Origin of the sequence: Amycolatopsis marina (genome assembly GCF_900111885.1) — a bacterium.
Classification (GTDB): domain Bacteria; phylum Actinomycetota; class Actinomycetes; order Mycobacteriales; family Pseudonocardiaceae; genus Amycolatopsis; species Amycolatopsis marina.
This window is the reverse complement of the sequence record NZ_FOKG01000013.1, coordinates 113,847-170,629: the sequence shown is the minus strand read 5'-3', so window position 1 is coordinate 170,629 and position 56,783 is coordinate 113,847. Positions and strand designations below refer to the sequence as shown.

At 67.5% G+C, this 56,783-nt stretch carries 54 protein-coding genes, 1 tRNA gene and 1 pseudogene (2 of these 56 cut by a window edge); 32 read left to right on the top strand and 24 right to left on the bottom strand.

The genetic code is table 11. The features are described 5' to 3' along the window. The 4 genes from BM199_RS21455 to BM199_RS21440 form a co-directional block, all read right to left on the bottom strand. Nucleotides 1-532: the 5' portion of a LysR family transcriptional regulator gene (locus tag BM199_RS21455; RefSeq protein ID WP_091675071.1), read on the bottom strand. It extends 443 nt beyond the left edge of the window; the window shows 532 of its 975 coding nt (coding positions 1-532); the start codon lies at nt 530-532; its stop codon lies off the left edge, out of view. Between the two features lie 90 nt (nt 533-622). Then, a complete protein-coding gene (locus BM199_RS21450; RefSeq protein WP_091675070.1) occupies nt 623-1,522 on the bottom strand; it encodes a glycoside hydrolase family 19 protein in 900 nt (299 codons plus the stop codon). A 108-nt stretch (nt 1,523-1,630) separates the two neighbouring features. After that, on the bottom strand, nt 1,631-2,614 hold the full coding sequence (locus BM199_RS21445; RefSeq protein ID WP_218160395.1) for a sigma-70 family RNA polymerase sigma factor: 984 nt from the start codon (nt 2,612-2,614) through the stop codon (nt 1,631-1,633). A 24-nt stretch (nt 2,615-2,638) separates the two neighbouring features. Next, the gene (locus tag BM199_RS21440) at nt 2,639-3,157 is read right to left on the bottom strand and encodes a MarR family winged helix-turn-helix transcriptional regulator (protein WP_091675068.1); all 519 of its coding nucleotides are present in this window, start codon (nt 3,155-3,157) and stop codon (nt 2,639-2,641) included. A gap of 26 nt (nt 3,158-3,183) precedes the next feature. Between BM199_RS21440 and BM199_RS21435 the strand changes: the two genes are divergently transcribed. Then, entirely contained in the window at nt 3,184-3,774 is a 591-nt protein-coding gene (locus BM199_RS21435) for a carboxymuconolactone decarboxylase family protein (protein WP_091675067.1), read from the top strand. A gap of 16 nt (nt 3,775-3,790) precedes the next feature. On the opposite strand, the gene BM199_RS21430 is transcribed toward BM199_RS21435, so the two are convergent. The 6 genes from BM199_RS21430 to BM199_RS21405 form a co-directional block, all read right to left on the bottom strand. After that, on the bottom strand, nt 3,791-4,174 hold the full coding sequence (locus BM199_RS21430; protein ID WP_091675141.1) for a hypothetical protein: 384 nt from the start codon (nt 4,172-4,174) through the stop codon (nt 3,791-3,793). Between the two features lie 84 nt (nt 4,175-4,258). Beyond that, complete coding sequence (locus BM199_RS21425) at nt 4,259-4,918, bottom strand: response regulator transcription factor (protein ID WP_091675066.1); 660 nt, start codon at nt 4,916-4,918, stop codon at nt 4,259-4,261. Then, complete coding sequence (locus BM199_RS21420; RefSeq protein ID WP_245788505.1) at nt 4,915-6,105, bottom strand: sensor histidine kinase; 1,191 nt, start codon at nt 6,103-6,105, stop codon at nt 4,915-4,917. The genes BM199_RS21425 and BM199_RS21420 overlap by 4 nt, the downstream gene beginning before the upstream one ends. 16 nt (nt 6,106-6,121) lie before the next feature. After that, nucleotides 6,122-6,595: a hypothetical protein gene (locus BM199_RS21415; RefSeq protein ID WP_218160389.1), complete on the bottom strand. Its 474-nt coding sequence runs from the start codon at nt 6,593-6,595 to the stop codon at nt 6,122-6,124. Further along, a complete protein-coding gene (locus BM199_RS21410) occupies nt 6,592-7,116 on the bottom strand; it encodes an anthrone oxygenase family protein (protein WP_091675065.1) in 525 nt (174 codons plus the stop codon). Before BM199_RS21410 ends, BM199_RS21415 begins: the two co-directional genes overlap by 4 nt. A 228-nt stretch (nt 7,117-7,344) precedes the next feature. After that, a complete protein-coding gene (locus BM199_RS21405; protein WP_245788504.1) occupies nt 7,345-7,959 on the bottom strand; it encodes a TetR/AcrR family transcriptional regulator in 615 nt (204 codons plus the stop codon). 134 nt (nt 7,960-8,093) lie between these two features. Between BM199_RS21405 and BM199_RS21400 the strand changes: the two genes are divergently transcribed. Beyond that, nucleotides 8,094-10,343 (top strand): MMPL family transporter, encoded by a 2,250-nt coding sequence (locus BM199_RS21400; RefSeq protein ID WP_245788502.1) that lies wholly within the window; start codon nt 8,094-8,096, stop codon nt 10,341-10,343. Between the two features lie 76 nt (nt 10,344-10,419). Here BM199_RS21400 and BM199_RS21395 read toward each other — a convergent pair whose 3' ends face one another. Further along, entirely contained in the window at nt 10,420-11,061 is a 642-nt protein-coding gene (locus BM199_RS21395; RefSeq protein WP_091675063.1) for a TetR/AcrR family transcriptional regulator, read from the bottom strand. A gap of 50 nt (nt 11,062-11,111) precedes the next feature. Between BM199_RS21395 and BM199_RS21390 the strand changes: the two genes are divergently transcribed. Continuing rightward, entirely contained in the window at nt 11,112-11,780 is a 669-nt protein-coding gene (locus BM199_RS21390; RefSeq protein WP_091675062.1) for a molybdopterin-dependent oxidoreductase, read from the top strand. Between the two features lie 21 nt (nt 11,781-11,801). Here BM199_RS21390 and BM199_RS21385 read toward each other — a convergent pair whose 3' ends face one another. After that, on the bottom strand, nt 11,802-13,442 hold the full coding sequence (locus BM199_RS21385) for a pectate lyase family protein (RefSeq protein ID WP_091675061.1): 1,641 nt from the start codon (nt 13,440-13,442) through the stop codon (nt 11,802-11,804). A gap of 570 nt (nt 13,443-14,012) precedes the next feature. Here BM199_RS21385 and BM199_RS21375 point away from each other — a divergent pair. Both BM199_RS21375 and BM199_RS35225 read left to right on the top strand, forming a co-directional pair. Beyond that, nucleotides 14,013-14,714 carry an NUDIX hydrolase gene (locus tag BM199_RS21375; protein ID WP_091675059.1) on the top strand — a complete coding sequence of 234 codons (702 nt, stop codon included), beginning with the start codon at nt 14,013-14,015 and terminating at the stop codon, nt 14,712-14,714. Between the two features lie 204 nt (nt 14,715-14,918). Then, a pseudogene (locus BM199_RS35225) lies at nt 14,919-15,293 on the top strand (NUDIX domain-containing protein); the annotation flags it as partial. A gap of 61 nt (nt 15,294-15,354) precedes the next feature. Here BM199_RS35225 and BM199_RS21365 read toward each other — a convergent pair. Beyond that, a complete protein-coding gene (locus tag BM199_RS21365; RefSeq protein WP_091675057.1) occupies nt 15,355-16,086 on the bottom strand; it encodes an NUDIX hydrolase in 732 nt (243 codons plus the stop codon). 303 nt (nt 16,087-16,389) lie between these two features. Here BM199_RS21365 and BM199_RS21360 point away from each other — a divergent pair, with 303 nt between their 5' ends. From BM199_RS21360 to ilvA, 3 genes are all read left to right on the top strand, one after another. Continuing rightward, nucleotides 16,390-17,295 carry a 5'-methylthioadenosine/S-adenosylhomocysteine nucleosidase family protein gene (locus BM199_RS21360; protein WP_091675056.1) on the top strand — a complete coding sequence of 302 codons (906 nt, stop codon included), beginning with the start codon at nt 16,390-16,392 and terminating at the stop codon, nt 17,293-17,295. Further along, nucleotides 17,292-19,364: a hypothetical protein gene (locus tag BM199_RS21355; RefSeq protein WP_091675055.1), complete on the top strand. Its 2,073-nt coding sequence runs from the start codon at nt 17,292-17,294 to the stop codon at nt 19,362-19,364. The genes BM199_RS21360 and BM199_RS21355 overlap by 4 nt, the downstream gene beginning before the upstream one ends. A gap of 187 nt (nt 19,365-19,551) precedes the next feature. Then, nucleotides 19,552-20,790: a threonine ammonia-lyase IlvA gene (gene ilvA, locus BM199_RS21350; protein WP_091675137.1), complete on the top strand. Its 1,239-nt coding sequence runs from the start codon at nt 19,552-19,554 to the stop codon at nt 20,788-20,790. On the opposite strand, the gene BM199_RS21345 is transcribed toward ilvA, so the two are convergent. Continuing rightward, on the bottom strand, nt 20,774-21,517 hold the full coding sequence (locus tag BM199_RS21345; RefSeq protein WP_245788500.1) for an NAD(P)-dependent oxidoreductase: 744 nt from the start codon (nt 21,515-21,517) through the stop codon (nt 20,774-20,776). The genes ilvA and BM199_RS21345 overlap by 17 nt on opposite strands. Before the next feature lie 89 nt (nt 21,518-21,606). Here BM199_RS21345 and BM199_RS21340 point away from each other — a divergent pair, with 89 nt between their 5' ends. Then, the gene (locus tag BM199_RS21340) at nt 21,607-22,302 is read left to right on the top strand and encodes a TetR/AcrR family transcriptional regulator (RefSeq protein WP_245788499.1); all 696 of its coding nucleotides are present in this window, start codon (nt 21,607-21,609) and stop codon (nt 22,300-22,302) included. Here the strand turns inward: BM199_RS21340 and BM199_RS21335 are convergent. After that, nucleotides 22,256-23,380: a winged helix DNA-binding domain-containing protein gene (locus BM199_RS21335; RefSeq protein WP_091675054.1), complete on the bottom strand. Its 1,125-nt coding sequence runs from the start codon at nt 23,378-23,380 to the stop codon at nt 22,256-22,258. The genes BM199_RS21340 and BM199_RS21335 overlap by 47 nt on opposite strands. Before the next feature lie 38 nt (nt 23,381-23,418). Next, on the bottom strand, nt 23,419-23,871 hold the full coding sequence (locus BM199_RS21330) for a MarR family winged helix-turn-helix transcriptional regulator (RefSeq protein WP_091675053.1): 453 nt from the start codon (nt 23,869-23,871) through the stop codon (nt 23,419-23,421). Between the two features lie 85 nt (nt 23,872-23,956). On the opposite strand from BM199_RS21330, the gene BM199_RS21325 reads away from it, so the two are divergent. The 11 genes from BM199_RS21325 (at nt 23,957) to BM199_RS21275 (ending at nt 37,802) form a co-directional block, all read left to right on the top strand. After that, on the top strand, nt 23,957-25,033 hold the full coding sequence (locus tag BM199_RS21325) for an SDR family oxidoreductase (RefSeq protein ID WP_177242722.1): 1,077 nt from the start codon (nt 23,957-23,959) through the stop codon (nt 25,031-25,033). A 49-nt stretch (nt 25,034-25,082) separates the two neighbouring features. Continuing rightward, entirely contained in the window at nt 25,083-25,553 is a 471-nt protein-coding gene (locus BM199_RS21320) for a DoxX family protein (RefSeq protein WP_091675051.1), read from the top strand. Continuing rightward, nucleotides 25,550-26,206, top strand: a complete 657-nt coding sequence (locus BM199_RS21315; RefSeq protein WP_091675050.1) for an intradiol ring-cleavage dioxygenase — start codon at nt 25,550-25,552, stop codon at nt 26,204-26,206. Before BM199_RS21320 ends, BM199_RS21315 begins: the two co-directional genes overlap by 4 nt. A gap of 222 nt (nt 26,207-26,428) precedes the next feature. After that, nucleotides 26,429-27,445, top strand: coding sequence for a hypothetical protein (locus BM199_RS21310; protein ID WP_245788498.1), 1,017 nt, complete (start codon nt 26,429-26,431; stop codon nt 27,443-27,445). Nucleotides 27,446-27,486: 41 nt separating this feature from the next. Next, nucleotides 27,487-29,601 carry an AbfB domain-containing protein gene (locus tag BM199_RS21305; protein WP_091675049.1) on the top strand — a complete coding sequence of 705 codons (2,115 nt, stop codon included), beginning with the start codon at nt 27,487-27,489 and terminating at the stop codon, nt 29,599-29,601. 86 nt (nt 29,602-29,687) lie between these two features. Further along, nucleotides 29,688-33,797, top strand: a complete 4,110-nt coding sequence (locus BM199_RS21300) for a polymorphic toxin-type HINT domain-containing protein (protein WP_091675048.1) — start codon at nt 29,688-29,690, stop codon at nt 33,795-33,797. A 10-nt stretch (nt 33,798-33,807) separates the two neighbouring features. After that, a complete protein-coding gene (locus tag BM199_RS21295) occupies nt 33,808-34,299 on the top strand; it encodes a hypothetical protein (RefSeq protein ID WP_091675047.1) in 492 nt (163 codons plus the stop codon). Nucleotides 34,300-34,452: 153 nt separating this feature from the next. Continuing rightward, entirely contained in the window at nt 34,453-34,788 is a 336-nt protein-coding gene (locus BM199_RS21290) for a YciI family protein (protein ID WP_091675046.1), read from the top strand. Further along, nucleotides 34,779-36,002: an RNA polymerase sigma factor gene (locus BM199_RS21285; protein ID WP_218160388.1), complete on the top strand. Its 1,224-nt coding sequence runs from the start codon at nt 34,779-34,781 to the stop codon at nt 36,000-36,002. Before BM199_RS21290 ends, BM199_RS21285 begins: the two co-directional genes overlap by 10 nt. A 116-nt stretch (nt 36,003-36,118) precedes the next feature. Beyond that, nucleotides 36,119-36,613, top strand: a complete 495-nt coding sequence (locus BM199_RS21280) for an SRPBCC family protein (RefSeq protein ID WP_091675045.1) — start codon at nt 36,119-36,121, stop codon at nt 36,611-36,613. A gap of 202 nt (nt 36,614-36,815) precedes the next feature. Further along, a complete protein-coding gene (locus BM199_RS21275; protein WP_218160387.1) occupies nt 36,816-37,802 on the top strand; it encodes an MFS transporter in 987 nt (328 codons plus the stop codon). 244 nt (nt 37,803-38,046) lie between these two features. Here BM199_RS21275 and BM199_RS21270 read toward each other — a convergent pair whose 3' ends face one another. The 3 genes from BM199_RS21270 to BM199_RS33385 form a co-directional block, all read right to left on the bottom strand. Continuing rightward, nucleotides 38,047-38,283 carry a hypothetical protein gene (locus BM199_RS21270; RefSeq protein WP_245788497.1) on the bottom strand — a complete coding sequence of 79 codons (237 nt, stop codon included), beginning with the start codon at nt 38,281-38,283 and terminating at the stop codon, nt 38,047-38,049. 25 nt (nt 38,284-38,308) lie between these two features. Then, nucleotides 38,309-38,635: a DUF6247 family protein gene (locus BM199_RS21265; protein WP_091675043.1), complete on the bottom strand. Its 327-nt coding sequence runs from the start codon at nt 38,633-38,635 to the stop codon at nt 38,309-38,311. Nucleotides 38,636-39,275: 640 nt separating this feature from the next. Beyond that, on the bottom strand, nt 39,276-40,064 hold the full coding sequence (locus BM199_RS33385; RefSeq protein WP_143101881.1) for a DUF6338 family protein: 789 nt from the start codon (nt 40,062-40,064) through the stop codon (nt 39,276-39,278). 1,140 nt (nt 40,065-41,204) lie between these two features. On the opposite strand from BM199_RS33385, the gene BM199_RS33380 reads away from it, so the two are divergent. Beyond that, nucleotides 41,205-41,708 (top strand): hypothetical protein, encoded by a 504-nt coding sequence (locus tag BM199_RS33380; RefSeq protein WP_143101880.1) that lies wholly within the window; start codon nt 41,205-41,207, stop codon nt 41,706-41,708. Nucleotides 41,709-42,362: 654 nt separating this feature from the next. Here BM199_RS33380 and BM199_RS21260 read toward each other — a convergent pair. Beyond that, a tRNA-Arg gene (locus tag BM199_RS21260) sits at nt 42,363-42,435 on the bottom strand. 163 nt (nt 42,436-42,598) lie between these two features. Between BM199_RS21260 and BM199_RS21255 the strand changes: the two genes are divergently transcribed. The 7 genes from BM199_RS21255 (at nt 42,599) to BM199_RS21225 (ending at nt 49,558) form a co-directional block, all read left to right on the top strand. After that, nucleotides 42,599-43,249: a response regulator gene (locus tag BM199_RS21255; RefSeq protein ID WP_091675042.1), complete on the top strand. Its 651-nt coding sequence runs from the start codon at nt 42,599-42,601 to the stop codon at nt 43,247-43,249. 27 nt (nt 43,250-43,276) lie between these two features. After that, the gene (locus BM199_RS21250) at nt 43,277-43,870 is read left to right on the top strand and encodes a trimeric intracellular cation channel family protein (protein WP_091675132.1); all 594 of its coding nucleotides are present in this window, start codon (nt 43,277-43,279) and stop codon (nt 43,868-43,870) included. A 63-nt stretch (nt 43,871-43,933) separates the two neighbouring features. After that, nucleotides 43,934-44,626, top strand: a complete 693-nt coding sequence (locus tag BM199_RS21245) for a response regulator transcription factor (protein WP_091675131.1) — start codon at nt 43,934-43,936, stop codon at nt 44,624-44,626. Beyond that, the gene (locus tag BM199_RS21240) at nt 44,623-46,026 is read left to right on the top strand and encodes a sensor histidine kinase (RefSeq protein ID WP_091675041.1); all 1,404 of its coding nucleotides are present in this window, start codon (nt 44,623-44,625) and stop codon (nt 46,024-46,026) included. The genes BM199_RS21245 and BM199_RS21240 overlap by 4 nt, the downstream gene beginning before the upstream one ends. Before the next feature lie 85 nt (nt 46,027-46,111). Continuing rightward, the gene (locus tag BM199_RS21235) at nt 46,112-46,921 is read left to right on the top strand and encodes a DeoR/GlpR family DNA-binding transcription regulator (RefSeq protein ID WP_091675040.1); all 810 of its coding nucleotides are present in this window, start codon (nt 46,112-46,114) and stop codon (nt 46,919-46,921) included. After that, nucleotides 46,915-48,000: a galactose-1-phosphate uridylyltransferase gene (gene galT / locus BM199_RS21230; protein WP_091675039.1), complete on the top strand. Its 1,086-nt coding sequence runs from the start codon at nt 46,915-46,917 to the stop codon at nt 47,998-48,000. Before BM199_RS21235 ends, galT begins: the two co-directional genes overlap by 7 nt. A 91-nt stretch (nt 48,001-48,091) precedes the next feature. Further along, nucleotides 48,092-49,558: a trypsin-like peptidase domain-containing protein gene (locus BM199_RS21225; protein WP_091675038.1), complete on the top strand. Its 1,467-nt coding sequence runs from the start codon at nt 48,092-48,094 to the stop codon at nt 49,556-49,558. 132 nt (nt 49,559-49,690) lie between these two features. Here BM199_RS21225 and BM199_RS21220 read toward each other — a convergent pair whose 3' ends face one another. From BM199_RS21220 to BM199_RS21210, 3 genes are read right to left on the bottom strand one after another with little or no spacing between them, the layout of a single operon-like run. After that, the gene (locus BM199_RS21220; protein ID WP_245788496.1) at nt 49,691-50,338 is read right to left on the bottom strand and encodes a methyltransferase domain-containing protein; all 648 of its coding nucleotides are present in this window, start codon (nt 50,336-50,338) and stop codon (nt 49,691-49,693) included. Beyond that, on the bottom strand, nt 50,335-51,021 hold the full coding sequence (locus BM199_RS21215; protein ID WP_091675036.1) for a TIGR04282 family arsenosugar biosynthesis glycosyltransferase: 687 nt from the start codon (nt 51,019-51,021) through the stop codon (nt 50,335-50,337). The genes BM199_RS21220 and BM199_RS21215 overlap by 4 nt, the downstream gene beginning before the upstream one ends. Then, the gene (locus BM199_RS21210; protein WP_091675130.1) at nt 51,018-51,665 is read right to left on the bottom strand and encodes a glycosyltransferase family 2 protein; all 648 of its coding nucleotides are present in this window, start codon (nt 51,663-51,665) and stop codon (nt 51,018-51,020) included. The genes BM199_RS21215 and BM199_RS21210 overlap by 4 nt, the downstream gene beginning before the upstream one ends. 168 nt (nt 51,666-51,833) lie before the next feature. Between BM199_RS21210 and BM199_RS21205 the strand changes: the two genes are divergently transcribed. The 3 genes from BM199_RS21205 (at nt 51,834) to BM199_RS21195 (ending at nt 55,166) form a co-directional block, all read left to right on the top strand. Continuing rightward, entirely contained in the window at nt 51,834-53,219 is a 1,386-nt protein-coding gene (locus tag BM199_RS21205; protein ID WP_245788495.1) for a hypothetical protein, read from the top strand. Between the two features lie 169 nt (nt 53,220-53,388). Further along, a complete protein-coding gene (locus BM199_RS21200) occupies nt 53,389-54,120 on the top strand; it encodes a response regulator transcription factor (protein WP_091675129.1) in 732 nt (243 codons plus the stop codon). Beyond that, complete coding sequence (locus tag BM199_RS21195; RefSeq protein ID WP_091675128.1) at nt 54,117-55,166, top strand: sensor histidine kinase; 1,050 nt, start codon at nt 54,117-54,119, stop codon at nt 55,164-55,166. Before BM199_RS21200 ends, BM199_RS21195 begins: the two co-directional genes overlap by 4 nt. Before the next feature lie 18 nt (nt 55,167-55,184). Here the strand turns inward: BM199_RS21195 and BM199_RS21190 are convergent, their stop codons facing one another. Beyond that, nucleotides 55,185-56,246 carry an NAD-dependent epimerase/dehydratase family protein gene (locus BM199_RS21190; RefSeq protein WP_091675034.1) on the bottom strand — a complete coding sequence of 354 codons (1,062 nt, stop codon included), beginning with the start codon at nt 56,244-56,246 and terminating at the stop codon, nt 55,185-55,187. A gap of 150 nt (nt 56,247-56,396) precedes the next feature. Between BM199_RS21190 and BM199_RS21185 the strand changes: the two genes are divergently transcribed. Beyond that, nucleotides 56,397-56,783, top strand: partial view of a MogA/MoaB family molybdenum cofactor biosynthesis protein gene (locus tag BM199_RS21185; RefSeq protein ID WP_091675127.1) — the 5' portion only. Its footprint extends 120 nt past the window's final position; only the first 387 of its 507 coding nucleotides appear in the window; the start codon lies at nt 56,397-56,399; the stop codon falls past the right edge of the window.

Sequence of the window (56,783 nt, the reverse complement as noted above, 5' to 3'; positions counted from 1 at the left end):
CCGCGAGCGGGTGCTCCGGGGCCAGCAGGGCGACCAGCGGTTCGAGCCGGACGAGACGATGGTCGAGCTCGGCAGGCAGGTCCCGGCCGAGATCGTGCACCCGGCCGAACGCCACGTCGATCTCGCCGAGCGCCAGTGGGTCCAGTGCGTTGGCGAGACCATGCCGGGCGCCGCGTTCGACGCGCAGCTCCGGATCGCGTTCGGCGAGTCCGCGCAGCATGCGCATCGGGGCGAGGCGGTTGTCGATCAGGTCGATCCGCAATGGCCGCTCCGCCGCCGACATCGCGGCGAGCGCTGCGTCGGCCGCTCGGATCAGTTCGCGGGCGTGCGGCAGGAACCGTTCGCCGTCCTCGGTCAGCTCCACCGATCTGTTCGTACGCAGGAAGAGCGGTTTCGCCAGCGTCTCCTCGAGCCTGCGGATGCGCTTCGACAACGCCTGTTGGCTGAGGAACAGTGTTTCGGCCGCCCGGCTGAAGTGGCGCCGCTCCGCGGTGACCACAAAGGCCCGGACCTGGGCGAGATCGAGCTCCACGTTCCACCGGCTCCCTGAGGACTTTGCCCAACAGTAGCGGGGAAGGACATGCCCTGTTCGCATGTCCTTCCCCGGCAGCCGGACGGGCGGTCAGCAGTACAGGTTGTCACCGGGAGTGGTGCCGACGATCCGGGTGAACCGCTGGTAGGCGTCGACCCGGCTCTGCACCTGTCCGGGATTGCGGCCGTCGCACTCCATCGCACCGTTGATACTGCGGATCGTCTGGCCGAATCCGTGGCCGTTGACCATCGCGTGGTGTCCGGTCATCGTGCCGGGGCCGCTCTGGGTGTTCCAGTACCAGAGCGCGGTGCGCCAGGCCACGGCCGCGTCGTTCTGCACCAGGTAGGGGTTGTGCAGGAGGTCGATGCCCAGTGCGTCGCCTGCGGCCTTGTAGTTGTAGTTCCAGCTCAGCTGGATCGGCCCTCGGCCGTAGTAGGCGGCCTGCCCCGCGGGGCAGCCGTAGGACCGGCTCGTGTCGCAGTAGTGCGGGTAGTTGTCGGTGTTCTGCTCCACGATGTGGACGAGGCCGCCGGTCTCGTGGTTGACGTTGGCCAGGAACGCGGCCGCCTCCCGCCTCTTCACGGTGTCGCTGCCGGTGTTGGCGAAGGCGGGGTAGGAACTCAGCGCGGCGGTCAGGCCGCTGTAGGTGTAGAAGGAGTTCCGGTTCGGAAACATCTGCTGGAACATCGCCTCGCTCACCACGAAACCGGCGGGATTCGGGTCTGTCGGAGTGCCGCCGCCGCAGGATCCCTGATCTGCCCACACTCCGGAACCGCCGGTGCTCGGGATCTCGTTCTGGGTCCACCATTTCGCGGACCAGTTGTGCCCGCCGTAGGAGACGGTCGTGCCGCCCCAGTAGGCCGTCGAGGAGTTCCAGGCCTGCGCGCAGTCCGCGGCAGCCGCTGGTGACGTGGGCAGGACGACGGCCATCGCGGCTGCGACAGCCATGGCGGCGAGGCCGGCTTTGATCCGAGCTGACGTGAGCTTCATGGTGGGAACACCTTTCGTGCGGCGAGATCCGAACACGATCGGCGACCACTTAACGCGAATGGTCTAAACCACACAACCGACGAAGGGACCCCTTCGCACCCGCCGAGGTCAGCCGGGCAGCCGCATCGGCAGGTCGAAGTTCTCGAACAGGGCCGGATCGAGGAAGTTGGCGACGTGCGTGATCCGGTTCCCGGAGAAGGAAAGCACCTGCAGGTTGAACGCGAGGAAGTCACCGCCCGGCAAGGCAGGGTCGCGGAGGTACTGCGCGAAGGCGGGCTGGCCGTTCGCGCTGGTCTCCACCATGCGAATGTCCTCCGCTCCGCCGGGGCAGCGGAGGGCGAGATGCCTGCCCACGTGCTCGGGGCCGCGATACCACTCGGCGAGGGGTGGCATTTCCCAGACGATGTCGGTGCTGAACAGTTCGACGATGGCGGGTATGTCCTTCTTCTCGAAGGCCTGAACGTAGCGATCGAGGAGTTCGCGCTGGTGCTGCGTCGTGGGCTCGGTGATCTGGTCCTCGTCCGGAGCGGCCTGGCCGAGCTGAGTCCGTGCGCGCTGCAGGATGCTGTTGACCGCGGCGGTAGACGTACCGAGCAGGTCGGCGACCTCGGCCGCCCGCCACGCCAGGACGTCCCGCAGCAGCAGCACGGCCCGCTGCCGGGATGGCAGGTGCTGCAGTGCGGCGATCAGCGCGAGCCGGGTGCTCGCGCGCGTGGCGACGATGGTCGCGGGGTCGGAGCGCGTCGCGCCGATCATGGTGTCGGGAACCGGCTCCAGCCAGGGCACCTCGGGATGCTCGGTGACGTCGTCATCAGGATGGGCGCTCGCCCCGAGCCCGGTGGGCATCGGCCGCCTCTGCCGGTTCTCCAGTGCCGTGAGGCAGGTGGTCGTGGCGATCCGGTAGAGCCAGGTGCGCAACGAGGAGCGGCCCTCGAACCTGTCGTAGGCACGCCAGGCACGCAGGTAGGTCTCCTGGACGAGGTCCTCGGCGTCGTGCACCGAACCGACCATCCGATAGCAGTGGGCGAACAGCTCCCGGCGCAGCGGGTCGGCCTTGGTCAGGAAATCGTCGTCGACGGTACTGGTCACGATCCTCGTTCCCTCGATCCCGGACTGTCAGTTGCCGAACCAGCCCGCCACGTCCATCCGGAAACCGTCGGCCGGAGCCATGGTGCGCAGTCCGGCGGTCAGCTCACCCAGCCGTCGGTCGCCGAGGGTCGTGGCCCATTCGGCGCGCAGTTGCTCGAAGATCGCGGCGGAGCGGGTGAGCGCGTCGATTCCCCTCGGGGTGAGTGTAACCAGTCTGCGCCTGCTGTCGGCGTCATCGGCGAGGCGTCGCGCGTAGCCAAGACGTTCCAGTCGATCGACGGTCTTGCCCGCGGCCTGCTTGGAAACGCCGAGTCGTTTGCCCAGTTCACTCGCGGTGATTCCGGCCCGGCCGATGGCCTGCATCGCGAAGCCGTGGGCGGGGCGCACCTCCGGGTGCCCCTGCGCCGCCAGTTCGCTGTGCAGCCGGTCGATCAGCGAGCGGAATCCGGCGAACAGCAGGAGAGGCAGTTCCCAGCCGGGGCCGGGCTCGGCGGAGTTGGCAAATTCGACAACCTGGTTTACTGTTTCGGGTGGATGGTCAACCATGTTGTCTAGATTAGTCGAGGGAGCACATGTCCGAGAACACGTTCGCCGCCCACACCGTCGAATCCGCGCCGCTCGCCGCGCAGCGGGCGATGGAGGCTACGCGCAAGCGCTTCGGCTATCTGCCCGCTCCGGTAGCGCGGCTGGCCACTTCGCCGCACTTGCTGGACGGATTTCTGAAACTCAGCGGGTTGTTCGAGACGACCACGCTCGATCCGCTGGCGCGCGAGGTGGTGATCATGACGGTCGCGACCCGCAACGGGTGCCATGTCTGTGTCGCCATGCACACGGCGAAACTGCTCGCGATGGGCGAGGAAGACGACTACTCGGAACTCGCCGTCGCGTTGCGTGAGCAACGGGCCCCGGCAGACGACCGGCTGGCCGCGGTCCGTGAGTTCACCATCGCGGTCCTCACCAGCGCCGGCGCGGTTGGGGACGCAGCGCTACGAGCTTTTCTGGCCGCGGGCTTCAGCAGGCAAAACGCGCTCGAGGTGGTGCTGGGTATCGGGGCGTACACGATGTCGACGCTGGCGAACCGGCTGACCGCGGCGCCACTCGACGAGCAACTCGGGTCCCACGCCTGGAGTGTGGAACAGCCGGGCCGGCAGGCCCGGCCGTAGTGTGCATTACGGAGGGTCAGGGGCTGGCGAGCTGCCTGCTGGCGGTCTCGGCCATTTCCAGTTCCTGCCCCAGTTGAGCGCTGACCAGATGGGCCCGCGCGAGTGCCGTGGTCGCGTCGAACACCGAGCTCGCGAGCCGTTCGAAGCTCACCTCGCTGTCCTCGTCGCCCAGTTCGCCCGACCACATCTTCTGCTCGAGCCACCTGCTCATCTCGGGCAGGCTGCGGGAGAGGCTGTTGACCAGTAACTTCAGTGACCCGAGTACGTGGTAGACCTCTGCCGGACCGTCGACGCACTCCTCGCCGCAGGTTCGGTGATACAGGCCGTGAGTCGCCCGTTCGGCCTGCGCGGCGAGATCGGCGGCCGCAGCATCCAGGTCGCTGTTCTGCGGTACGTCCATCATACGAATCCTTCGTCGGTGGGTACCTGTCGAACTACCCGCCGCACGAGCGCGCAAACCGGCAGCGGAAGCGGAATTCCGAGCTCACCGTTCGCCGGGAACGATCAGTCCGGTCTCGTAGGCGAGTACGACGAGCTGGGCACGGTCACGGGCGGCCAGTTTCGCGAGCAGGCGGCTGACGTGGGTGCGAGCGGTGGCGGGACTCATGTGCAGGCAGCCCGCGATCTCTCCGTTCGAGCAGCCGGCCCCGACCTTGGCCAGGACCTCCTTCTCCCGCTCGGTCAGGGTGGCGAGGCGGTCCGCCGAGGGCGGCGACGGGCTGGCCGCGGCCGCCCGCATCACCCGCCGCGTGACAGCGGGGGACAGCAGGGCCTCTCCGCGCGCGACGACTCGGACCGCCTCGCGCATGTCCTCGGGGGAGGCGTCCTTCAACAGGAATCCCGCGGCTCCCGCGCGTACGGCGTCGAGGATGTGTTCGTCGGTGTCGAACGTCGTGAGCACGACGATCTGCACGTGCCGCAGGGCAGGATCAGCCACGATCCGCCTGGTGGCGGCGATTCCGTCGGTGCCGGGCATCCTGATGTCCATCAGGACGACGTCCGGTCGCTGTCTCGTGACGACCTCGAACGCGGCGTCACCGTCGTCGGCGTCCTCGACCACAGTGATGTCGTCGGCGCGCTCCAGCAGGGCTCGCAGCCCCTCCCGCACCAGCTGCTGGTCGTCGACCAGGACCACGCGGATCACGCGTCGACCCGTAGCGGCATGTGGGCCTCGACCACGAATCCTCCACCCTGTTGTTTCGTCGCCCGAAGACTGCCATGCAGAAGCGCGAGCCGCTCGCGCATGCCGATGATGCCCCACCCTTCCGTCCCGGTTCCGCCGTCCGGGGCGACGCCCTTGCCGTCGTCGGCGACCCGCAGCAGCAGGAAGTCGCCGCGGTAGTCGAGGTCGATCTCGACGCGGTGCGCGTCCGCGTGGCGCAGGATGTTGCTCAGCGATTCCTGCACCACGCGGTAGGCCGTCACGTCCGAGATCACCGGCAGGGGGACGGCCTCGCCCTGCACGTCGAGCCGGACGTCGAGCCCGGCAGCCGTCGCGGCCTCGACGAGTGAGTTCAGCCGGGCGAGGCCGGGCGCCGGTGGTTGTTCCTCACCGTCCGGCGCCCGCAGCGCATTCAGGGTCGCCCGCAGCTCGCGGACCACGTCACTGCAGGCCGTGCGGGCAGCCGTCAGCGACCGCTCGGCCGTGGCGGGGTCGTCGCGCAACGCCTCCCTGGCCACGTCGGTGTGCAGGGAAATCACCGACACGGTGTGCGCGAGCAGGTCGTGCAGATCGCGCGCGATGCGGAGGCGCTCCTGCTCGACCCTGCTCGCGGCCTCCCGCTCCCGGTCCAGCGCCGCGGCCTCGGCCTGTGTGGCCAACGCGGTCTGCCAGCCCCGCCGTGACCGGACGCTGTCGCCGAGCGCGATGACAGCGGCCATGAAACCCGCGGAAGTGGCGAACTCCAGCCCGAGCAAGTACGCGAGGTCGTCGCCCTCGAAGATCCGCACCGTCGTGGAGAGCAGGAGTAGTGCGCAGGCCGTGCCGATCGACCAGCGCACCCTGCCCTGTTCGGCGGCGGAGTAGAGGGCTGCCGCCAACGGAGGGGCGAGGCCGATGGGCGGGTACGCGAGCATGTAGTACCCGAGCAGGGCGACCGCGGTGATGAGCAGCGTCGCGACCGGCCAGCGGCGGCGTACGAGCATGAGCCCGCCGAACAGTGCGCCGAAGGCATAGGCGGGCAACCCCGGCTCGGCGGACTCGTCACCGTAGTTGGCCGAGATGGCGGTGCCGACGACGACCAGCACCAGCATGGCGACTGCGGTGTCGACCGCAAGACCGCGCCGGTCGGCGGGGACCATGTCGCGGAGGAGGTTTCTGATCGTCGCCACCTTTCTCGGTCGGGCACTAGTGTCGTGGACGGAAGCCCGGCACGAGCTTGGCGAGCAGCCAGCCGACCGCGCCCGTCACGGCCCCGACAGCGGTTCCGGTAAGGACACTGCTGAAGAACGCGAAGACCCGCAACACCACTGCCTCTGCCCCGGGAGCCAGCACCCCGGCGAGGTTGCCGCCCAGCGCGGGCGGCTCCCCCTGGAACGACTCATTCCAGAGCACCTGGTGGGTCACCGCGACCAGGACGCCGTAGGCGATTCCCACGGCGAGCAGGGCGACGAAGGGCCGTTGCGCCCGATTCCACAGCACGACCGCGAGCCAGATCGCGATCGGCACGAAGACGAGCACCGAGTTGACCACGGGGCCGACGAGATCGAGGTCGTGTGCGACCACTCGTGGCACGGCCAGTGCGGCCAGGCCGATGAGGGTGAGCAGGGACAGTCCGGTTACTCGCCGTACTCGGCTCTGTGCCATCTCGTTGCCCGTCATCGGATCGTGGCCGGTTCGACGTCGACTGCCATGGTGTCCCGGTGGTAGCGCAGCAGACCGGTGAAGGCCAGGGAGGCCGTCAGCGCGCTCATCGCGAGCCGGACCCAGTGCCCGGTCTGGAACTCGAATGCGGCCTGCCGCAGGACTTCCACCGAGTGCACCGCGATGCCCTCCTCGAACATGATGTCGTTACGCGGCCAGAAAAACAGCATGGAGAAGAGAAACTCGCCGACCACAAGGGACAACAGACTGGCGCCGACCCAGAGTCGCGCACGCCGGGCCGGCCAGAGGAGGATGACGGTCGTGATCGCGGCCAGCACGGTCACCGCGCCCATCGGCGGGAAGAAGTCCGCGGGACCGGTCACGACGAAGAAGTCCATCGACTCGGCCAGTGAGCGCGGCACGTCGTGGAACACATTGGGGTAGATGATGATGGTCTCGACGAGAATCCCCCCGAACGCCACCATGGCGATCCACACATAGGCCACCGAGGCGGCCATCGATAGTTTGTTTCTGCGCATCGGTTTCCCCCGACAAGACGGAACGTTGACCGTCCTGACGCTACGGTCGCGGCGGGGGAACGACATCGGTCCGCTGTCCCTGACCGGGTACGTATCTCGACGTACGTCGCTCGAAACGGTGTACACCGAGATGCGAATGGGATCAGGATGTCTGGGCGCCCCCGGTCGTCGGGAGCGGTCAAGCAGGTCGGCCCCCGGCGGCTCTGCGCCGCCTGCCGGCGTGAGTGCTCACGTCTCCAGGTTCGCCTTGAGGTAGGCCACTAGGGCTCGTTTCAGCTCCGTGATCCACTTCTCGCGTTCCTGCTCGGGTGCGGACACCACGGTGCCCAGCAGCGCTCCGAAGATCTGTGTGGACACGACGGCGATCGTCGTCCGGTGCTCCGGTGTCAGCTCCGGTGCCCGTGCGGCGAGTACCTCGGCGATCTTTCCGACGACCGCCTGATGTAGCCGGCGTGTCGGGGCGGACAGGTGTTCCGGCATGTCCGACGCGGTGAACAGCGCCTTGAACCCGGGGTTCGCGAGGTTGACCTCGATCATCGGTCGGACCATCCGTTCCACGAAGTCCGGTAGCGGCAGCGTCGCGAAGTCGGGGTCGAATGCCTTGTCGTGGGCGGCCCGCAATGCGGCGCGGTAGCGCTGAGCCAGCGCCTCGGCCAGCGCCTCCTTGTTCGCATAGAACTGGTAGAGCGTCCCGGGGGAGACTCCCGCACGCGCGGCGATCGCGTTGGTCGTCGCCTTCGCGTAGCCCGCCTCGCCGAACACCTCCGCCGCCGCATCCGCGAGCTGCTCCATCCTGCGTTGACCGCGAGCCTGCCGCTTGCGTTCGGTCGGCTGTCCCGGCATCGGCCCTCCCTCGGTTGACAAATACGAGCAAACGCTCGTAATTTGAATGCGAGCGATCACTCATCTTTTTCAGCTTAGCGCGTCCCCACCGCCGGGAGACCGCGTTCCCAGTCGTGCCTCCTGAGGAGATCATCGTGTCCGAGTCCCCGCCCCGCCGTCCTCCCGTGCTCGAACGGCTCGGCAGGTTCACCGTGCGCCGCCGACGCTGGGTGCTCGCGGTGGCCGCCCTGGTCACCGTGCTCACCGGCATTCTCGGCGCGGGCGCACTCAACGCCCTTTCGCTGTCCCGCATCGACGCGCCTGGTTCGGAATCCGACCGCGCACGCGGTGTGCTGGCCGAGCAGTTCCAGACCGGACCGCCGAATCTCGTGCTGCTGGTCACCGCCCAGCAGGGAACCGTCGACGATCCGCGGATCCGCGCCGCGGGCGAGGAACTGACCCGCGCCCTCGCCGCCGAGCCGGGGGTCGGCGAAGCGGGGTCCTACTGGACTCGGGCGGAGAGTCCGGCTCTGCGCAGTACCGATTCCCGTCAGGCGCTCGTCCTCGCCCGGGTGCCTGGGGAGGTCAACGAGGCGCGCGAGCGCGTCGGTGAACTCGCCACCGAGTACGCGGGCGAGTCCGGTCCGCTCCGCGTGCGGGCAGGCGGGCAGGACGAGGTCTTCCGGGAGATCGGCGCACAGTCGCGGCAGGACTTCCTCCGTGCCGAGATCATCATCCTCCCCGCGGTGCTGCTCCTGCTGATGCTGTTCTACCGGCGGTTCGCGCTCGCGCTGGTCACGCTCGGAATCGGGATCTTCTCCATCGTCGGCACGCTCGCCGCGTTGCGGGGAGTCGCGGCGTTCACCAGCGTTTCGACGTTCGCCGCCAACATCGCACTCGTCATGGGCCTGGCGCTGGGCGTCGACTACTGCCTGTTCCTCATCGCCCGGTTCCGCGAGGAACTGGCCCGCGGCAGCAGTGTCGAGGATGCGGTGGTCGTGGCCGTGACCACGGCAGGCCGAACCGTGTTGTTCAGTGGGCTCACCGTGGCGACCTCCCTGCTCGCACTCCTGCTGTTCCCGCTGTCCTTCCTGCGGTCCTTCGGTTACGGCGGGGCTTTCGTCGTGGTCACAGCGGTACTCGGAGCACTGGTGGTCCTGCCCGCCGCGCTGGCGAGCCTCGGTCATCGCGCGGCTCGCAGGCCGGGTTCTGTGCGACACGGTTCCGGGGGTGGCTGGTTCCGGCTCGCCACCGCGGTGATGCGCAGGCCCGTGGTCAGCGGCGGGCTGATGCTGCTCGTCGTGCTGGTGCTCTCGGCCCCCGTCGTGGGCCTGAGCTTCGGCATGCCCGACGCGCGCATCCTGCCAGCCGACTCCGCAAGCCGTGGTACAGCGGAGCAGATCAGGAGCAACTTCGCCCAGGAGGAGTCCGACGCGCTGTACCTGGTCGCGTCGAATTCGGGAGCCGACACGGCAGCGGTCGCAGGCTACGCCGAAGCGCTGTCCAGAGTGGACGGCATCGGGCAGGTCGACTCCGCGGCGGGAACGTTCGTCGAAGGCGAGCTCGCCGGATCGCGGCAGGACCGGACTCGTTTCGACGCGGGCGGTGGCACCTACCTCACCGCGATCCCGTCCCAGCAAGCACTTGCGGGCGATCCCGAGGAGTTGATCGAACGGGTGCGCGCCGTAGCGCCACCGTTCGAGGTACTGATCGGCGGTAACCCGGCGGAGACGAGTGACTGGCGCGGCGAACTGACCTCCCGGCTTCCGCTCGTCCTCGGTCTCGTGCTGGTGCTGACCTTCGTCATCCTGTTCCTGATGACCGGCAGCGTCCTGTTGCCGCTGAAGGCGACCGTGCTGAACCTGCTGAGCATGTCGGTGATGTTCGGCGTCCTGGTGTGGATCTTCCAGGACGGCAACCTTTCGGGCCTGCTCGGTTTCAGCGCGACGGGAACCCTAGAGGCGAGTATGCCGATTCTGATGTTCTGCATCGTCTACGGACTGTCGATGGACTACGAGGTGTTCATAGTTTCGCGGATCCGCGAGGAGTACCTGCGCACCGGTGACAACCGGAAGGCGGTGCCGCTCGGTCTGCAACGAAGCGCGCCGCTGGTCACGACGGCGGCGGTGATACTGGCACTGTCGTTCGCCGTGTACGCGACGGGCGGAGTGGTGTATCTGAAGATGATCGGTGTCGGAATGGCCGTCGCCGTACTGGTCGATGCCCTGCTCATCCGCGGCGTTCTGCTCCCGGCCTTCATGCGTGTCGCGGGGGACGCGAACTGGTGGGCGCCGCCGGCGCTGCGCCGCGTGCACGAACGCTTCGGCATCGCCGACGGCGAGCAGCCGGGGACGGAGGAGGAGGTGCGGACCCGGCGGGAACCGAGTCGCGCGCCTGCCAACTGAGCAGACCGGCAGTGGGTGGGCGTCAACCCTGCTGGGTGGCGCCCGCCCACTCATCGGCAGCACCGGTTGGGCGACCTCAATGCCCGCCCGACGTGTTCCCGGTCGCGTTCCCGCCACTTGCCGCGCTTGCCGGTTGGAGAATCGCGTAAGCCGCGTCGGACACCAACGTGCGGTGGCTGGGCTGGAGGGTGGACGCGCCGAGATGGCGGCGAACGACACCGTAAGGCAGGTCGATGACGGCGACCGTGACCAACTCGCAGCGTTCCGGAGTCGGCCTACCGAAGATCTCAGTGGCCAGTCGGCGGACGAGTGCGGCGACCGGCTCGTTGATCCGGTCGAGCCGTTGGCGAAGTTCTTCAGGGAGGGTGTGTTCGTCGAGCAGCTCTGAGCGCCGGGTCAGTAGCAGCAGCCGGGCGTCCGCATGCTGCAGGAGGGAGAACTCGACCGGCCATCGTGCGGCCGCGCAAGCGCGTTCCATGCCCGGAGCCGAGTTCTCCGCGGCATCGAGTAGACCCTGTTGGAAACGGTGCACGGTGCGAGTCCAGAGGTGAGCCAGCAGCACCGCGCGCGAACCGAATCGGTGGTAGAGCGAGCCCACGGGGGCACCGCTGGCCTTGCTGATTCCGCTGGCGGTCGTGGCCGCATCGCCGCCGGAGATCCACTGGTCGCGAGCGGCGTCGAGGATGCGGTCATCACTGTGCATGCGCGGTCGAGGCATGAACAGATATTAGTCTAGCTATTCTAGAATGAGTACTCTAGTATGACGCCATGGCCGCGATCGAGTCGGCGGATCTGCCGCGTGGGCAGGAAGCCGCCCCATTACGCAGGTTTGGGCTGCCGCGGTTCGCGATGATCCGGCCTGCTGTGCCGGACCGCCCGGTTGTCCTGGTGACCGGGACGGTGCGCAAGCCTGCCCAGGTCGACCTCGCTGACGTGCTGCTCTCGCTCGGCAGGTGCGAGCGCCGCGGTGCCGTGCACTGCGTCACCACGTGGAGCACAACCGATCTGCTCTGGGGTGGTGTTCCCTTCCGGGCCGTACACGAGCTGTTCAGTGCGCTGGTCCGGCCGCATCCGGACTGCGCGTGGGTGGTCTTCGTCGGATTGGACGGCTACCGGAGTTGCCTGTCCCTCGCCGATGCGCTTGCCGAGGATGTGCTTTTCGCCGACACCCTCGACGGCGCGCCGTTGACCGCCGACCAGGGGGCTCCGGTCCGGCTGATCGCGCCGGTGCACTACGGCTACAAGAGTGTCCGCCATGTGTGCGCCGTCGAGTACCGGCTGACCTACGACTCCGGATCGGCGAGCTGGTTGGCCCATCGGCGCGGACGGGTCGCCCACGAGGAACGCGGACCGATCCTGCCGGGCTGGATGTGGCGTCCTGTGTGGAGGCAGCTCGTTCCCCGGATTCGTCGACTCTACGCGAGGAACTCCGGATAGCGGCGCGGCGCGGTCACCGGATCATGTGAGCCGCTCGGACAACTGCGCCTTGTACAAGGAGGACGGTTCCAGCCCGCCGCGGTTCGTGCCCTCGATGTGGCCGGCGGGTTGCTTGGTCCAGCCGTTCGCGTTGGCCTTCCCGGTTGTGCCGATCGCGTAGTTCTGCGCGGTCGGCGGCCGTTGCACGGCAACGTGTTTGCCGTTGTCGACCGTGCAGTTCCAGGCAACGCTGTGCACCGAGGACCAGCCGTGTCCGGTGCCCTGGCCGCCACGGCAGTGCAGGGCGATGACGTGTCCACGCCCGCTGTTGCTGTTGAGTTCCTTGATGTTGTCGAGGAGCAGGCCCTGACTCCACCTGTGGTGGCCGCCGCTCTCGCTGTAGCCGCTGTCGTTGTAACCGTCCTGCCAGACACAACCGGAAGTGCGGCTGGTGCCGTTGGCGACGAAGGCGTGCCGTGCGTGGCTTGCCCACAAGCCCTGGAACAGCACCTGCTGGGCGAGGGCCCCGGCGTTGAAGTTGTACCGTCTGCCTCCCGCGATGCGGGACCGGGGATGGCTGGCGCGGACGTCCCGCACGGTGATCCGCGTGGCGGCGCGGGTGTCGATCCCGGCGAAGCTGAAGTGCAGCACGGTCACGTCCCGGACCCACGCGTCCTCGACCCGCCGCAGCCGAATGCCGCTCTGGGCGTGGTTCTCGTCCTCGGCGCCGGATGCCTGGATGTCCACCCGCAGCGACTCGATCCCGACATCGTGCACCAGCCCGGTGTTGTCCCAGACGTACACGGAGGACTGTGCCAGTGAGCGATCGAGGTGGTTGAACACCGGGGCGCAGACGGTGACCTCCTTGCCCTGGATATCCCTGATGTAGCGGTTGTAGATGATGGGCCGTTCGCCGACGCCCCACGAGGGTTTGTCTCCCGTTCCGCCGCCGTCGATCGCGTTCAGCCATTTCTGCGTGCAGGGATGGTTGATGATGAGGTTGTCGCCGACCGAGAGCTGAGAGGTATCGGCGACGGTGAAGGTCCGGGAGCCGACCTGGACGAAGTCGGAGGTGACGTCGGTCCTGGTGCCCGGCACCTCGGTGGTCCACTCGTCGGTCTGTCCACCGACCTCGATGACGTACGTCTGCTTGGAGCTCCCGGTTGCCCTGATGATGGTGCCGATGGCGGGGTCGACGCTCTCGCCCGAGCCGCGCAGCACGACACCGGTCCGGTTCACCCGGATCGTGCCGGAGACCCGGTAGGTGCCGGGACGCAGCAGTACCGCGCCGCGGAAACCGTTCTCGTCCGGTTCCAGTTGGCCGACCTCGTTGAGGGCGGCCTGAATGTGCGCGGTGTTGTCGCCCGACACCGGACCGATCGTCCGCACCGCCGGGATCTCGGGCAGGGGTGCCTCGCCGTTGCGGTACCCGGCGAAGCTGAAGTCGGGTATCCGGTTGCCGTTCCGATCGGCGACGTAGACCAGTTTGCCGCCTGAGCCGTAGTGCACGACGTCCGACTGCCAGCCTGCCGCGGGTCCGGCGGGTCCGGCAGCGACCGGCCGCGTCCGCGCGACCGCCGTGGCGGGTAACAGCGGGGCCGCCGCGGCTGCGGCAAGCAGGGCCCCACCGGTACGGAACAGGTCACGTCGAGTGTGCTGGTTTCCGGCTGGCTCGTGACGCACGGTTGTCTCCTTCACCGGTATGGAACTTGACGAGAGCGTAGGCCGTCGGGCCCGGAATTTTCAGCCGCGAAGTGCCGGAGTTGGCCGGTCAGCTTGTGGTTGGGATTCGGTGATGAATAGATGAGCGCTGCGGTCGGCGACGAGGTCGATCACGGGCCGGACGAGTTGGCCGCGCTGGCGCGTCTGGTCGTGTCGGGTGTGATCAGCGAGCCGGAACGGCGGTGAATGCCCGCTATCTCCTGCCGGGCGGACTCCGGACGCCGTTCCGGGCCGGTGGGCCGAACGGCGGACGCGCACCAGTTGAGGTATCTGTCCGTCGATTCCGTCCTCCTTTAGGGATGCCAAAGCTGACCGGGGGAACCCAGCGCACCGGTGACAGGCCGGGACTGCCGGCTGCGGATCGCCTATCACGGTGTCCCCGGCGAGCGGGTTCGATCCGCGCCGCGGACACGCACTGGGCTCTGACCAACCGCAACAGGAACCAGACCTACGTGGCCGAGAATCCCGAGGGGGCGGGCGAGCACATCACGTTCATGACGGCCTGTGACGCCACGAAGTAGTCTCACGGCCATGAGTCGAGCACGGCAGAGGGTCACGCTGACCGCGGATCTCGTGATCCTGACCATTCGGGACGAGCGGCTCTGTGTGCTGTTGGTGCGACGCGGGAACGAGCCGTTCGCGGGCAAGCTCGCGTTGCCCGGTGGTTTCCTCCGGGGCGAAGAGAGTCTCGACGAGACTGCGGCCAGGGAGTTGTCCGAGGAGACCGGCGTCGACGCCGGCGCACTGCACCTGCGTCAGGTCGCGGTCTACTCCGCGCCGGGCCGCGATCCCCGGAGCCCCCGAGTTGTCACCTGCGCCTATCTCGCCATCGCACCGGACCTGCCGCTCCCGAGGGCAGGCTCCGATGCGCAGTCGGCGGAATGGGTGCCCGTCGCCGAGGCGCAGCGTGCGGGTCTGGCGTTCGACCATGATCAGATTCTGCGAGATGCGCTGGAACTGGCTCGGGACGAACTCCAGTTCCGCACCGTCGCTACCGCCTTCTGTGACGAGGAGTTCACGATCGGCGAGCTGCGCGGAGTGTACGAGGTCGTCTGGGGGGTTGAGCTGGACAGGCCCAACTTCCATCGAAAAGTCAAAGACGCGAACGGGTTCATCGTGCCTACGGGGGGAAAGCGCTCCACTGCCAACGGGCGTCCCGCGGCCCTCTACCGGGCGGGACCTGCGACCACTTTGACGCCGCCAATGATGCGACCGCCGTCCGACGCTTCCTGACCGTTCGCGTAGTCGGCCGTGACGACGCCGAAAACCGCTCCAAGGCAGAACAGCAAGGCGGCCGCGCGGATCGCGAGTCGGAGTGAGCAACGGATCTCCATGGCTGCACCAACCGTTCTTGTCAGAAGGACAAATGGCTTCAGTAGGCCAAAATAGTCATCTTTCGGGGTTGATGTCAAGATGACAATAACCTAGCATGGGGTTATGTCGACCGAGGGAGCGTGGCTCATGCGAGGTAAACGCACGGCGGACGTGGTGCTATTCAGCAGGCAGGACGGGCTGCTGTCGGTTCTGGCGGTGGAGCGAGGGAAGGCGCCGTTCCGTGCGGCAATTGCGTTGCCTGGCGGTTTCGCGAATCCGGGGGAGCGTTCACGGGACGTCGCGCTACGGGAACTCGCCGAAGAGACAGGCCTGGTGTTCCCCCGAAATCGGCTGCGGCGCCTGGGTTGCTACAACGAACCCGGTCGTGACCCGCGAGGCAGGGTGGTCAGCGTGGCCTACCACGGGTATCTGCCCGGAGCGCCGGCAGTCGTCGGGCGAAGCGATGCCCGAGTGGCGCAATGGGTCGCTGTGTCCGACTTCCTGTCACCTGACGTCGTCATCGGATTCGATCACCGCAGAATTGTGTGTGACGCGATGTTCAGCAGGTTCGGTCGGCGGGTTTCGGTTTCGGCGGACGTAACATCGCCGGGTGCAGAAGGTGTGCCGGGCCCCGTCGGTAGAGCGCAGCGGGTCGCCCTCCCTGGCGTGTGGTCTGGGCTCCGGTCGGGACGAGGAAGTCTTCGATGCCCGTGACCTTGCGGTGGAAGTTGCGCGGATCCAGGTCTTCGCCCCAAACCGTTTCGTATACCTCGCGTAGTTCGGTCACCGTGAATTCAGGTCCGCAGAATGCGGCGGCCAGTGTCGTGTACTCGAGCTTGCTTCTGGCACGTTCCACTGCGTCCTCGACGATTGTTTTGTGGTCGAAAGCCAGTCGAGTCCGTGGCTCCAACACATTGTTCACGGCTGCCCAGTCCGCGGTCCGAGCGTCTCCACCCGCCGTGGGCGCCGACAGTCCGGGCACGAACGCCAGGTAACACACCGTGACCACGCGTTGACGGGGATCTCGATTGGGTTCCCCGTAAGTTCGAAGCTGCTCCAGGTGCAACTGGTCCGTGTCCAAGCCGGTCTCCTCGGCCAGTTCGCGAATGGCCGCGGCGTCGACGGCTTCCCGCGAGTTGTTCAGGAAGCCGCCTGGTAGAGCGCGCATGCCGAGATAGGGCTCGATGCCCCGCTCGACGAGCATGATCTGAAATGTGCCGTTGCGCACGGTGAATATCGCGAGATCCACCGCTACTGCGATCTCGGGGATCTTCCATGTGTCGTCAGGCATTTTCTTCGCTTTCGGTGACCGCTTGACTACCGCTGGCGGTCGTCTGTCCACTTTTCACACCATACCTTCCGGTACGGAGACGAGCTTGATCATCATTAATGTCAGGTTGACGAGAAGTCACCCGTTCGGTTACGGTCCTTTCCACTGCGGCGTCACCGCCCGTGCTTCCCTCTGAGTTCCACGCGGTAAGTGCTGTTCCTGCCGCAGCAGTTCGGCCTGGCTGTACCGCGGATTCGCCATCCGCTCATCTCCTCATGCAAATACGAGTGGGAACACTCACGACAGACGCGTTGGAGTTAGTCGATGATCGTGATACTGACCGCATTGCAGGTTGAACATCAGGCCGTGCTGGAACACATGACCGGCACCGAAGTGCACAGGCACGCTGCTGGAACGTTGTTCGACGTGGGATCTCTTGGCTGTCGGCCACATCGCAGGGTTGCGTTGGGTGTGACCGGTCCAGGGGCGCTCACCGCCGCTGCCCTGACCGAGCGAGCGTTCACGGAGTTCTCGCCGTCCGCGATGTTGTTCGTGGGCGTGGCGGGCGGTCTTCGTGACTGGCTGGAGATCGGGGACGTCGTCGTCGCGACCAAGGTTTACGCGTATCACGGCGGGCGCAGCGAAGATGACGAGTTCCTGGCCAGGCCACGTGCCTGGGAGGCGTCTCACGCGCTGGAGCAGGTGGCCAGAAGGCTGCCTCGCGACGATGCCTGGCGCTTCGTCGGTGGGGAGAGCATGGTGCCGCACGACGAGACGAGTGACAACGTGCCGAGCGTCCACTTCGAACCCGTCGCAGCGGGTGATGTCCTGCTGAACTCGAAGGTTTCGCCATTGGCGCAACAGATCCGGGGTGGTTACAACGACGCGATAGCCATTGAGATGGAAAGTTCGGGCTTCGCGCTGGCGGGCCATCTCAGCGGCAAGGTGCCGATGCTGACCGTCCGCGGCGTCAGCGACATGGCTGACGGCACCAAGGCGGCCACCGACCGGGAAGGTGGTCAGCGGGTCGCGGCACGCAACGCCGCAGCGTTCGCCGTCGCACTCGCTGCGGCACTGGAGGAAGAAACCGGCCGACAGGAGGAGAGATCGTCGTCGGTGCCTTCGAGTATACGAACCATCAACAAAGCAAGCGGAAACGCTCGCGTAGGCCAACAGGTCGGGATCAATCTCGGCGGGATCAGCACGAGCCAACTGGGAGAACACCGATGACTTTCACACCGGAGTCCGATGCGTTCCGCGGCTTCCCTCCGATGGACAACCAGAACGTGGCGTCCGAAGGCGCGTACGTCGAACAACAGGTGGGGGTGCAGTACGGCGACAGCACGTTCCATCACCACGAATCCGTCTACAATTTTCATCAGGGTGATTCACCTGAGCGCAAGCACGACGTCGGGTTGAACCACCTCGCGGGTGGGACCCCGCGCTTTGCCGAGAAGATCTTCGGCTCACTGCTGTGGGACGGGCACGCCACAACGGAGCGGGCCTACTACTATCTCCTGTCAGTGCTCAGTGACCGGTCGCTGCACGAGATCCACGGTGACCTGCTGACAGGCATTGTCGACGCTCGCAAGATTTGCTGCTCACTGCAACAGGATGGCTGGCGAAACGCGTTCGACATGGTGTGGCGGCTTCTGCGCTATATGCGGCATGAAGTCGACGACCGGCTGGACGGTGGCGGTCTGCAGGACGCTCTCGACGCGTTCGGCTCGTTGCCGGACGAACGGCAGTATGAGATCACTCGCCACCTGGACATGGTTCTCGGCGGTGTGATCCAGGAACGGCTCGAGGCCGCGCAGGCACATCACGTGGTGACCAAACGTATGCAGGTGAATCGCCGATCGCGGGCCTGGAAGTTCTTCGAACAGGATCCGGCCAGGCCGAGGCGGTTTGCTGCCCCCGCCAAGAAGGCGGAGCAGGGGGACTGGGGTAGGGCACTGGTTGGCGGCTTCTTTGTCTTGCTGGGCGTGGCCGCCCTGTTCGCCGGGCGGTTCTCCCCCGGTGTGGTGCTCGGTGTTCTGCTGCTCGCGGCAGGCGGGTACCTGGTGGTCGTTCACGGCAGTGCGCGGGAATCATTGACACTTCGCTATGCCGCAAAGCTGCGCGAGGTCAGTCCGCCCGCGCACCCGCTGGAAGCTCGCTCGCCCGGACACTGGGTGTCGACCGACTTCGTTCGGGAGGTTCACCGGCTGGTCGATGTGCGTTTCAGCGAGGCGCGGCCACACATCGCAGGCAACTGGCCTGCTTACACCGAGGGTGTTCGTGCGCATCTGAAGCGCCGATTCGTCGATCTGTACGGGAATGCCCAGGTCGTTCCAGGTGCGATCAGCTGGCTGATCCGCTGGCACGCGAGGCGGGTGGCCGCGGGGTGGACTTCGGAGGCCCTCTTCCAGTTTCGCTCGACACTTGCCTTGCCCGCTCGAACGAAGATCTTGTTCCGCGTTGGCGTCGGAATCGCGGTTGTAGGCCTGCTGGCCCTGTTGGGCGGAGACCAGGGTTCGGCGGCTGTGCTCATTGGAGCTGGCGGGTTCTTCGCGGCCAAGGGGACTGTTCGGGTACTCGGCCTTCGCAAGGCTGACGAAATCGGCCGGGCGGAGGCCGAACAACTCTTCAAGGAGGAGATGCGGGGATACGAGGAATGGTTGAAAGTTCTTGCGGATCGGCCTACTGACGCGGAAATGGCTCGGTGGCTGGCACTGGACAAGATCTATTTGAAGACAGACGTCGTCAAGCGCGCCGGACTGACGAGCCATGACCTCGTTGAGCATGTTGTGATGACCGAGGGGGCGAAGGATGCCATGCGCGCACGGGTGCCGCACGGTCCACCTCGGTATTCGTCCTACATGGTTCAAATCTTCCTGCTCACGAGCAGCGGTGTACGTGAGGCACGTGTCGAGCTGGACTTCCTGACGGGTGAAGCAAAAAACGAGCGGCGCAACCTGTTCCAGTACAACGCCTTGGCCTCCGCCACCGTGACGGAGAGCGGTATGCGTACTACCAAGGGGGAGGGGCCGCAGACAGAGGAGGTGGAACGGTTGCGAAGCCGGACCTTCCGTCTTTCGCTGGTCAACGGCCAGCACCTCACGGTGGTGGCGGAAAACTTCAGGAGCAAGTTCGACGATACGCTCGAGAACGAGTCGGAGTTGTTCCTGGTCGCGCTCCAGTCGTCGGGTATTGAAAGTGCGTTGCCGATTCTCGAATCGGTGGCAGCCGAGGGAGCGGAATGGATCACTCGCGAACAGGAACGTCGCAGACGCTGGTCGCGCGACTGGTCAGAGTGACGTCGAGGCCGTTCGGGTGGGCGTTGGCGTACTTTATGACCTCGCCCACCGGAAGCGATGCACAGTGGACGCTGCTCGCCCGGTAGACTACTGGGTCTTGCCCGAAATCAGGCGACTTTGTACCCGCGGTGTACACAAACGACAGGAGGACCCGACGGTGTCCGACAACACCACGCAGGCAACCGTGGTGAGCGCGGCGGACGTCGCTGCGGCCGCCGAGCGGTTCGCCGGGGTGATCCCGCCGAGTGAGTTGCAGCGCAACGAGCGGCTGTCACAGCGGTACGGGCTCGACGTCCGGCTCAAGCGCGAGGACCTCAATGCGGTCCGATCGTACAAGGGGCGTGGAGCCTACAACCTGATCAGCGGTCTCCCCGCCGAGCAGCGGAAACGCGGTGTGGTGTGCGCGAGCGCGGGCAACCATGGGCAGGGTGTCGCGTTCGCGTGCGCATCGCTGGGCGTCACGGCCCGGGTGTATCTGCCGAGAACGACACCGAGGCAGAAGCGCGACAGGGTCGCCCGCCTCGGTGGCAGGGATGTCCAGATCGTCGTGGAGGGTGAGACGTACGACGAGGCCGCCGCGGCCGCACGTGCTTACGCGGAGGTTTCCGGCACCACGTTGATCCCGGCCTTCGACGACCCGCGCACCATCGCCGGGCAGGGGACCGTGGTCAAGGAGGTCATCGAGCAGCTCGGGCACCCTCCGGACGCGATCGTCGTCCCGGTGGGTGGCGGCGGCCTGCTCGCCGGAACGCTGACCTGGCTGCGTGAAAGCAACCCCGGTGTGACGGTGATCGGGGCGGAACCCCATGGGGCCGCGAGCATGGCGCTCGCACTCGCGGAGGGACGGCCGACCCCGCTGGCGGAAGTGGATCCGTTCGTGGACGGTGCCGCTGTTCGCAAGGTCGGGCAGCACACCTACGCCGTCGCGGCGGACCGGAGGCCACGTCTGGTCGCCGTGCCGGAGGGGCAGATCTGCGTGGAGATGCTGGACCTCTACCAGTCGGACGGGATCATCAGCGAGCCCGCGGGAGCGCTGGCGTCGGCCGCCCTCGGGCTCGACCTCGGTCTGCCCGAGGGGGCGACCGTCGTGTGCATCCTCTCCGGTGGCAACAACGATGTGAGCCGCTACGCCGAGATCGTGGAGCGCGCACTCGTCTTCGAGGGCCGAAAGCACTACTTCCTGGTGGAGTTCCCACAGGAGCCGGGCGCGCTGCGCCGGTTCCTCGACGACGTGCTCGGTGCTGACGACGACATCACGCTCTTCGAGTACGTCAAGCGCAACAACCGCGAGACCGGCCCGGCCCTGGTCGGGATCGAACTGGGAGCGCCGGAGAACCTGGAGCCGATGCTCAAGCGGATGGATTCGGCCCCGCATCGCATCGAGAAGGTCTCGCCGGACAGTCCGCTGTTCACCTTTCTCGTGTAGCGCCCGGCCCGTTCGCCAGCGCGGAGGGTGTCCGGCAGCCGACGATGGCCGGGGCCTCGTGGATCAGTCCGTCGTCCACGAGCGCCTCCACCATGAACAGTGCGTAGTCGATCCGCCGGGTTGTGTTGCTTTCGAGGATCGGGTCACCGACGTGCCGGCTCCACACGGGTAGCCCCTGGCTCTCGCCCTCTTCGAGGTCGCTGCCGCGCACCACGGTCCAGCGCTTCTCACTGGCGAACACCCGTCGGCAGGCCTCTTCCTGGTCGCGGATGTCCAGGAGGCGGGTGAGGCGGCCCACCGCGCTGAAAACCTTGACCAGTGCGCGAAGCCTGAGTGAATACAGGTCCCTGCCGTCCCGGCTGATGTGCCACCCGCAGGAGAAAACCAGCCGCGCGTCCGCCGGTGCGTAGTCGAGCACTGCCTGCGCGGTCCCGGTCGAATAGCCGTGCACGCCCCAGGGGACCAGCACCGCCAGCACTCCGTCGCAACCTGCGACAGCCCGTCGGATCACTTCCCGATCGTTGGTTTGTCCGGGGAGGACAGTGATCCGGCCCGCGAACGCCTCCAGCTTCCCGGCACTCTTCTCCCGGCACACGGCCACGACTTCATAGCCCCGGTCCAGCGCGTGCTGGACCATGTAGCGCCCGAGCTTTCCCGAGGCCCCGATGATGCAGACCTTCAAGCGGCGCCGGTCGATGGCTTCATCTCGTCCTTCACGCATGCTCATGTCCTTCACCTGACAGAGCCTTACGAGTGTAAGGCAGAAGTGGAGGTTATCCTTACATGCGTAAGGCAGTCAACCCAGGGAGAGCACAGGTGACATCGAACCCGAAACGGCAGGCGCGGCCCCGTACCCCGTTGAGCAGGGACCGGGTCCTTTCCGGCGCGGTGCGCGTGGCGGACGAGCGCGGTGTCGCATCGGTGACCATGCGGAAGGTGGCCGAGGAGCTCGGCGTCGAGGCGATGTCGCTGTATCACCACGTGGCCAACAAGGACGAGATCCTCGACGGCATCGTCGACCTGATCTTCGGCGAGATCGAACTGCCTGACTCGGCGGCTGCGCGTCCGGTCGACTGGAAGGCCGCCATGCGCAGCCGGGCGTTCTCCGCCCGTGCTGTGCTCTCGCGTCACCCTTGGGCACTGGGATTGCTGGACTCCCGGCGCAACCCGGGGCCGGCGACGTTGCGTCATCACGACCGGGTGATCGGCTGCCTTCGGAGTGCTGGGTTCTCGATCGCGATGGCCGCACACGCGTTCTCGGCTCTCGACAGCTACATCTATGGCTTCGTTCTGCAGGAGTCGAGTCTGCCGTTCGACACCTCGGAGGAGGTCGAGGACATCGCGGAGTCGATCGCTTCCCGGATGCCTGCGGATGCGTACCCGCATCTGACCGAGATGATCACAGGCCACGCGCTGAAGCCGGGCTACGCGTACGGGGACGAGTTTTCGTTCGGGCTCGACCTGGTCATCGACGGGCTGGCGAGAATCCTCGACCGACTCCATGCTCCATGACCTCGACGCGCCGGTTGCTCGCGCTGTCGCCGAGTAGGTTGAGCAAGCTCTCTCCCTCGGCCACCACCGCGTCACGGTCCTGACGTGCCAGCGGGGACAACAGCGTGATCCGCAGCAGTGCGACGTCGCTCTTCGTCGAGACGGCCCAGGTGCCGGCGACCCGGCCGTCGACGAGCAAGAACCGGGCACCTTCGACGCTGAGCCCGCGGTGCTCGGTGTCGATGATCCGGCTCCGGTCGTCGTAGGCGAGAACGGCGTTGTCGAACGCGGGCAGGAAGCGTGGCGGTGCCGGGGTGTCCGGGTCGGGCAGCGGACCGTCCGGCACGTCCAGCAGTTCCCGCCCACGGGAGTCACGGAACGAGCGCAGCCGAGGCCGTAGCCGCTGCACGGCCTCGCGCAGTCCGCTCAGACCGGACCAGGCCCGGATGTCGGCGCTGGCAGCGGGTCCGTAGGCGGCGAGGTACCGCAGGATCAGCGTGTCCACCGCAGATGACGACTCCGGCCCAGGCGGGCTGCCCAACCAGGTCTCGATGGTGATGTTTTGTGCAGGCCCTTTCTTGCCCCAGACGCCGCGTGGTGGCACCTGCACGAGTGGCACCAGCGAGCTGAGCGCGTCGCCGAGATCGCGGGCAGTCGCGCCGGGCCAGCGGTCGACAAGGTCGCGCCCCGCGTCGGACACCGTGCGGGGTTGTTCCTGGAAGAGCGGTGTGCCCAAGCGGGCCAGTTCGTCGAGGTCAACCCCTGGCAGGCGGCGGCGTAGCGTGGACCACATCCGTGCGACCAGCAGCGACTGGTGCACCGGGCGCAGTAGGAGGCAGTCGCGGTCGGTGACCAGGTGCAGGGTGCGGCGCATCAGCAGTGTGCGGACGGCCCTGCGCTGCTCCAGCAACTCGACGAGTTCAGCGGGGTCGAACGCCGTCAAGCGGCTCCACAGGCCGACGTACGGCTCCAGCGGCTCCTGCGCCTGCAGTCCCACCAGGTGCTCGAGTGCGTCGAAGACCGGCATGGCTTGCCTGCGCAGCAACAACTGGCGTGCGAGTAGAGCTCGGTTGAGCGTTCGACTGTCAAGCACGGTCATGCACACACGTTAGCCATTCACGCAGGCCGATGTGGCAGTCAGCGAACGGCGTCGTTGGCGGCCAGCACCCGCTGGAGCAGGGCGATGAGGGTGGCCCGCTCAGTCTGGGAAAGCGCGTCGAGGAAGCCCTGCTGTGACTCGACGGCTATCGGTCGCAGTGTGTCCATGAGCGACCGGCCGGCCGGGGTGAGCGTGATGTTGTTGCGGCGTCGGTCGCTCGGGTCCTGTGCCCGGCTGACGAGGCCGCGGCGCACCAGGAGGTCGAGCCTGCCCACCAGGTGGCTCTTGTCGAAGTCGAGCGCATCCGCCAGCTCCTGCTGCGAAAGCGAGCCGAAGTCGTCGAGGGCGCTGAGGATGGCCTGGTGCCCGAGCAGCAGTTCGTGTTCCGCCAGCTCGGCCTCCAACTGGCGCCGGCCGAACTTCGACACCTGTGAAGCCAGGTAGGACGGCTGAGCCAGCAATGACGGCGGTCGGGGTGTCTTTTCGGCCATGGCCACACTGTAGCTTCACGCAAATAGTTGCAACATGCCACGGTAGGGATACGAAACTATTCAGTCATGCAACTACTTGGAGGTCGTGTTGATCATCGACAGCGAAGAGGCAGGTCCGGTGCCCGACACCGGGCCGAGCAACATCACTCGCCGAACCGTCATCGGCGGAATCGGCGCCCTTGGTGCCGCGGCTGTCCTGTCGACTGGTGCGGCGGCGGAGGAGGCGCACGCGCGGGACCCGAAGGGGGTGGACGGCAAGGTCGCACTGATCACCGGAACCAGCAGTGGTTTCGGCAGGCTCATCGCGCTCACGCTGGCGCGCACCGGCTACGAGGTCTACGCCTCGATGCGGCACCCACATCGGCAGAACGCGGCCCCCGCGGGTGTACTCCGGCGCGCTGCCCGCGGCGAGGGCCTTGCGCTGGAGGTCGTCGAGATCGACGTACGCGACGAGCGCTCGGTGGATTCGGGAGTGCGGCGCGTGCTTCGGCGCGCGGGCCACATCGACCTGCTGGTGAACAACGCCGGGATCTTCTATCCGGCACTGCTGGAGACGATGACCATCGAGCAGGTTCAGGAGGTGTTCGAGACCGATGTCTTCGGTCAGTTGCGGATGAACCGCGCTGTCCTGCCCGCGATGCGCAGCCAGGGTGAAGGACTGATCGTGCAGCTGACGTCCGGCGTCGGCCGGATCGCTTTTCCGTTCCAGGGCGCCTACAACGGAGCGAAGTGGGCGATGGAGGCGATGGCCGAGGTCAGCCGGTACGAGCTGTCGCAGAGCGGGGTGGACGTCGTCATCGTCGAACCGGGCGCGTACCCGACAGACCTGATCGACAACGCCAGGATTCTCTACCGAGACTATCTTCGCCGGCTTTCCCGGGATGACGCGCGTCGGCGTGCCGAGTACGGCGATCTCGCCGACCGGGTGGAGAACGAACTCCAGGAGCCGTCGGGCCCGGTTCCGCAGGAGGTGGCCGACGCCGTCGTCCGACTGGCACAGATGCCTGCCGGACGACGACCGCTGCGCACCCTCGTCGGCGCGGACACCGAACTGCTCACCGAGGTGAACGCGGTACATCAGCGAGTTCAGAACGAGATAATGGGCCTGGCCGGCTATGGAGACCTGATCGGCGTTCGGCCGTCAAGCGGCCCACGCGGCTGACGCAAGACCATCCTTTGTAGACAAGTTCATCTTCCATGTGGAGGTAGCCATGCGCGCTTCGGAACTGCTCACCAAGCGTCCCCCCGGCACACTCACCGACTGTGCCGTTCTCCTGTCCCGGCTGTCACTCGCCGTCGTCTTCTTCGCGCACGGCTTGGACGCTTTGCGGAATCTCGGGGTCTCCGGGGTTGTCGAAATGCAACGGGAATCGGGAATTCCGCTGCCGGAGATCGCCGGACCGTTCACCGTGTACGTCGAGTTGATCGGCGGCCCGCTACTCGCACTGGGGGGCCTCACCCGTCTTGTCGCCATGGCGCTTGCCGGTCTGATGCTCGGCGCGTTGTCGTTCATCCATGTGTCCTACGGGATCTTCGTGGAGAACGGTGGCTTCGAACTGGTACTCGTGCTGGCAGTGGCCTGTGTCGTGCTCGCCGTCACCGGTCCTGGTCGCTACAGTGTCGACGCCCTCGTCAGTCGGCTGGGACCGCGCGCCCCCGTTGCCGAGCGGGTGCGGGTATGAGCCGGACGAAGCCGAACCGCAGAACCGTGCTGGCCGCGATGGGACTCGGGTTGGCGACAGTGGGATGCGGCTCCACCGAAGCCCCGAACGGCCGACCGGTTCCGAGTTGTGTCCTGACGCCAGAGGGCACCGAGGGGCCGTATTACGTGGATACGGCGCTGGAGCGGCGCGATATTCGTGAGGGACGTCCTGGCGTACCGGTCGAACTGCGTGTCACGGTCGTCAACGCATCGTCCTGTGCTCCGCTACAGGACGCCGTGGTCGACATCTGGCATGCGGACGCGCACGGTGTCTACTCCGGAGTGCGGGATGGTGACGAAAGCCGATTCCTGCGGGGAATTCAGCACACTGACCAGGCCGGTGTCGCCACGTTTTCGACAGTCTTTCCCGGCTGGTACGACAACCGCACGGTCCACATTCACGTCAAGGTGCACCTCGGTGGCGACGAGATCCACACCGGCCAGCTGTACTTCGCGGAAGAGGTGATCGCCGCCGTCGCGGCGATCCCCCCTTACGTGGAACGAACCGAGGCGCGAATCGACAACGACGGTGATTTCCTGTTCCCCCGCGGCGGCCCGCGGTCGCTGCTCGCGCTGACCGGCGACCCGGTGAGCGGATACCTTGCCGAGATCACCATGGGCGTGACCACGTGAGATGAGCGGAGGAACGCCACCGTGGAAGTGAGATGGTGTCGCCGCGCGGTCCCGCCGATGCGATCGATGCGCTGAATGGCCCATTCTTCGCTCGCTCGCTTGTGCGAGGTTCAGCCGTTCCGCTAATTTCTCGGCAGGAGAGCTGGTTGTGCCGGCTCCTGGGGGAAACTGGGGAGGCCGATCTTGTCGGCGGTTAAACGGTTTGTGCTGTCCACTTTCTGTTTGTTCTTCGCTCTGGCCGGGGCCGTGGCGACACCTGCGGTCGCGGCGCCTGTCGCCGACGAGCCGTCCGCCGACTGGGTGTGGGTGCGCTACCTGGCCAGTGCTCACCCGTACAGCACGGTCCGGACGGCCGCGTGGTCGGCGCTGATCAGCAGCGCTCCCGACGCCGCCATCGATGCTTTCATCGACTCCGGCTACGACTACGCGGTGAGCCGGGCGCAGGAACGCCGGTCGCGCAATCTCGACTTCATCCGGCGGGTGTACGAGACGACCACGGCCGAGTACTCGCCCGAGGTGCACGCGGAAGCAGGGCGCCTGCTGGGACGCAATGCGACCGACTCCGAGCGCGAACTGTTCGTACGCAGTGGCTATGAAGACGCGCGGACACGGGACCGTGAATACCGCGATGCGGTGGGCGAGCAGGAACGGGCCCTGGTCCAGGCGGACTGGGATTATGTCCGGCTGCTGTCCACCGACGACCCGGGTGAACAGGTCCGGTTGTCGGCCTCCCACGCCGTCCGGGAGGGCGCGACCGAGGACGATCTGGTCGAGTTCTTCGCCTACGGATGGGCCACCGGCGCCCGGCTGGATCTGGAGGTCTTCCGGATGCGCCACGCGCACGACAACATGGCCTGGCGAGCGACGCTCACACGGCTCATCGCCGACGCGCAGGCCGCGGAGCAGGCAGCGCGCGAGGCGGGAGAGGAAGCCAAGGAGCAGGCCAAGACCACCGCTGTGCAGGCGTGGCGGCAGGTCGGCGAGCACACCGGGCCCGCTCGCTCGGGGTGGACCGACGCGGAGGAGTTCGCCCTGCGCCAGGCCGAGAACTGGCGTGCGGTGTTGGCCGCGGCGACGGCAGCGGAAGGCCCCAACTGGGCCGCGATCCTCGACCCAGCCGGCGAATCGGAGACGGCCTGGCTGGCCGAACGGAATGCCGCCGCCCAGCAGGCGGCCTACTGGGAGTCCGTGCTGCGGCAATCCAGGGAAGCTGAGCAGCGAGTTCAGAATCAGGCCTGAAAGCTGGGTCGATCGTTGGGAAGACACAGGGGATGTGAAGCATGTCTGTCTACAAAAGACGACTAGTTCGCGGTGTGACGGTGATGGCCGTCCTCGCGTGCCTGGCCGCGCCAGTCGTGGCGCACGCGGAGACACCGGAGGGGAGTCTGCCACCATCGTCGGCCACCGGGTTGGGTGAGCGGGCCACAGTGGGCGCACCCGTTGTCCCCCAGGAGGTTCCCGACCCGGCCACCACCTCGGTCCCCGAGTCGACCGAGGTGGAGAAGGTCCGTGCGGTCCGGGCGATCGAGGTCGGTGAAGCCACCGACGAGTGGCTGATGCTCAGTGACAAGAACTTCGTCTTCAAGGTCTACGACCGGATCAACCCGGACAAGTACCCGTTGACCAGAGCAGAGGCATACCGGGTCTACCGGATCGCGGTGGACGCGCCGGACGCGCCGGACGCGACCGCGTTCATTCGCACCGGTGTTCATGAATTCGTCGATCGCGACCACATCGAGTACGCCCGGCGCGTGGAGGAGGCCCGTCTCGCCAGGGAGGCCCGGCAGAAGGCGGCGGCCTTCGCCGAGATCCCGGCCGATGCCGCAATGCTGGACGGCAACGACCAGAACTTCGTCTACCAGGTTTGGCGGCGTTCGACCGGGCCCAAGGTGAGGGAGGGCGCGGCCACCGCGTGGGGCGGCGATGCGACCGCATGGAGGACCTTCATCACCACCACGATCTTCGACCTGCACCTGCAGGACCAGGCCGACGCGATCGAGAAGGCGCGCGAGGAGAGCGAAGAGAAGGCGCGCGAGCTGGCCGCCAAGCAGGCCAAGAAGAACGCCGCAGCGGTGCTCGCGATCGTGGCGCCCGAAGGCTGGCTGGTGCTGTCCGACGACGACTTCATCCGCCAGCTTCTGGCCACGCCGCAGCTGGCGGATCCGCGGCATGCCGAGGTCGCCGAGGCCGCGGACGCGGCCCTGCGCAGCACCGATCCGGTCGACTGGGCGACGTTCATCGGCACCGGCATCTACGCCGCCGACGATCGCGACGCCGCCAGGGAAAAGGCGGCGCGCGAGGAGGCCGACCGGCAGAAGGTGCGTGAGATCAAGGCGAAGGCGGAAGCAGGCCGGGTCCGCCCGCGTCTGGTGGCCGCCGCGAACGCCGCGCTGGCCGCCGGACCCGCCGCGGTGACGAAGTTCCTGTCCGAGACGCAGTACAGCGTGCTCGAACAGGCGCTGATGACCACGACGCCGTCGGTCAAGGGCTGGCACGTCCGCTCCGGCGGGGGCGACGCCTGGATCACCACCGGCACCCAGGGGACGGCGGGAGAGGCACCACTCGGCGAGGCTACCTGGAAGGTCGTGTCAGGCCTTGCCGACGCGAACTGCTACTCGTTCGAATCCGCCACTCGTGTGGGGAGTTACCTGCGCCAGCAGGACTACCGGGTCAAGTTGCATGCCAGCGACGGCAGCGACCAGTTCAAATTGGACGCCACGTGGTGCCCGCGTGCGGGCCTTTCGGGTTCCGACGTGTCGTTGGAGTCCAAGGCGTTGCCAGGCCGGTTCCTGCGACACTACGGCGCGGCGCTGTACGCGGCCAACGACAGCGGGAAGTTCACCTGGGACGGGAACGCCCATCTGTACAAGACGGACGCTTCCTGGAAGGTCGTCGGCCCTGACCCGGTTGTCACCACGAAGATCATGCTGCGCTGGTACAACGACGACAAGTGGCGGGCCTTCGTCGGCGACCCGAAGGCCACCGAGGTCGTTGACGGCGCCGTGCGGTACCGCGACTTCGCCAACTCGCGGGCGTACTGGAGCGAGGCGACCGGCGTGCACAACGTGTGGGGGCCGATCCTCACCAAGTACCGCTCGGTCGGCGGGCACAAGTGGCTGCTGCCGGTGAACGACTCGACAGGCACGCCGAACTCGCCAGGGGCGTTCAACCACTTCGAGCGCGGTGCGTCGATCTACTGGAGCGAGGCGACCGGCGCGCATTTGGTGTACGGCGCGATTCGCACCAAGTGGGAGTCGCTCGGCTGGGAACGGTCGTACCTCGGATTCCCGACCGCGGACGAGCACGCGGTGGGCAATCTGCGGCGTAGCACGTTCCAGCACGGCAACATCGACCACGATCCGGCGACGGGCCGGACGTGGGACTACCGCACCTGATCACGCACAGCCGAACCCACGGGCCCGGCACTCCACCATCCACGATGGGTGCCGGGCCCTTCCACTTCACTCCTGGGGGAGTTCGAATGAATTTCAGCGCTGTGCGTCGGGTCTGGGTGGCGCTGCTCGCGGTCGCGCTACTCGTGACATTGGTCCAGCAACCGACGGCTGGCCCGCGGCAGAACCTCGCCGCGGAGCTGGCCACCGCGCAGGACGATTCGGCGCCGCGGCCGATGCCACCGGATCCTTACGAGGAGTGGGACGGCACGACGGGAGTGCCCGACACCGGCGACCCGAGGCTCCGGCAGCTGGTGGCGGACAACGCGGAACTGGCCGAGGACGTCGAGGTTCGGGAAGCCGCCGCCGAGGCATTAAAGGGTGGCCGTGCCGAGATCCTTGCATTCCTCAACACCGGGCTGCGGGAGGCGCAGCAGCGGGCCGAAGCGCGCAAGGCGGAGACCGCGCGGCAGAACCTCGCGGCCATCGAGCCGTTGCGCGGAACCGGCGGGCCCTATCTGCGAGCCGAGGTCGACCGCGTGCTCGCGGGCAGTGATGTCGATCGGGCCCAGTTCCTGGCCTATGGCAAGGAAATCGCCGAGCAGCGCGATGCGGCGACGACACAGCGCGCGGAGGATCTGGCCGACCGGAACCGGGCCCGTGTGCAGATGCTGGTCGGTGCGGGTGGCCCCGAGGTCAAGCGCGCCGCCCAGGTCGCTCTCGACGCGGGAGATGCGGCGATCGCCCAGTTCCTCGCCACCGGCTACCTGGATGCCGCCAGAGCCGACGCCGCGGCGCGGGAACAGTTCCTGGCCGACGAACGCGCTCGCCAGGAGGCCGCCGAAAAGCTCTCCGAGCTGGCGCAGCGTTCCGCACGGGCGAACGAGGCGCGGCGCGTCCTGCTCATCGAGCACGGCGACGGCGTCAACGCGCTGCAGCGCTCGTCCAACGCGCTGATCCTGGCGGGCAACGAGGCCCGCAGGGCCGAGCAGATTCTCGCCGCGAACACCGCGGGCGGTCAGCACCCGCCGGACTCCTTCAACGCGGTCAAGGCAGAGGTCGCCCGCCAGCTGAGCAACGCGGGGGCCGCGGCCGCGGACGCGCGGCAGGCCGCGGTTCAGGCCCAGGTCCAAGCGGACGTGCTGGTCGACACCGGGATGCCGTACGGCACGCAGTGGGCGCAGATGGCACAGGGCATGGCCGCGGCCGCCGACGCCGCGGTGGCCGCCGTCCAGACCGCGTCGCACGCGATCGACGCGACCGCACACACCGACCAGGCGCGCAACGCGCAGGAGCGCGCGGAACGGCACGCCGAGCAGGCCCGCAAGTGGCGAACGCACGCCGAGGAGCATGCGGCGGCGGCAGCCGACCTTGCCGAGGCCGCGCGGATCCAAGCCGGCGCAGCCAAGGACGCGGCGGCGCGAACGAAGGCCGCTCGCCAAGCAGCCGAGGCCGCCGAGGCGGAAGCCTGGGCAGCTGCCGAACGTACCCGTCAGCACCGCGTCACCGCGGAGCGGGAAGCCGAGAAGGCCGCCGCGGCGCGGGCCGTGGCCGAACGTGAACGCGCCAATGCCGCCGCCGCGCGGCAGCGCGCCGAAAGCCAGGCCGCAGTGGCCCGCGCGGCCAGGGGAGAGGCCGACACGCAGGCGGCCATCGCCGCGAGCGCACGGCAGCGTGCCGAGGCCCAGGACGGGATCGCAGCCCAGGCCGAGACTAACGCGCGAGCCGAGGAGGGCAACGCCGCGGCTGCTCGCGACAGTGCCCACGCCGCCGAGCGCGCGCAGCGCGCCGCGGACGCCCGTGCCGCGGCCATGGACGCGATGGCCGCCGCCGGGCGCGGCACCGCGCACGAGGCGACCGCCCGCGACGCGGCGATCGCCGCCAGGGGCGACGCCACCACCGCGCGGACTGCCGCGGGCAACGCCCGTGCCGCGGCCAACACCGCGACCGGGGCAGCGGCGGGGGCACGCGGAGCCGCCACCGAGGCCACCCGTGCCGCGGCCCGCGCCCGTGCTGCCGCCGAGGAGGCTCGCGCCGCAGCCGCCCGCGCCAACGCCGCGGCGAACCAGGCCGAAGCCGAAGCCGCTGCCACCCATGCCGCGGCGCTGCGCGCCAACTCCGCCGCCGCGGATGCCACGGCGAACGAGGCCAAGGCCGCCGAGGCGGCACGGACCGCGCGCAATCTGGCGCAGCAGGCGGCGGCCGAGGCGATGCGGTCGTTCATGGCCGCCGAGCGGACGAAGGCCGAGGCGGACGCGGCTGCGTCCGAGGCGGTCGCGGCGGCCACCCAGGCGGACCTGGCGTTGCGCGCGTCGACCGCTGCCAGGGAATCGTCGAAGGCCATCACTGCTCCGGCGGACACCGCCGTCGTGGTGGTCGCACCGTTCACCGACGACGACATCGGCGCGGACTTCGTGCTGCTGGTGGCCGCCCAGGCCAGGCAGGTGGGTGCCGAACAGGCAGCTGCCGCCCAGCAGCGGGCCACGGAGGCGCTGGAAGCCGCTCGTCTGGCCCAGGAAGCGGCCGACCGTGCCGCAGCCGAGGTCAAACCCGCGTACGACGCGGCAGCGGCCGCGTCCGCGTCCTCGGCGGCGGCAGCCCGCTCTGCCGCCGAAGCACAGCAGGCAGCCGCGGAAGCAGCGGCCGATGGCGCCGCCGCCCGTGCCGCCGCTGCCCGAGCCAACCAGGCCGACGCCCAGGCACAGGAGGACGCGAGATTGGCCCGCCGGGCCGCGAACGCCGCGGCCCAGGACGCGGCGATCGCCGGCCGGTCGGCCGCTGCCGCCGAACAGGACGCTGCCGCCGCACGTTCCGCCGCGTCCGCTGCCGAGGCCGATGCCGCGGCGGCGCGCAACGCCGCCACCCGAGCGGAGAGCGACGCCACCGCGGCCGAAGCCGCCGCGGCCAGCGCCGAGCAGCACGCCATCGCAGCGGCGGAAGCGGCGAAGAACGCCTTCGCCAGTGCCGTCGAGGCGGGGAAGGCGGCGGATCGGGCCGAAGAGGCCGCACGCCAGGCCGAGCAGCAACGCCGCGCCGAGCAGGCGGCCAACTCGGGCGACGGCGCGGGCAAGGCGGAGTTGACGCCGGAAGAGGAAGAGCTGCTTCTCGCTGCGGGTGGGCAAGAGCTGCTTCAGCAGTACAAGGAGGCGATCGAGGCCGCCAACAAGGGCATTCTCGACTTCATCAAGGAGAACGGCGCCGACATCCTGCTCGAGCTGATCGGTGTCGAGGATGCGCGGAAATGCTTCGGCGAAGGCGACATCGTCAGTTGCTTGTGGACGGTCGTGAACGCGGGATCGCTGCTGTTGATATTGGCGAAGCTGCCCCAGGTTGGCGGTGCCATCGCCAAGGTGGCAGGCGGCATCGCCCGGTTTCTCGAGAAGAGCCAGACCGCGCGCAACCTGCTCAACCGGGTGGACAATCTCAGCGACTGCAACTGCTTTCCGGCAGGCGCGCCGGTCGCCACGAGTGCCGGGGCGAAGCCGATCGAGCAGGTCCAGGTTGGGGATCGGGTCTGGGCCCGCAGCACGACAACTGGCCAACCACAGCTGCGTCAGGTCGTCGGCCTGTTTTCCAAGAAGGCGGACGAGATCCTGACGATCACAGCGGGCGGTGTGGATATTCAGGTCACCCCTCAGCACCCGTTCTGGGCTGTGAACCGTGGTTGGGTGGAAGCTGGCGGGCTGAAACCGGGCGACCGGCTGGAGTCGTTGACCGGCGCGCGGCCGATGATCGAGCGGATCACCCGGTCGGCAGGACCTACCACGGTGTACAACTTCGAAGTCGAAGGCGACCACAACTACTACATCAGCGACGCCCAGTTGTTGGTGCACAATTGCCTCGTCAACACCGTGTACAAGTTCATGAAGGCCACGGATGACTTCTATCCGGGGACGAAGCTGCCGAGGAATTTCGAGTTCGAGTTGGAGAACGGCCTCAAGGTCTGGATGCATCCGAACGGCACCAAGCACATCGAGGAATTTCTCAACGGCAAGGCGGTACGCCCGGAGCTGAGGAATGTACAGATGCACTGGGAGCTGGGCACGTTGCGCAAGGCATTGTCCAAGGCGTATGAGAACGGGGCGCCCAAGTTCGACGAGATATTCGTCTCCGAGGGCTGGGAGCTCAAGATCGGCCCACCGCGGGAGGAAGGCATGCTGCCTGCGGTTTACCATGCGCGGTGGGTGGGCAAGAAGTAGAGGTGAAACGATGCCGGTGACCGTGACGGGGATATCCTCCGCGGCCGATCTGCTGGACGAGACGGACGACTATCTCCCGCTTTCGCTCAGGTTCGGCCCCGATGTCCAGGGCCTGTACTGCTACTTCGAGCAGCGCGACGGCGGCCCGAACGCGGGCTACATCGAGTTGAAGGTGGCTGCGGGAACAGGGGAAATCGCTGCGGTCGTCGTCGTCACGCGCCCCACGGTGACTGGGACGTTCCCCGAGGACGTTCCAGTGGTCGAGGGAATCGTCCGGCTGGAACTGGCCCGCTGGGCCGAGTTGGCGGAGGAGCCCGACCCACGAACCAACTTTGTCCGGGAACGCAGCCCGTTGAGTGTGTCCACCAAGAATGGCGCCGTGTACTACGGACTGGCTGATGTGGTGCCCGAGCGGATCGTTCGTTCGGGGTCCGCCGGGTTCGGGGTGGGTCCGAAGGGCGAACTGGCCGGTGTGATCGCCGGGTTAGCGGAGTCTCGGTAGAACGAGACCGACGGCCGAGACGGGTCGAAGAAGCAGGGCGTTCCCACGCGGTGATTCCGGGTGCTGGCTGGGCGCGCCGCCGTCTGCGACCCAGATGAGTTGATTCCCGCAGTGCCGATCACGCCTGCGCCGGTTCGGGCATCATGTGAGTCCATGAAGTACGTGTTCCTGATCTGTGACGACGAGAAGACGTCGCCGTCCATGGAGGAGATAAGGGCGGACCCGGCGTTCCAGGCGTACGACGCGGAGGTGGACCGGCGGGGAGGCACCCTCGGCGGCGCGCGGCTGCGGCCGGTGGCGGCCGCGACGACAGTCCGCGTCCGGGAGGGCGAGACGATGGTGTCCGACGGCCCGTTCGCGGAGACGAAGGACTTCGTGGGCGGTATCGACATCGTCGAGTGTGCCGATCTCGACGACGCGCTCGCGCTCGCGGCGCTGCACCCCTACGCGAGCCGGGGTTGTATCGAGGTCCGCCCCGTATGGGAGTGACCGCGCCGGAGACGGTTCGTGCCGCGGTCGACGCGGCGTATCGGGACGAGTGGGGCCAGGTGGTCGCCACGCTGATCGGGCTGACCGGGAACTGGGACCTGGCAGAGGACTGCGCGCAGGAGGCGTTCGCCGCCGCGTTGGCGAAGTGGACGCGCGACGGTGTTCCGTCCAGTCCGGGTGCGTGGCTCACGACCGCGGCCCGTCACCGGGCGATCGACCAGCTGCGGCGGGACACGAAGGGCGCGGCGAAGGTGCGGCAGCTCGCTGTGCTGGAGCGGGTGCCGATCGAGTCCACGTCGGAGGAGATTCCGGACGAGCGGCTGCGGCTGATCTTCACGTGCTGTCATCCGGCGCTGCCGTTCCAGGCCCGCGTCGCGCTCACGTTGCGCACGCTGGCGGGATTGAGCACGCGTGAGATCGCCAAGGCGTTCCTGACTGCCGAGCCGACCATGGCACAACGCCTGGTGCGTGCCAAGCGCAAGATCGTCGAGGCAGGGATCCCGTATCGGGTCCCACCCGCGGAGCTCCTGCCGCGCCGGCTGACCGCTGTCCTCGCGGTGCTGTACCTGATCTTCAACGAGGGCTACGACGAGCAGGACGGGCGCAGGGCGCTGGCCGCCGAGGGGATTCACCTGGCACGGACGCTCGTCCGGCTGATGCCCGGCGAGCCCGAGGTGCGCGGCCTGCTGGCGTTGATGTTGCTGCTGGAGGCCCGTCGTGCGAGTCGCACCGTCGACGGCGTCCTGGTCACGCTGGAGAACCAGGACCGGTCCCAGTGGGATCACGTGCTGATCGCCGAGGGGGTCGCGACACTCGACGAAGCACTGGCCACGCGGCGCTTCGGGCCGTACCAGGTGCAGGCCGCGATAGCCGCCTGTCACACCACCGCTCCGGACGCGGACGCCACCGACTGGCCCCAGATCGCCGCACTTTACGCCGAGCTCGCACGGCTGGCGCCGTCTCCCGTCGTGGACCTCAATCGCGCCGTGGCCGTAGCGATGGCTGAGGGCGTCTCCACGGGGCTCGCGCTCGTCGACGAGCTTGCCGAGTCCGGCCGGCTCGACGGCTACTACCTCCTGCCCGCCACCCGGGCCGATCTCCTCCGCAGGGACGGCCGCCTCACCGAGGCAGCCACGGCATACGAGGAGGCGCTGGAACTGGCGCCGACCGACGCCGAGCGGCGTTACCTGAAGGCACGTCTTTGTAGCCTCTGACCGGCTTGTTCACGTCTGTCGTAGATTTTTCTCGAGTTTCTTCAGCGTCGATGTCGATCGTGGGCGTTCTCCTTCGTCGGTGGGCAAATGCCGGCAAACGAGAGAAGTGAGAACCCATGTCGAACACCGAGTACCTGACCGCCACCATGACCGTCGACCGGACGCCGGAGGAGGTCTTCGAGGCCGTCACCAACGTGCGTGGGTGGTGGAGCGAGAACCTCATCGGCCATTCGGCCGCCCTGCACGATGAGTTCGTCTTCACCGACGACTGCGAGTACGCCGGTGAGACCGCCCTAGCAAAGAAGGGCATCCGTTTCGCCCGGTTTCAGCTCACCGAGGTCGTGCCGGGCAGGCGGATGGTGTGGCGCTGCGTGGACTCCCTGCTCACCTTCGTCGACGACCCCGACGAGTGGACCGGCACCACCGTCGTCTTCGACATCGGTGTCACGGAGCAGGGCACGACGGTGCATTTCACACATGAGGGCCTCTCCTCGGCCGAATCCGCCTGCTTCGAAGCGTGCTCGGCCGGCTGGACCTTCTACATCACCAAGAGCCTGCCGCAGCTGATCACCACCGGCGTCGGCCAGCCCATGCCGAGCTACCACCGCTGATCCGCCACGAGTCGAAGGGAAGCCCGCCATGAACTTCGTGCACACCGTCGCGCCCGGAAGGCGGCGCATACTCGCCAAAAGCTCGTGCTTGGCCTGGCATGCGCGGACCAGGCAATGGTGGACCTCGACATCGCCATCGTGAACGTGGCCCTGCCCTCGATCCAGCGAGACCTCGGCGTCAACCAAGGGACCGTGCAATGGGGTGGTCGTCGCCTACGGCCTGGTCACCGGCGGATTCCTCCTCGTCGGCGGCAGGATGACCGACCTGCTGGGACGACGCCGCGTCTTTCTCGCCGGCCTCAGCCTGTTCACCCCCGCGCCGCTCGTGGCGGGCCTGGCGCAGCACGGCGGCGTGCTGATCACCGCGCGCGGCCTCCAGGGACTGGACGGGGCACGCATCGCGCCGGCCGCACTGTCGCTGGTGGCCGCCACGTTCCGGGAGGGGCGGGAACGCAACCGGGCCTTCGGTATCTTCGCGTGTGGCCGTTCCAGGCGGCTCGACGTCGCGGAAGCGAGCGCGGTGACCGGTGCTCTGCTGACATCCGTCTACGCACTCCACCACGCCGCCACCCACGGATGGGCCTCGGTCTCCACCTTGGCGTGGTTTGTCGCGGCAGGCGTGCTGATGACCGCGTTCGTGTCGATCGAGAGGCGTTCACCCGCCCCGCTGGTGCCGGGAAAAATGCTCAGGAACCGCACACTCGTCGCAGTGAACCTCACCGCGTTGCTCGCCTTCGGTGTGTTCTTCTCGTTAATCTTCCTCGGGGCGCTGTTGATGCAGCAGGAACTCGGTTACTCGCCAAGGCAAACAGGTCTCGCATGGCTGGCCACGACATTGACCGAATTCGTGTCCGCATCCGCCGCAGGTCGCCCCACAGCCGTCATGAGCGTCCGGGGCATGCTGGCAACCGGTCTGACTCTGCTGGCCACCGCGATGGTGTGGCTCACCCAGGTCTCCGCCGACGGCAACTACCTCATCGGCCTGCTTCCGGCGTTCCTGCTCGCCGGAATCGGTTTCGGGCTCTGTGTCCCCGCGCTGCAAATCGGCGCGTTGTTCGGCGTCACCGTCGTCGCGACAGTCCTCGTCGCGGGAACGGGCCTCGACGGCTTCCACACCGCCTTCGCCGCCGTCGGTGTTCTCGCAGGTCTAGGGACAATCACAACGATGGTCGGCTTCAGGAAGAAGTAGCGACTCCCGTCCCGGGAGGTTGTAACCAAGCCTCTGACCTGCGTGCCCCCGGCAGGATTCGAACCTGCGACACCGCTTTATCGCGGAACGTCTGTCGTTGTCACCGACTGATGGGCAGTAGTACCTATGACCTGGCATGTTCGTTAGGGCAAACCGGTGACGATCACTCTCAAATGGCGTCATCTGTCGTCGATTAGGCAGGGAAAAGGGTGGGTTTGAGATGCCTGTCTGACGGATGGGCTGGCTATCCGAGCCAGGTTACGTTCAGCACGTCGACTCGGTCTTGATCGTCAAGGACCAGGTAGGTGATGAACCCACGGCCGTCGGCGATGTCGAGCTGCCGCATCCAGCTGTCCGGGGCGGCCTCGTTGTAGGGGCGGCCGTTCCACGGGGTCAGTTCAAGGACGCCCATCGCGTCGGCCAGTAGGGGCAACGTTTCGGCTGGAACGGTGCGGATCTGCGAGCGGACCTGCGGGTCCATCACGATGCGATAAGCCACAGGAAGGTCAGACGCCCAACTCAGCCCGTAGCTGCTTCCACTCGATCCCGTTCTCTGGCGGCTGCCCGGTGCGCAACGTCCGTTCGGCCTGCTGCAGCATCCTGCGGTGCCCGGCCGGGTCCGCCTGTGTCATCCGCGCGATGCGCCGCCAGTTGGCCAGCGTCGAATGCAGCGCTTCCAGGCTCAGCGTCTCCGCTGCCTCTCGGAGCGCCTGCTGATACGCCGCATCGAACGAGGGGACCTCTTCAGGCAACAGCGCAGCCCTGATCGCTCGGGGGGAGTCGAACTCCTCCCGGTCCGGGGGGCCATCGTGGTGCGATGCTGCCGCAGTCATGCCACCATGATAACCCTTCAAGGCCGATCGTGGTCAGCGGTGACTCTGCATCCTGCTCGGACGTGACCCAACGTCCCCTTAATCTTGTACAACCTTGACTAACCAGGCGTGCGGCCCGCGATTCTGTGTCTGACCTGCCCGATGTCATCCGTCGGGTGTGATCGTTTGTGATGGCTTGCTGTCGTGCCCAGTGGCATGTATTTGACACGCAGGCAGGTGCTCGGCTGCGATCTGCAACCGCAGGGTCGATTTCCGATCGATCTGTTTTGACGTCTGCCGAGGGTCTCGTTCACGCGCCACTAGCTGCACAAGTAGCGAAAGCAAACCTGCGATCGCGATGGCTGACCATGGTCTCCTGTAAGCTATTTCGGGCCGCAACTGGGCACTTGTGGCTGAGTATTCTTGTGTCCCCGCACTCCGTGGGCGTACAATATTTTGGCCGCCCTGGCGAGCCCTTTAGTTCCGTGTTGAGGGGTAGTTATCACGCTCGGCGGCTCGAGTTCGCCCAACCCGTACTGTTTGCACTCGGACGCCGACTGTGCGGATGGCAATGTGCTGAGTGGAGTCTAGGGAGCTGTAATGTCAGAGCGTCGCCGCCGCGAAGACTTCGGTCAGCGTCAGGAGAACCGAGGGCAACGGGTTACGGGAGGACAGAAGGGCCAGAAGCCAGTGGGTTCGAAGGGTGGGCCTCAATATCAGCGACGGCCGCCTCCTCCGCCACCTCCGTCCCCGGAAAAGTAGGCGGATCACAGTTATCTGGGTCGGAGTACGTGACAAACATCGTTACGATACGTCGTGCGGAGACGCAAACCACGTGTGCACCGTAGGGAATGGTTTCGCGCATTTTCCCTGCTGGTCGGAGCTTTATTGGCTCCTTTAGAACAAGGTCACGATTTTCAGCATCTTCCGCATTGTTGTTGAATGATACCAGCCTGCCTTCGATGTACGAGCCGTCATCGAGTTCACAACCAACGTGCTTTACAGAAGTCGGATCGAATTCCTCGAAAATCATCCACCAAGCCGAAACTGTCGACGAGTGCGGGTAACTGCCCGGCATGTGCTTCCGTAGCCACGGCCATGCCGCTGCGGCGGCAATGATAGTCGCCAGTGCGAGCAGCCCAACCCCCCATAGTGCCAGGATTAGTGGTTCTGCTCGCCAATACGCACCGGGGCTGCTTATTAGGCGCTTCACATCGATGAATCTGATCCAGAGCACTGCGGACGCAAGGGACGCGACTAGCTCAGACGCGACGCTGGCCGCTACAACGGCGGCCGTTTCGCGGAACGGCGAGGTGCGACGCTCCGTGCCAGCGCGCTCCTTGACCACTAGGTACGCGAACCCTGGGAGCATCAGCGCGACGAACAGCAGTAGGCCACTCACAGTACTCGGCACGTTGTACAGCCTCCCGCGTTTGCTCCTGAGAGTCACGTGAACACGCGAACGCGTGGCGAATGAGGGTAGGGCTGCAGAGCCTCCAGACTACCTGGTGCGTGACCACGGGCCTTCTGCCGGTCGACTGACAGGATCTAAACCTGCGCCCCTTGACCTGCCAATCAGTCTTCTAATCTCCGATTCTGGGCCGAGTTGAGGTTTAAGCTGTGGCAACCGATCTCGTCGACTCGCAACGGGTTGCCGTGCTCTGCGCTTACCATGTGGCATAGATGTGACACGGACCCGATTTCCTACCTCATTATCAGCAGCGCACAGTTAGCCCGTGCGCTGAATCTCCTCTCCCCGAACGAACCATGCTTGCTCTGCAATTCACTTCGACTGATGATGATCTTCAGTGAAGCATGAAGGGATCGGCACGCGTGGTGGCCTGTATCTTTCCACCCATAAGCCCTTGGTGCGCGACCACCGACCCTTGTGCAGTGGCTGACCTGGCTGCCGAACCCATCGTAGACTTGACCACTTCCATCTCCAGTCAGACCAGCTAAGGGACCTGAGGTTCATTCGTTCGCCATCCATCCGGCGTGGTCGATTTCGACGCCAGATCACCTCAAGGTAAGCCTCCCCGTTACTCGCTTCCGGTATGTCTACGTCGACCCGTATAGGTTCGCCACCTGGCACCATGCGATCTACTGATGACTCAACGTCAATGTGCGTGAAATCTGCCCCGCAAACTCTGACATCAACGTCGTGAAGAATCGCTGTTCCCGTCGCGCATAGTGTAATTGTGGCTACATGACTGTCCTCCTTGCTGCCAATTCCTAGTTTCTCAACATTCCCATTTTTAGTCGTCTTCAATAGGTCGCGACTAACAGTTATTCGCCAGGATCGATGTGGCCGATCAAGCCACATCCAGCCCGCCGCAATGCTGGCCGACAAGGCGGCCAGCAGCGAAAAAGCTAGCGTAAGTAATTCCATACTGGATCTAAGCACCCCTGAGGCGCCACGCCTACAGTAGTGGAAGAGTTTCGAACCCTTCCTTGACTGCGTCAGATGGCGACCTGGCAGTCAGGGCCTTTGGCTCAGGGTGAGTAACATCTCCAACACCAACACCGACGTGAGCTAGAGGCAGTCGGCGGCAATCGCCTCCGAACACTCTTCTAGTGAAAGGTGGGATCCGTGAATAGCACGCTCCCCCAGGCGGTCATGGCAGCCTTCCAGGAAGCAGCAGGACGTCAATCTGACCTGATTCCACCGCACGTAATATATCGACTGGCTGCAATCATTGAAGGTCAGGAAATAAACTACTACTACCTTCGCACTGAAACTACAGACGACGGCAATGTGTCTGGTAGTGCGATCGTTTTCTCTGAGCTAACGGTGAATGAAGCTCGATGGTCTGACGGTTCAGCTGCACGGTTTCAATCCAGCGAACTCGAACCTGTAGACGTCACTGTCTGGCCGAGAAGAAACTTGAGATTTGTTACGATTGATGAGGGAGACGAAGTAAACCCGAACGAAGTTTGGCTAAGTGAAGGATCATCGACTTTGTGGCCACGTAAATCAGAGATCACTCTCCACTGCTCGTCGCCCGATCGGCAAATCAAGTTTCTAGTCGGTAGAGCGCAACCGGAAGGACTAACGCAATTCATTCGATCATTGCACCAAGACCTCGCCAACTAGACTACAGGTAAGTCCTGTTCGCCATCCCGGAGACCTGCCCGTCCGGCGAGGACATCTTCTTCTGTTTTTGCGGTGCTGCCCGGCCTTGCTCGAACCGCCGCGCGGGACCGGCGGCAGCCGCACGCCCGCGCTTGGCGGTTCGAGTTGATGAGGGCCGGATCAGCGGCGCCGCAGGCGCCGCCTTGAACAAGAAAAAAAACTCTGAGCACACCGGCTCTGCGGACCGTTTGCCTAGGTCAGGCGGGGGTGGGCTCAGTCGGAGAAGCGGATGGCGGCGAGGCTCTTGTCGTCGTGGCGTTTCGCGCGTGGGAGCTGTTGGCCGTGCGGGTCGCTGTCGGATTCCCATGTCTGGGCGTGCTCCAACTCGGCGTGCAACTCGCTGTCTGGCTTCGTGCCGAGGCTGCCCAATCGTTGGTACCGAGGTGAGTCATCGTGTTGTACGCACCGGCTGTGGCGAGTGCTGCCCATGGCATCCGATCACGGGCTCGGCGTGACACATAGGCATACTCGGCGGCCTCTGGGCTGGCTCCGGCTATCCAATAGCCATCCGGCCGGTTCCTCTGCTGGGCCTGCTGAGTTTGCATCTCGTGACTCGCACCACGTACGGCACCACGCGAGAGGTCGGGGATCTCCAGAAAGTGCCTCTGACCTGTGTGCCCCCGGCAGGATTCGAACCTGCGACACCCGCTTTAGGAGAGCGGTGCTCTATCCCCTGAGCTACGAGGGCGGGGACGTGCGCGACTAGCGTACCGGGCGGCGGGTGGTATCGGCGCGGCGGGATCGGGCTGCGGCTCGCCCAGGTGGGTGTGTGGTTAACGTCAACGGAGCGTCAATGGGTAGCCTCGTTGACCACAAGCGGGTGAACCCCGCCACACGTTCCGGAGGCGTCGTTGATCAAGGTCATGTTTGCCGACGACGAGGACCTGGTCCGATCGGGCTTGCGCGCCATGTTGTCGGGAGCGCCGGACATAGAAATCGTCGGAGAAGCCAGCGATGGCAGGTCGGCCGTGGAGACCGCTCGTCGGTACCACCCCGATGTCGCCCTGCTCGACATCAAGATGCGCGCCGCCGATGACGGCATCCGCGCGCTCCGCGCCATCCAGGCGCTGCCCGATCCCCCCTACGTGGCCATGCTGACCACGTTCGACATCGACGAGTACGTGAGCCTTGCCCTCCGCCTCGGAGCCAACGGCTTCCTGCTCAAGGACATCGACCCGGCCGCGCTGTTGCGTGCGGTCCGCGACCTGTCCAGGGGAGGGGCCGTGCTCGACCCCGGGGTGGCCGCTCGAATGGTCCATGCCCATCGCGACGAGCAGCGGGCCGCCCAGCCGGCGCGCAAGCTGCTCTCCTCGCTGTCGGACCGGGAACGCGAGGTGGTCGGCCTCATCGGTCAGGGCATGTCCAATGCCGAGATCGGCAGCAAGCTGCACCTGTCCGAAGCCACGGTCAAGGGCTACGTCTCGGCCGTCCTGTCCAAGATTGGGGCGGCCAACCGGGTGCAGGCGGCGTTGCTCGCTTATCGCGGTGGGCTGATCGACTAGTAATAAGGCGTGCTCTACGCGCTGGAGATGCTCGGGCTGGTGGCGTTTGCCGCCTCCGGGTCCTTCGCTGCGGTGTGGGCCCGGCTCGACGTCTTCGGCGTCGTCGTGCTGGGCATCACCACCGCCCTCGGCGGCGGCATCATTCGCGACGTCCTGCTCGGCATCAACCCGCCGACCACCTTGCGCACCTGGCCCTACCTCGCCGTCGGCGCCACCACCGCTCTCGCCGTCTTCGCCTTCCATCCGGTGCTGGCCAAACTGCGCAAGGCCGTCCTGCTCGCCGACGCCGTCGGCCTCGGCGTGTTCGCCACCTCCGGCACCGCCATCGCCCTCAACGCAGGCGCTCCGGTCTACACCGCCTGCCTGGTCGGCATGACCACCGGGATCGGCGGAGGCGCCCTGCGCGACGTCCTCCTGCGCGAGATCCCGCTCGTCCTGCGCAAGGAGATCTACGCCCTCGCCGCTCTCGCGGGCGCCGTCCTGGTCGGCGTCGGGCACCTGCTGCGTCTGCCCGCCGCGCCGGTGACCGTGCTCGCTGCCGCCGTCGTGGTCACCGTGCGTGTGCTGGCCCTCTGGCGGAAGTGGAACGCACCCGTCGCCAGGGGTACCGGAGCCGAGTGACTCCGAGTGCCCGCACCCGCGTGTTCTCAGCAGCGGCTCAGACTCGCGAGTAAGACTGTGGTCATGCGCATTCTCGTTGTCGACGACGACCGGGCGGTCCGGGAGTCGCTTCGTCGGTCCCTCGAGTTCAACGGCTACCAGGTCGAGCTCGCCAGCGACGGGGCGCAGGCCCTGGACGCCATCATCGCCAACCGCCCCGACGCGATGGTTCTCGACGTCATGATGCCAAGACTCGACGGTCTCGAAGTCGCCCGCAGGCTGCGCAGCACCGGGGACGACCTGCCGATTCTCGTCCTCACCGCGCGCGACACCGTCTCCGACCGGGTCTCCGGACTGGACGCGGGAGCCGACGACTACCTGCCCAAGCCGTTCGCCCTAGAGGAGTTGCTCGCCCGCCTCCGTGCGCTGCTGCGCCGCTCGGGCAACGAGAGCCAGTCCGAGCAGCAGGCCGAGGTGCTCAGCTTCGCCGACCTCACCCTCGACCCCGGGACCCGGGAGGTTCGCAGGGGAGAGCGCGCGATCAGCCTCACCAGGACCGAGTTCGCCCTGATGGAACTGCTGCTGTCCTATCCGAAGCACGTCCTGACCCGCGGCCGCATCCTCGAGGAGGTGTGGGGCTACGACTTCCCGACCTCCGGCAATGCCCTCGAGGTCTACGTCGGCTACCTGCGCCGCAAGACCGAGGCAGGCGGTGAGCCCCGGCTGATCCACACCGTGCGTGGCGTGGGCTACGTGCTGCGGGAGACCCCTCCGTGAGCAGTGCCGCTTCCGTCGCGGAACCGTCCGCTCCGGCCGGGCGGCGCCGCTTCTCCCTGCGAGCCAGGGTCACCCTGCTCGCGGCCATCTGCGTCGCCGGCGCGGTCGGCCTGGTGTCGCTCGGTGCCTACCTCACCGTCCGCGACAACCTCTACCAGCAGATCGACGACACACTCATCCAGCGCGCCACCTCCGCGGTGGAGACTCCGCCGGTGCAGAGCAGACTGCAGCAGATCCCCGGTGCCTTCCTGGCCAGTACCGACATCCAGATCGGCCTGCTCTACTCCGACGAAAAGCAGCTGGTCTATCCGGGCGAGGGCCGCCAGCCGCCGTGGGGCGAGCCCGAACTCGCGGTGGCCCGGGGTGAGTCCCCCTACTCGCTGCGCACCGACACCGCCACCGATACGCGGGTGATCGCCCTGCCGTCGGGTGTCGGCGAGGCCATGGTGCTCGCGCAGTCGCTCGGCCCCACCAAGCACACCCTCGCCGAACTGTCCCTCGTGCTGCTGCTGATCAGCGGCGCGGGCGTGGTCGTCGCCGCGCTCGCAGGCACCGCGGTCGCGCGCGGCGGCCTGCGTCCCGTCGAACGACTCACGTCCGCCACCGAGCGCGTGTCCCGAACCGGTGATCTGCGGCCGATCCCGGTCAGCGGCGACGACGAGCTGGCTCGGCTCACCCACAGCTTCAACACGATGCTCGGTGCGGTGGCGGAGTCCCAGGAACGGCAGCGTCAACTCGTCGCCGACGCAGGCCACGAACTGCGCACCCCGCTGACCTCCCTGCGCACCAATCTGGAACTGCTCCTCGCCGCGAGCCGCTCGCAGACCGCATCCCTGTCAGAAAAGGACAGGGACGAGATCGAGGCCGACATCAGCGGTCAGCTCGACGAGCTGACCCAGCTCATCGGCGACCTCGTGGAGCTGGCCAGGCAGGACGAACCCCGCGCCGAGTTCGAACGTGTCGAACTCGTGGAGACCGTCGAGCGGGCGCTGGACCGTGCCCGCAGGCGCGCCGGGGAGATCGACTTCGACGTCGAGCTGCAGCCCTGGGTGCTCACCGGAGACTCCAGCGCGCTGGAACGGGCCGTGCTCAACCTGCTGGACAACGCCGTGAAGTTCGCTCCCGAGGGCTCAGTGGTCCGCGTCCGATTGCGCCCGCTGGGGGACGGCACCGCCGTGCTCGAGGTCGCCGACTCCGGGCCCGGGATCGCCGAGGACGACCTGCCGAAGGTGTTCGACCGCTTCTACCGATCCTCCGAGGCACGCACACTGCCCGGCTCCGGCCTCGGGCTCGCCATCGTCAAACAGGCCGCCGAACGACACGGCGGCACCGTCTACGCCGCCAACGCACCCGAGGGCGGCGCCCTGCTCACGATCCGGTTGCCAGGAATTCCCGGCTGAAGGACTCCGAGCACCTCCCCGCCCCAGGTGTTTGATCGTGTAGGATTTTGTGTAGTTGACAATGGCGCGGGGACGGAGTTGGCGGGTGCTGGCGCGGCAACGGCAGGCGATCATCCTGGAGGAGGCCCGGCGGGACGGGGCCGTCCGGGTGAGCGACCTTGTCGTGAAATTGGGCGTCTCCGACATGACCGTGCGCCGTGACCTCGACGTGCTGGCCGGTCGCGGCTTGGTGGAGAAGGTCTACGGCGGCGCCACCTCGATGATGGGGAAGAGCACCGACGAGCCCGGTTTCGAGGCGAAGTCCGTCCGGCAGCGGGCCCAGAAGAACGCGATCGCCTCGATGGCCGCGACCCTGGTCCGGCCCGGCACGGCGATCGGGCTGTCCGCGGGTACGACCACCTGGACACTCGCCCACGCGCTCGATTCGGTCCCCGGTCTCACCATCGTCACGAACTCGATCCAGGTCGCCGACGTGCTGCGCGCCTCCGGCCAGTCCGACCGGACGGTCGTGCTCACCGGCGGTGTCCGGACCCCGTCCGATGCATTGGTCGGACCCGTTGCCGTGCACAGCCTGCGCACCCTGCACCTGGACCTGGTCTTCCTCGGTGTGCACGGCATGTCCGAATCGGCGGGGTTCACCACCCCGAACCTCACCGAGAGCGAGACGGACCGCGCCCTCGTCGAGGCCGGTCGCAAGCTGATCGTGCTGGCCGACCACACCAAGTGGGGTGTGGTCGGCATCTCGACCATCGCCGACCTGAACGAGGCCGACACCGTCGTCAGCGACGCGGGCCTTCCGCAGTCGGCTCGAGACGTGCTGACCGAAAGGGTCGGCGAACTGATGATCGCCCCGGTGCCTGGGGCGGATGAGCTGCCGGAGGAATCTGCGTGCTGAAGACCGTCCGTCACCTCGCTGACGGTCGCGAGATCATCTACTTCGACGAGTCGGGCACGGCCACACCTCGGCAGGCGCGCGACACCCGGGACCTGCCGCCGGTCGCCGCCTCCTCGGAGATCCGCCGCGATCCGCTGACGGGAGAGTGGGTCGGGATGGCCGCCCACCGTCAGACCCGTACCTACAAGCCGCCCGCGGACCTGTGCCCGCTGTGCCCCAGTGCACCAGGCCGGCCGAGTGAGATCCCCGAGTCCGACTACGACGTCGCGGTTTTCGAGAACCGCTTCCCGTCCTTCGCGCTCGATGTGCCAGGCGAGTCGTCTACTGTGGATGGAGCTGGCATTGTGCCGGTCGCGCCCGGTCGCGGCCGGTGCGAAGTGGTGTGTTTCACCAGCGACCACAACCGTTCCTTCGCGCAGCTCGGCGAGGGCCGGGTGCGCACCGTTGTCGACGCATGGGCCGACCGGACAGCGCAACTATCCACTTTGGCCGGCGTGGAACAGGTGTTTCCCTTCGAGAACAGGGGCGAGGAGATCGGGGTCACCCTGCATCACCCGCACGGCCAGATCTACGCCTACCCGTTCGTCACGCCCCGCACCGAGCGCATGATCGACACCGCGAGGAGCTACCGCGCCGACACCGGCAGGCATGTGCTCGGCGACGTGCTGGCCGCCGAGCGCCGTGGCGGCAGCAGGGTGGTGGCCGAAGGTGAGCACTGGACCGCGTTCGTCCCGCCGGCGGCCCGATGGCCGGTGCAGGTGCAGGTCGTCCCGCACCGGCAGGTACCGGACCTGCCCGCGCTGACCTCCGAGGAGCGCGACGACTTCGCCGCTGTCTACCTCGAGGTGCTGCGCCGCTGTGACGCGCTCTACGACCGGCCGTTGCCGTACGTCGCAGGCTGGTACCAGGCACCGGTGAACCGCGGCAGGGAGGAGTGCTGGCTGCACCTGGAGCTGTTCTCCGTGCTGCGCTCCGCCGACAAGCTGAAGTATCTTGCAGGTTCGGAGTCGGGCATGGCGGTGTGGATCAACGACGCCACTCCCGAGCAGATCGCGCAGCGGCTGCGATCGGCCGGCTGAGTGGACGAACGCAACTCGGTAAGTCGAATTGCGCATCCGCCTCACAGGCTCAGCTCAGCATGCTCTCAGGACCGACGCGCATGGTGGTGACATGACCGAAAACGACCCCACAGCTCAGGACCGTCAGGCTGCGACACCCGAGGAGCCCGGCACCGTCGAGCGAGGCGGTTGGCCGGCGCAGGACGACGCCAGCACACCACCCCGAGGCGTCCCGGCAGCGGGCGGGCAGCCCGCGCCAGGAGCCTGGTCTCCAGGTGCTGAACATCAGGCCGACGCGCAGCCGTCGCAGCAGCAACCCCTCGGCGCCGAGAGCCAGGGAACCAATCCCTACGCAGGCCCGGGGCAGGCCGGTGGGTACCCCGCCGCTCCAGGCATGTCGGAACAGGTGCACTACCCGTCCCCCATGTCCTCGACCGCCACGATGTACCCGCAGCCACCAGGCGCCCAGCCGCGGAAGAGCGGTGGCGGCAAGGGGCCGGGGAAGCTGGTGGCCGGTGTCGCACTGCTCGCACTGCTGCTCGGTGGCGGCGCGGGTGGCGCGGCCGGATACCTCGTCGCAGGCGACGCCACGAGCGGGGGCGCGGGGAATTCCCTCGACGCTCCGCAGCCCGCCAAGCAGACCGGCAACGCCCCGGCAGGCAGTGTCGAGTCCGTCGCGCAGAAGGTGCTGCCCAGTGTCGTGCAGCTCCAGGTGACCGGCCGCGCCGGCAGCGGTGAGGGGTCCGGCTTCGTGATCAGCGAGGACGGCTACATCCTGACCAACAACCACGTTGTCCAGGCCGCGGCCGACGGTGGTCAGATCCAGGTCGCCTTCCAGAACGGGGACAAGGCGAAGGCCACCATTGTGGGCAGGGACCCAACGACCGACATCGCAGTGGTGCGGGCCGAGGGCGTCAGCGGCCTCACCCCGGCCGAGCTCGGCCGCTCCGACGACCTCAACGTCGGGCAGGGGGTCGTGGCCATCGGTTCCCCGTTCTCGCTCGCGGGCACCGTGACGTCCGGCATCGTCAGCTCGCTGCACCGGCCGGTGAGCGCGGGTGGCGGCGGCGGTGACCAGGCGACCGTGATGGATGCGGTGCAGACCGACGCCGCCATCAACCCGGGCAACTCCGGCGGGCCGCTGGTCAACATGTCCGGGCAGGTCATCGGTATCAACTCGGCGATCTACAGCCCTCAGTCGGGCGGGCTGCCGGGACAGCAGTCGGAAGGCGGCAACGTCGGTATCGGTTTCGCCATCCCGATCGACCAGGCGCGCCGGACCGCCGAGGACATCATCGACACCGGGCAGGCGAAGCAGACCTACATCGGGGCCAGGGTCGGTAACAGCCCGCAGGGCGGCGCCGTGCTCGGCGAGATCGAGCCCGACAGCCCCGCGGAGAAGGCAGGCCTCAAGCCCGGCGACGTGATCACCAAGATCGGCGACCGGCCGATCGAGGATGCGAACACGCTGGTCGCGGCGATCCGCACCAAGGCGCCCAACGAGAGCGTCACCTTCACCCTCGCCAGCGGCGACACTGTGGACGTCACCCTCGGCGGCAAGCCGGTCGAGGCGAACTGACCCACCCGTCACCCGACCACCACCCCCCATGGAGGCGCTCCGCGCCACTGACCCTCAGACGCTCGGCCGCGACCGCGGCCGAGACCAGCAACGGCGGTACCGCGGACGATCACCTCGTCCGCGGTACCTTCGTCAGGCCCGGACCAGCTCGGCGAACCACCGGCCGCCGAGCTCCGCCGTCCGGTTGACGCGCAGGGCAGCGGCCGAAGTCACCGCGTCCAACGCGTCCAGGCCGAGCCAGGCCCACCGAAACCAGTGGTCCGGGCCACGAGACTGACCTCGGTTCTCCCGCACCCGCACGTGGTCCCTGCGCAGCCCACGGCCGGGCGGCTCCAGTTCCAGCAGTGCGGTGCCCCGCTCGGCCAGCAGTTCCCGCACCCGAAGGAGAAGCGCGACCGGGTCGCCACCGATGCCGATGTTGCCGTCGGCCAGCAACACGTGCCGCCATCGGCCTTCGCCCGGTACGGGATCGAACACATCACGATGGAGCGCCAGTGCTCCGCGCTGCCTGGTCAGCCGGACCGCGGTGGCCGAGACGTCGATGCCAAGCGCCGGCACCTTCCGCTCACCGAGGGCGGCGGTGAGCCGTCCTGGCCCGCAGCCGACATCCAGCGTGGGACCCGAGCAGCGGGACAGCAGGAACTGGTCGCCCCGGCCTGGCGGCAGCCGCCATCTGTGTACGGGCAGTGCCACTCGCTCGCCGCTCAACAGTTCCAGCCAGCACGGGGTGCCCAGCAGCGCCCCGTCGAACTCGGCGCCCGGTTTGCCTGCCACTGTCACCCGGACTGACTGTCCAGCCGCACTGCCCGGACTGCCTCCACGAAGCGGCCGCCGCACAACGTGTTCGCGACCGACTCCGCGTCCGCCATGGTGTCCACATCGGACAACGTAGGGCCCTTGGTGACCCTGAGACCCGCGGAGCGCAGCGCATGCCGGGTCAGCTCTCCGGTGTCCGGCCGGGACATGGGCACCGTGGCCAGCGCCCTCGCGGTCACCGGCTCACGGAGGCCGAGTGCCCACCAGCCACCGTCGTTCGCGGGCCCGAGCAGGGCATCGGCACCCGCGAGGAGCCGAGCGGCCTGGCCCGCGAGCAGTTCCATACTCACCTGGGGCGTGTCCATTCCGATCTGCAGCACCGGCCTGCGTGGCCGGAGTCGCGCGGTGTCCAGGTGCGCGTTCACCAACCGCTGGGCGAAGCTGTCTCCGCGCTGTGCCAGCACGGTCGTCCGCGCCAGCGTCCGTTCGAGTTCCGCGGAGCGGGACGCGTGCGCGAGATCGCCGGTCAGCGCCACAACGGGCACGGAGTCCGGCACCGCCAGCACGGCGTCCAGGGTGTCCAGCAGCGCGGCCGCGGCGATGTCGGCCGCCTGTTCCGCGGTGGCGGGCGGGCACAGCCGTGTCTTCGCCTCGCCGGGGACCGGCGACCTCGCCACCACCAGCAGGCAGAACCGGCTCGTGCTCACGACCCCAGCGCCTTCACCATGTCCCGCACGGCGCGGGCGGTTCCCCGTACCGAGCCGGAGACCTTCGAGGTCGTGCCTGCCGCACGCCTGCCGTAGGGCACGTCGAACTCCCGCACCCGCCAGCCCGCTCTGCCCGCTTTGATCAGCATTTCCAGTGGATACCCGAATGCCCGGTCCGCTACGCCGAGATCGAGCAATGCCTGCCTGCGCACCGCACGAATGGGCGCTATGTCGTGCACCGGAAGGCCCTGTCTGCGCAGCACCGTGGCCAGCAGCAGGTTGCCGGCCCGCGCGTGCCACGGCCACACCCCTCGCTCGGCCGGCACCCGCCTGCCCACGGCGAGATCGGCACCCTCCGTGCGCACCTCGGCCACCAGCCGAGGCAGGTCGCCAGGATCGAGAGAGCCATCGGCGTCGATGAAGCAGACGACGTCCGAGGTGGCGGCCTCTAGGCCGGTGTGCACCGCGGCGCCGTAACCCAGGTGGTTCTCGATGACGACGAGTGCGCCCAGCCTCGCCGCGATGGCGGGCGAACCGTCAGACGAACCGTTGTCGACCACGATCGCCCGGTAGCCGGATGGCAAACCGCCGAGCACGCCGGGAAGCGCGCCTGCCTCGTTCAGACAGGGCAGGACGACGTCGATCGTTTCGGTTGCCACGTTCCTTAGGTTAAGTCCGACGTGGACGCTGCCGAAAGCCTTGCTGTGCTTACGGAATCCTGACGGGCCCGACGGAGTGGCCAGTTCTTACCGAGTCCTGACGATACGTCGGCCGGGCTGACGAAGAGCCAACGCTGCGGCTATCGTGCGGCGGTGGTCGACTCCCCAGACAGGCCGGAGCCCGGACCGGCAACGAGACGCGGATCCGGCACGTGGGCGGATCTGGTGGTCGTAGGGCTCGCGGCGGTGCTGGTCGGCGTCGCCATCGCCGTCGGGCTGTACCTCAACCGGGACGGCTCCGGCGTTGTCATCTTCGCCCCCGCGCCGCCGTTGTTCGGCCACTGGCTGCCCCACGTCGGGCCAGGCACTCCGCTGGCGTTGCTCGTCGCGTTCGCGGTCATCGGCTGGGGTCCCGCGCTCGCCGCCAAACTGCCCTGGCACGGCGCGCTGTCGCTGAGCTATCTCGCCGCGCTGTGCTGGACCCTCGCGCTCGCGCTCGTCGATGGCTGGACCCGCGGCTTCACCCACCGGCTCGACCACCCCACGGAGTACCTGCACGAGGTGCCGGGCATCACCGACATCCCGGCGATGGTGCAGACCTTCGCCGACCGGATTCTGCAGGGCCGACCCGACTCGTGGACCACGCACGTGTCCGGCCATCCACCGGGGGCGACGCTGGTGTTCGTCTGGCTCGACCGCCTCGGTCTCTCAGGCGGCACCGCCGCGAGTTGGGCGTGCGTGCTCGTTGGCTGCCTTGTCGCGGTGGCCGTGCCGGTGACGGTGCGGGCGCTGGGCAGTCCGGCGGCGGCGCGCGCGATGCTGCCGTTTGCCGTGCTCTTTCCAGGAGCCGTGTGGATCGCGGTCTCCGCGGACGCGCTGTTCGCCGGCGTCACCGCGAGCGCGATCGCGGTGCTCGCACTGTCCGGAAGGGCCTTCGCGGAACGGGCCCGCTCCGCGATACCGCTGGCCGTGATCGCAGGCGTGCTCCTCGGCTTCGGCATCTTCCTGTCCTACGGCCTCGTGCTGCTCGGCGTGCTCGCGCTGGCCGTGGTGCTCGCGAGCCGCAGTGGCAGGGCGTTGGCGTGGGCCCTGGTTGGTGCTCTGTCCGTGGTCGCGGCGTTCGCGCTCGCTGGTTTCTGGTGGCTCGACGGTTATCACCTGGTCGTGGAGCGCTACTACCAGGGCATCGCGAGTGAGCGGCCCTTTGCCTACTGGGTGTGGGCGAACGTGGCGTGCCTTGCCATCGCTGTCGGACCCGCCGTGGTCGTCGCGATGCGCCGGGGGATTGGTGCCGGTGCGCGGACACCGATTCGGCGCTGGGACGGGGCGCTGGTGCTCGGCGGGGCGGCATTGCTGATGATCGTCGCGGCGGACGTGTCCGGGCTGTCGAAGGCCGAGGTCGAGCGCATCTGGCTGCCGTTCACGGTGTGGTTGCTGCCGCTGACCGCGCTGCTGCCGCCGCCTACTCGGCGCTGGTGGCTCGCGGGGCAGGCGGTGGTCGCGCTGACGGTGAACCACCTGGTGCTGACGGTGTGGTGAGGGAAGATGAGCGACCGGCATCGTGTTCGGATCGGGTACGGCACTGAGCGATGTGCAGCCCGCCGGCGAGTGAGGCAAGGGACATGAGCGACCGGCGCCGTGTTTGGATCGGGTACGGCATTGAGCGATGTGCAGCCCGCCGGCGAGTGAGGCAAGAGGTATGAGCGGCATGAACGAACTCGGGCAGACCGGGCAGGTCCTCGTCGTGGACGACGACGAGACGGTCCGCGATGTCGTGCGCCGGTACCTCGAGGTCGCGGGCTTTACGGTGCGGGTGGTCGGTGACGGTGAACAGGCCCTACTCAGTTTCGCCGAGCACCGGCCGGACCTGGTGGTCCTGGACGTGATGATGCCGGGGATGAGCGGGCTCGAGGTGTGCCGCAGGCTCCGCGACTCCAGCGAGGTCCCGGTCGTCATGCTGACCGCGCTCGGCGAGGAGGAGAACCGGATCGCGGGCCTCCAGCTGGGGGCAGACGACTACGTGACGAAACCGTTCAGCCCTCGCGAGCTCACCCTGCGGGTCGTCTCGGTGCTGCGCCGGTCCCGGATGCCCCGTCAAGAACCCGTAGTGGCCGAACTGGTGGACGGCGACCTGCGACTGCAACTCGACGCGCGACAGGCATGGCTCGCGGACTCGAACCTGCCGCTCACGACACGGGAGTTCGACCTGCTCGCCTACTTCCTGACCCATCCCGGAACCGCGTTCACCCGGTCCGATCTGCTGGAACGGGTGTGGGGCTGGGACTTCGGTGACCAGTCCACAGTGACCGTCCACGTTCGCCGCCTGCGGGAGAAGATCGAACCCGAGCCGGCGAAACCGGTGCGCGTGGCCACGGTGTGGGGAGTCGGCTACCGCTACGACCCCTGTGGAACCGGGGACAACGCCCAGTGCTCGCCATGATCGAGTCGGGCGAATCACTCGCCGAACTGCTCACCCACGTCTGGCACATCCTGCCGTTCGCGCTGCTCTTCGCGCTTCCGGTGGCGGTGATCGGCGGCTTGGTGCTGTTCTGGCTTCGCCGGGGTTCGCTGGCCAGCACGCTGACCGTGCTGGTGCTGATTCCGGTGGTCGCCACGCTGGTCGGCGTGCTCGGCGTCAGTGGGTTCATGTTCACTCCTGCGCTGACCACGATGCTGGTGGTCTGCCTCCTGGTCGCCGCGGTCACCGTTCCCGCAGCCATCGTGCTCGGACGCGCGATCGCCCGCCGCAGTGTCTGGGAACGCGAGGCCAGGGACCGGGAGCGGGCCGCGGAGGCCTCCCGCCGGGAGCTGGTGGCGTGGATCAGTCACGACCTGCGTAGCCCGCTGGCGGGGATCAGGGCGATGGCCGAAGCGCTGGCCGACGGTGTGGTCGCCGAACCCAGCGACGTGGCGGGGTATGCGAACCGCATCAGCGGGGAGACGGCGCGGCTGTCGGCGATGGTCGACGACCTGTTCGAGCTCTCCCGCATCACCGCGGGCGCACTCCAGCTCACTCTCTCCGCTGTGCCATTGCACGAGGTGGTCAGCGACGCAGTCGCCGCGCAGGCCCCGCTCGCCCAGCAGAAACGGGTCCGGGTGCTGGCCACGGCACAGACCTGGCCCGTCGTCGCGGGCAGCGATCCCGAACTGGCGCGCGTCGTGCGCAACCTCGTCTCCAACGCCATCCGGCACACGCCCCCGGACGGAACGGTTGCCGTGCAGCTCGGCATCGACGGAGTGGACGCACTGCTGGCCGTCGACGACGCGTGCGGTGGCATTCCGGAGGACGAGATCGGCCGGGTCTTCGACGTCGCGTTCCGCGGCACCCAGGCCCGCACTCCCGAGCCATCGGGAGGAACCACAGGCGGCGGGCTCGGGCTGGCGATCGCGAAGGGACTCGTCGAGGCGCACCGGGGCCGGATCGGGGTGCGCAATCACGGGCAGGGGTGCCGCTTCGAGGTCCGGCTGCCGCTGGCCGCCCGTTGACGGACGGCGGAACGGCCGTCAGCTGGTTGCGGGCTCGCGCAGGGGGGTGCTCGCGAAGGCCACGATGCCCTCGGCGAATCCGGTGCGCGCCTCGAAGCCGAGCAACTTCCGTGCCAGCGCCGGGTCGGCGACGACGTGCCGCACATCGGCGGGGCGAGCGCCACCGACGACCGTCGGTGCGGGCCCCTCGCATGCCTTGGCCAGTTCCACGGCGAGCTCGCCCACGGTGTGTGGGTGGCCGGAACAGACGTTGACGGCGGTCAGCTCACCCTCGGGGGCCGCTGACTCGAGCGCCAGCACGTTCGCCCTTGCCACGTCGCTGACGTGCACGAAGTCGCGACGCTGCCTGCCGTCCTCCAGCACGCTCGGGGACTCCCCGCGGCGCAGGGCGGACCGGAACAGCGAGGCCACTCCCGCGTAGGGGGTGTTCTGTGGCATTCGGGGGCCGTAGACGTTGTGGTAGCGCAGTGCCCAGACCGAACCCCCGCTCTGTCGTGCCCACGCGCCCGCGAGGTGTTCCTGGGCGAGTTTGGTCGCGGCGTAGGTGCTGCGCGGGACCAGCGGGGCGTCCTCCGGCACGAGCCGGGGAGCGAGTTCGGCCTTGCAGCCCCGGCAGCGCGGCTCGTACCTCCCCGCCTCGACATCGGACCTCGTGCGCGGTGCCGGAGCCACCGTGCCGTGCTCGGGGCAGGCGTACCGGCCCTCGCCGTACACCACCATCGACGAGGCGAGGACGAGCCTGCCGACCCCTGCGGTGTACATCGCCGACAGCAGCACCGCCGTCCCGTAGTCGTTGTGCATCGCGTAGGCGGGGGCATCTGTCGGATCGACACCGTGGCCGACCACCGCGGCCTGGTGACAGACCGCGTCGATCTCGGGCAACAGCTCGGCGAGCAGTCCCGCATCGGTCACGTCGCCGTGGACGAACCGGTGCCCGCCCAGGTACGCGGGCGCACCGCCCGGCCCGTGGGCGGTCGGCAGCAGGTTGTCCAGCAACACCGGTTCGTGACCCGATTCGGTGAGGAGATCGGCCACTTGGGATCCGATGAAGCCGGCGCCACCGGTCACGAGAATTCGCACGAGGAACAGGCTAGGACGCGGCGGTGAGGGGCGCAGCACCGTCGAACCGGCCGTAAGCCTTCGGTCAGGTTTCGAGGGTTCACCGAATGGCCGCCGCACTGGGTCCGGCTGTCTCCGACGGGGATGGCCGAACCGGCTACGGTGGTGTTCATGGAACGCAGTGCACAGCGCCTCGGCCGCGCTCTCGTGGTGATTGTCGATGACCGCGCCGCCCATGGTGAGAACGAGGACACCGCGGGCCCCTTGATGACCGAACTGCTCGAGGAAGCAGGTTTCATCGTTGACGGCACCGTGGTGGTGCACGCGGAAACAGTCGCCATCCGCAATGCGCTCAACACCGCGGTGATCGGTGGCGCCGACCTCGTGATCACGGTCGGTGGCACGGGGGTGTCGCCACGCGACGTCACGCCGGATGCCACGGCAGGTGTGCTCGACCGCCCCATCCCCGGCATAGGGGAGGCGCTGCGCTCCTCGGGCCTCGCCGCCGGTGCGGTGGACGCCGGTATCTCCCGCGGCCTCGTCGGCGTCTCCGGCAGC

Excerpts from the sequence above, each read along its gene's own strand:
- BM199_RS21450 (WP_091675070.1), bottom strand. The coding sequence starts at position 1,522 with ATGAAGCTCACGTCAGCTCGGATCAAAGCCGGCCTCGCCGCCATGGCT.
- BM199_RS21440 (WP_091675068.1), bottom strand. The coding sequence starts at position 3,157 with ATGGTTGACCATCCACCCGAAACAGTAAACCAGGTTGTCGAATTTGCC.
- BM199_RS21435 (WP_091675067.1), top strand. The coding sequence starts at position 3,184 with ATGTCCGAGAACACGTTCGCCGCCCACACCGTCGAATCCGCGCCGCTC.
- BM199_RS21430 (WP_091675141.1), bottom strand. The coding sequence starts at position 4,174 with ATGGACGTACCGCAGAACAGCGACCTGGATGCTGCGGCCGCCGATCTC.
- BM199_RS21415 (WP_218160389.1), bottom strand. The coding sequence starts at position 6,595 with ATGACGGGCAACGAGATGGCACAGAGCCGAGTACGGCGAGTAACCGGA.
- BM199_RS21410 (WP_091675065.1), bottom strand. The coding sequence starts at position 7,116 with ATGCGCAGAAACAAACTATCGATGGCCGCCTCGGTGGCCTATGTGTGG.
- BM199_RS21405 (WP_245788504.1), bottom strand. The coding sequence starts at position 7,959 with ATGCCGGGACAGCCGACCGAACGCAAGCGGCAGGCTCGCGGTCAACGC.
- BM199_RS21395 (WP_091675063.1), bottom strand. The coding sequence starts at position 11,061 with ATGCCTCGACCGCGCATGCACAGTGATGACCGCATCCTCGACGCCGCT.
- BM199_RS21390 (WP_091675062.1), top strand. The coding sequence starts at position 11,112 with ATGGCCGCGATCGAGTCGGCGGATCTGCCGCGTGGGCAGGAAGCCGCC.
- BM199_RS21375 (WP_091675059.1), top strand. The coding sequence starts at position 14,013 with ATGAGTCGAGCACGGCAGAGGGTCACGCTGACCGCGGATCTCGTGATC.
- BM199_RS21365 (WP_091675057.1), bottom strand. The coding sequence starts at position 16,086 with ATGCCTGACGACACATGGAAGATCCCCGAGATCGCAGTAGCGGTGGAT.
- BM199_RS21360 (WP_091675056.1), top strand. The coding sequence starts at position 16,390 with ATGATCGTGATACTGACCGCATTGCAGGTTGAACATCAGGCCGTGCTG.
- BM199_RS21355 (WP_091675055.1), top strand. The coding sequence starts at position 17,292 with ATGACTTTCACACCGGAGTCCGATGCGTTCCGCGGCTTCCCTCCGATG.
- BM199_RS21345 (WP_245788500.1), bottom strand. The coding sequence starts at position 21,517 with ATGAGCATGCGTGAAGGACGAGATGAAGCCATCGACCGGCGCCGCTTG.
- BM199_RS21335 (WP_091675054.1), bottom strand. The coding sequence starts at position 23,380 with ATGACCGTGCTTGACAGTCGAACGCTCAACCGAGCTCTACTCGCACGC.
- BM199_RS21330 (WP_091675053.1), bottom strand. The coding sequence starts at position 23,871 with ATGGCCGAAAAGACACCCCGACCGCCGTCATTGCTGGCTCAGCCGTCC.
- BM199_RS21320 (WP_091675051.1), top strand. The coding sequence starts at position 25,083 with ATGCGCGCTTCGGAACTGCTCACCAAGCGTCCCCCCGGCACACTCACC.
- BM199_RS21315 (WP_091675050.1), top strand. The coding sequence starts at position 25,550 with ATGAGCCGGACGAAGCCGAACCGCAGAACCGTGCTGGCCGCGATGGGA.
- BM199_RS21305 (WP_091675049.1), top strand. The coding sequence starts at position 27,487 with ATGTCTGTCTACAAAAGACGACTAGTTCGCGGTGTGACGGTGATGGCC.
- BM199_RS21300 (WP_091675048.1), top strand. The coding sequence starts at position 29,688 with ATGAATTTCAGCGCTGTGCGTCGGGTCTGGGTGGCGCTGCTCGCGGTC.
- BM199_RS21295 (WP_091675047.1), top strand. The coding sequence starts at position 33,808 with ATGCCGGTGACCGTGACGGGGATATCCTCCGCGGCCGATCTGCTGGAC.
- BM199_RS21290 (WP_091675046.1), top strand. The coding sequence starts at position 34,453 with ATGAAGTACGTGTTCCTGATCTGTGACGACGAGAAGACGTCGCCGTCC.
- BM199_RS21285 (WP_218160388.1), top strand. The coding sequence starts at position 34,779 with ATGGGAGTGACCGCGCCGGAGACGGTTCGTGCCGCGGTCGACGCGGCG.
- BM199_RS21280 (WP_091675045.1), top strand. The coding sequence starts at position 36,119 with ATGTCGAACACCGAGTACCTGACCGCCACCATGACCGTCGACCGGACG.
- BM199_RS21270 (WP_245788497.1), bottom strand. The coding sequence starts at position 38,283 with ATGGACCCGCAGGTCCGCTCGCAGATCCGCACCGTTCCAGCCGAAACG.
- BM199_RS21265 (WP_091675043.1), bottom strand. The coding sequence starts at position 38,635 with ATGACTGCGGCAGCATCGCACCACGATGGCCCCCCGGACCGGGAGGAG.
- BM199_RS21250 (WP_091675132.1), top strand. The coding sequence starts at position 43,277 with ATGCTCGGGCTGGTGGCGTTTGCCGCCTCCGGGTCCTTCGCTGCGGTG.
- BM199_RS21245 (WP_091675131.1), top strand. The coding sequence starts at position 43,934 with ATGCGCATTCTCGTTGTCGACGACGACCGGGCGGTCCGGGAGTCGCTT.
- BM199_RS21225 (WP_091675038.1), top strand. The coding sequence starts at position 48,092 with ATGACCGAAAACGACCCCACAGCTCAGGACCGTCAGGCTGCGACACCC.
- BM199_RS21200 (WP_091675129.1), top strand. The coding sequence starts at position 53,389 with ATGAACGAACTCGGGCAGACCGGGCAGGTCCTCGTCGTGGACGACGAC.
- BM199_RS21195 (WP_091675128.1), top strand. The coding sequence starts at position 54,117 with ATGATCGAGTCGGGCGAATCACTCGCCGAACTGCTCACCCACGTCTGG.